Source organism: Streptomyces sp. LBL, assembly GCF_029893585.1.
Classification (GTDB): Bacteria; Actinomycetota; Actinomycetes; order Streptomycetales; family Streptomycetaceae; genus Streptomyces.
This window is the reverse complement of the sequence record NZ_JARXYX010000046.1, coordinates 1-54087: the sequence shown is the minus strand read 5'-3', so window position 1 is coordinate 54087 and position 54087 is coordinate 1. Positions and strand designations below refer to the sequence as shown.

57 protein-coding genes and 6 pseudogenes (1 of these 63 only partly in view) are annotated in these 54087 nt (G+C 68.9%); 31 read left to right on the top strand and 32 right to left on the bottom strand.

Annotation, left to right across the window (positions count from 1 at the left end; translation table 11 throughout):
* The 4 genes from M2271_RS38425 to M2271_RS38410 all read left to right on the top strand — a co-directional run.
* Positions 1-398, top strand: the end of a protein-coding gene (locus M2271_RS38425) for a hypothetical protein (RefSeq protein ID WP_280892091.1). Its footprint begins 1600 nt before the window's first position; the window shows 398 of its 1998 coding nt (coding positions 1601-1998); its start codon lies beyond the left edge, outside the window; its stop codon occupies positions 396-398.
* Complete coding sequence (locus M2271_RS38420; RefSeq protein WP_280892090.1) at positions 395-1429, top strand: hypothetical protein; 1035 nt, start codon at positions 395-397, stop codon at positions 1427-1429. Before M2271_RS38425 ends, M2271_RS38420 begins: the two co-directional genes overlap by 4 nt.
* Positions 1430-1477: 48 nt before the next feature.
* On the top strand, positions 1478-1921 hold the full coding sequence (locus M2271_RS38415; protein WP_280892089.1) for a hypothetical protein: 444 nt from the start codon (positions 1478-1480) through the stop codon (positions 1919-1921).
* 283 nt (positions 1922-2204) lie between these two features.
* On the top strand, positions 2205-3410 hold the full coding sequence (locus M2271_RS38410) for an IS256 family transposase (RefSeq protein WP_280892111.1): 1206 nt from the start codon (positions 2205-2207) through the stop codon (positions 3408-3410).
* Positions 3411-3433: 23 nt separating this feature from the next.
* Here the strand turns inward: M2271_RS38410 and M2271_RS38405 are convergent, their stop codons facing one another.
* Positions 3434-4405 (bottom strand): hypothetical protein, encoded by a 972-nt coding sequence (locus M2271_RS38405; protein WP_280892088.1) that lies wholly within the window; start codon positions 4403-4405, stop codon positions 3434-3436.
* 164 nt (positions 4406-4569) lie between these two features.
* Between M2271_RS38405 and M2271_RS38400 the strand changes: the two genes are divergently transcribed.
* From M2271_RS38400 to M2271_RS38385, 4 genes are all read left to right on the top strand, one after another.
* Complete coding sequence (locus M2271_RS38400) at positions 4570-4833, top strand: helix-turn-helix transcriptional regulator (RefSeq protein WP_280892087.1); 264 nt, start codon at positions 4570-4572, stop codon at positions 4831-4833.
* Positions 4834-5053: 220 nt separating this feature from the next.
* Positions 5054-5878 (top strand): DUF6083 domain-containing protein, encoded by an 825-nt coding sequence (locus M2271_RS38395; protein ID WP_280892086.1) that lies wholly within the window; start codon positions 5054-5056, stop codon positions 5876-5878.
* The gene (locus tag M2271_RS38390) at positions 5878-6360 is read left to right on the top strand and encodes a hypothetical protein (RefSeq protein WP_280892085.1); all 483 of its coding nucleotides are present in this window, start codon (positions 5878-5880) and stop codon (positions 6358-6360) included. The genes M2271_RS38395 and M2271_RS38390 overlap by 1 nt, the downstream gene beginning before the upstream one ends.
* A gap of 85 nt (positions 6361-6445) precedes the next feature.
* Positions 6446-7921, top strand: coding sequence for a UvrD-helicase domain-containing protein (locus M2271_RS38385; RefSeq protein WP_280892084.1), 1476 nt, complete (start codon positions 6446-6448; stop codon positions 7919-7921).
* Positions 7922-7989: 68 nt separating this feature from the next.
* Here M2271_RS38385 and M2271_RS38380 read toward each other — a convergent pair whose 3' ends face one another.
* A complete protein-coding gene (locus M2271_RS38380; RefSeq protein WP_280892083.1) occupies positions 7990-8118 on the bottom strand; it encodes a hypothetical protein in 129 nt (42 codons plus the stop codon).
* A 14-nt stretch (positions 8119-8132) separates the two neighbouring features.
* Here M2271_RS38380 and M2271_RS38375 point away from each other — a divergent pair.
* Positions 8133-8378: pseudogene (locus M2271_RS38375) on the top strand (IS256 family transposase); the annotation flags it as partial.
* Here M2271_RS38375 and M2271_RS38370 read toward each other — a convergent pair.
* Positions 8335-8598 carry a hypothetical protein gene (locus tag M2271_RS38370; protein ID WP_280892113.1) on the bottom strand — a complete coding sequence of 88 codons (264 nt, stop codon included), beginning with the start codon at positions 8596-8598 and terminating at the stop codon, positions 8335-8337. The pseudogene M2271_RS38375 and the gene M2271_RS38370 overlap by 44 nt on opposite strands.
* A 44-nt stretch (positions 8599-8642) precedes the next feature.
* On the opposite strand from M2271_RS38370, the gene M2271_RS38365 reads away from it, so the two are divergent.
* From M2271_RS38365 to M2271_RS38355, 3 genes are all read left to right on the top strand, one after another.
* A complete protein-coding gene (locus M2271_RS38365) occupies positions 8643-9311 on the top strand; it encodes a hypothetical protein (RefSeq protein WP_280892082.1) in 669 nt (222 codons plus the stop codon).
* Positions 9312-9432: 121 nt separating this feature from the next.
* Positions 9433-10335 carry a nucleotidyl transferase AbiEii/AbiGii toxin family protein gene (locus tag M2271_RS38360; protein ID WP_280892081.1) on the top strand — a complete coding sequence of 301 codons (903 nt, stop codon included), beginning with the start codon at positions 9433-9435 and terminating at the stop codon, positions 10333-10335.
* Positions 10227-11060: a glycoside hydrolase domain-containing protein gene (locus M2271_RS38355; protein ID WP_280892110.1), complete on the top strand. Its 834-nt coding sequence runs from the start codon at positions 10227-10229 to the stop codon at positions 11058-11060. The genes M2271_RS38360 and M2271_RS38355 overlap by 109 nt, the downstream gene beginning before the upstream one ends.
* Positions 11061-11205: 145 nt before the next feature.
* On the opposite strand, the gene M2271_RS38350 is transcribed toward M2271_RS38355, so the two are convergent.
* The 4 genes from M2271_RS38350 to M2271_RS38335 form a co-directional block, all read right to left on the bottom strand.
* Positions 11206-11904 carry a DUF4232 domain-containing protein gene (locus tag M2271_RS38350; protein WP_280892080.1) on the bottom strand — a complete coding sequence of 233 codons (699 nt, stop codon included), beginning with the start codon at positions 11902-11904 and terminating at the stop codon, positions 11206-11208.
* Positions 11905-12118: 214 nt separating this feature from the next.
* Positions 12119-12457, bottom strand: a complete 339-nt coding sequence (locus M2271_RS38345; protein WP_280892079.1) for a DUF4333 domain-containing protein — start codon at positions 12455-12457, stop codon at positions 12119-12121.
* A gap of 329 nt (positions 12458-12786) precedes the next feature.
* Entirely contained in the window at positions 12787-13209 is a 423-nt protein-coding gene (locus M2271_RS38340) for an organic hydroperoxide resistance protein (RefSeq protein ID WP_280892078.1), read from the bottom strand.
* 118 nt (positions 13210-13327) lie between these two features.
* Positions 13328-14386, bottom strand: coding sequence for a hypothetical protein (locus tag M2271_RS38335; protein WP_280892077.1), 1059 nt, complete (start codon positions 14384-14386; stop codon positions 13328-13330).
* A gap of 629 nt (positions 14387-15015) precedes the next feature.
* On the opposite strand from M2271_RS38335, the gene M2271_RS38330 reads away from it, so the two are divergent.
* The 3 genes from M2271_RS38330 to M2271_RS38320 all read left to right on the top strand — a co-directional run bounded on the left by M2271_RS38330 (position 15016) and on the right by M2271_RS38320 (position 18712).
* Entirely contained in the window at positions 15016-15675 is a 660-nt protein-coding gene (locus tag M2271_RS38330; protein WP_280892076.1) for an IS607 family transposase, read from the top strand.
* Between the two features lie 4 nt (positions 15676-15679).
* Positions 15680-17548 carry a transposase gene (locus M2271_RS38325; RefSeq protein WP_280892075.1) on the top strand — a complete coding sequence of 623 codons (1869 nt, stop codon included), beginning with the start codon at positions 15680-15682 and terminating at the stop codon, positions 17546-17548.
* A 243-nt stretch (positions 17549-17791) separates the two neighbouring features.
* Positions 17792-18712: a helix-turn-helix transcriptional regulator gene (locus M2271_RS38320; RefSeq protein WP_280892074.1), complete on the top strand. Its 921-nt coding sequence runs from the start codon at positions 17792-17794 to the stop codon at positions 18710-18712.
* A 94-nt stretch (positions 18713-18806) separates the two neighbouring features.
* Here M2271_RS38320 and M2271_RS38315 read toward each other — a convergent pair whose 3' ends face one another.
* The 7 genes and pseudogenes from M2271_RS38315 to M2271_RS38285 form a co-directional block, all read right to left on the bottom strand.
* On the bottom strand, positions 18807-19247 hold the full coding sequence (locus M2271_RS38315; RefSeq protein WP_280892073.1) for an SRPBCC domain-containing protein: 441 nt from the start codon (positions 19245-19247) through the stop codon (positions 18807-18809).
* Positions 19248-19359: 112 nt separating this feature from the next.
* Positions 19360-19980, bottom strand: coding sequence for a TetR-like C-terminal domain-containing protein (locus tag M2271_RS38310; RefSeq protein WP_280892072.1), 621 nt, complete (start codon positions 19978-19980; stop codon positions 19360-19362).
* On the bottom strand, positions 19973-20809 hold the full coding sequence (locus M2271_RS38305; protein WP_280892071.1) for an alpha/beta hydrolase: 837 nt from the start codon (positions 20807-20809) through the stop codon (positions 19973-19975). The genes M2271_RS38310 and M2271_RS38305 overlap by 8 nt, the downstream gene beginning before the upstream one ends.
* A gap of 248 nt (positions 20810-21057) precedes the next feature.
* A pseudogene (locus tag M2271_RS38300) lies at positions 21058-21330 on the bottom strand (hypothetical protein); the annotation flags it as partial.
* A 131-nt stretch (positions 21331-21461) separates the two neighbouring features.
* Entirely contained in the window at positions 21462-22541 is a 1080-nt protein-coding gene (locus M2271_RS38295; RefSeq protein WP_280892070.1) for an ABC transporter permease subunit, read from the bottom strand.
* Positions 22538-23476 (bottom strand): ABC transporter ATP-binding protein, encoded by a 939-nt coding sequence (locus M2271_RS38290; protein ID WP_280892109.1) that lies wholly within the window; start codon positions 23474-23476, stop codon positions 22538-22540. The genes M2271_RS38295 and M2271_RS38290 overlap by 4 nt, the downstream gene beginning before the upstream one ends.
* A 4-nt stretch (positions 23477-23480) precedes the next feature.
* Entirely contained in the window at positions 23481-23963 is a 483-nt protein-coding gene (locus M2271_RS38285; protein ID WP_280892069.1) for a GntR family transcriptional regulator, read from the bottom strand.
* A 529-nt stretch (positions 23964-24492) separates the two neighbouring features.
* Here M2271_RS38285 and M2271_RS38280 point away from each other — a divergent pair.
* The 4 genes and pseudogenes from M2271_RS38280 to M2271_RS38265 form a co-directional block, all read left to right on the top strand.
* Positions 24493-25143, top strand: a complete 651-nt coding sequence (locus M2271_RS38280; protein WP_280892068.1) for a PadR family transcriptional regulator — start codon at positions 24493-24495, stop codon at positions 25141-25143.
* 437 nt (positions 25144-25580) lie between these two features.
* Positions 25581-28409 (top strand): DEAD/DEAH box helicase, encoded by a 2829-nt coding sequence (locus M2271_RS38275; protein ID WP_280892108.1) that lies wholly within the window; start codon positions 25581-25583, stop codon positions 28407-28409.
* The gene (locus M2271_RS38270; protein ID WP_280892067.1) at positions 28406-29725 is read left to right on the top strand and encodes a hypothetical protein; all 1320 of its coding nucleotides are present in this window, start codon (positions 28406-28408) and stop codon (positions 29723-29725) included. Before M2271_RS38275 ends, M2271_RS38270 begins: the two co-directional genes overlap by 4 nt.
* Positions 29662-30720: pseudogene (locus M2271_RS38265) on the top strand (AMP-binding protein); the annotation flags it as partial. The gene M2271_RS38270 and the pseudogene M2271_RS38265, both read left to right, overlap by 64 nt.
* Before the next feature lie 135 nt (positions 30721-30855).
* On the opposite strand, the gene M2271_RS38260 reads toward M2271_RS38265, so the two are convergent.
* The 3 genes from M2271_RS38260 to M2271_RS38250 all read right to left on the bottom strand — a co-directional run bounded on the left by M2271_RS38260 (position 30856) and on the right by M2271_RS38250 (position 33673).
* The gene (locus tag M2271_RS38260; protein WP_280892066.1) at positions 30856-31941 is read right to left on the bottom strand and encodes an alkene reductase; all 1086 of its coding nucleotides are present in this window, start codon (positions 31939-31941) and stop codon (positions 30856-30858) included.
* Positions 31942-32003: 62 nt separating this feature from the next.
* On the bottom strand, positions 32004-32606 hold the full coding sequence (locus M2271_RS38255) for an NAD(P)-binding domain-containing protein (RefSeq protein ID WP_280892065.1): 603 nt from the start codon (positions 32604-32606) through the stop codon (positions 32004-32006).
* Positions 32607-32626: 20 nt separating this feature from the next.
* The gene (locus M2271_RS38250; RefSeq protein ID WP_280892064.1) at positions 32627-33673 is read right to left on the bottom strand and encodes a zinc-binding dehydrogenase; all 1047 of its coding nucleotides are present in this window, start codon (positions 33671-33673) and stop codon (positions 32627-32629) included.
* 68 nt (positions 33674-33741) lie between these two features.
* Between M2271_RS38250 and M2271_RS38245 the strand changes: the two genes are divergently transcribed.
* On the top strand, positions 33742-34350 hold the full coding sequence (locus tag M2271_RS38245; protein ID WP_280892063.1) for a TetR/AcrR family transcriptional regulator: 609 nt from the start codon (positions 33742-33744) through the stop codon (positions 34348-34350).
* Between the two features lie 553 nt (positions 34351-34903).
* Here the strand turns inward: M2271_RS38245 and M2271_RS38240 are convergent.
* Both M2271_RS38240 and M2271_RS38235 read right to left on the bottom strand, forming a co-directional pair.
* Positions 34904-35593, bottom strand: a complete 690-nt coding sequence (locus M2271_RS38240; protein WP_348539227.1) for a recombinase family protein — start codon at positions 35591-35593, stop codon at positions 34904-34906.
* A gap of 473 nt (positions 35594-36066) precedes the next feature.
* The gene (locus M2271_RS38235) at positions 36067-37020 is read right to left on the bottom strand and encodes an AraC family transcriptional regulator (protein ID WP_280892062.1); all 954 of its coding nucleotides are present in this window, start codon (positions 37018-37020) and stop codon (positions 36067-36069) included.
* 122 nt (positions 37021-37142) lie between these two features.
* On the opposite strand from M2271_RS38235, the gene M2271_RS38230 reads away from it, so the two are divergent.
* Positions 37143-37895 carry an SDR family oxidoreductase gene (locus M2271_RS38230; RefSeq protein ID WP_280892061.1) on the top strand — a complete coding sequence of 251 codons (753 nt, stop codon included), beginning with the start codon at positions 37143-37145 and terminating at the stop codon, positions 37893-37895.
* A gap of 547 nt (positions 37896-38442) precedes the next feature.
* On the opposite strand, the gene M2271_RS38225 is transcribed toward M2271_RS38230, so the two are convergent.
* The gene (locus M2271_RS38225) at positions 38443-39351 is read right to left on the bottom strand and encodes an ATP-binding protein (protein WP_280892060.1); all 909 of its coding nucleotides are present in this window, start codon (positions 39349-39351) and stop codon (positions 38443-38445) included.
* Positions 39352-39395: 44 nt separating this feature from the next.
* Positions 39396-39632: a hypothetical protein gene (locus M2271_RS38220; RefSeq protein ID WP_280892112.1), complete on the bottom strand. Its 237-nt coding sequence runs from the start codon at positions 39630-39632 to the stop codon at positions 39396-39398.
* Between M2271_RS38220 and M2271_RS38215 the strand changes: the two are divergent.
* Positions 39562-40260, top strand: a pseudogene (locus tag M2271_RS38215) (chlorophyllase); the annotation flags it as partial. The gene M2271_RS38220 and the pseudogene M2271_RS38215 sit on opposite strands and share 71 nt — an antisense overlap.
* A gap of 45 nt (positions 40261-40305) precedes the next feature.
* Here the strand turns inward: M2271_RS38215 and M2271_RS38210 are convergent.
* Both M2271_RS38210 and M2271_RS38205 read right to left on the bottom strand, forming a co-directional pair.
* Positions 40306-40698, bottom strand: a complete 393-nt coding sequence (locus M2271_RS38210; protein ID WP_280892059.1) for a transposase — start codon at positions 40696-40698, stop codon at positions 40306-40308.
* 108 nt (positions 40699-40806) lie between these two features.
* The gene (locus M2271_RS38205) at positions 40807-41640 is read right to left on the bottom strand and encodes an enoyl-CoA hydratase/isomerase family protein (protein WP_280892058.1); all 834 of its coding nucleotides are present in this window, start codon (positions 41638-41640) and stop codon (positions 40807-40809) included.
* Between the two features lie 106 nt (positions 41641-41746).
* Between M2271_RS38205 and M2271_RS38200 the strand changes: the two genes are divergently transcribed.
* Complete coding sequence (locus M2271_RS38200) at positions 41747-42139, top strand: helix-turn-helix domain-containing protein (RefSeq protein ID WP_280892057.1); 393 nt, start codon at positions 41747-41749, stop codon at positions 42137-42139.
* A 43-nt stretch (positions 42140-42182) separates the two neighbouring features.
* Here M2271_RS38200 and M2271_RS38195 read toward each other — a convergent pair whose 3' ends face one another.
* The 3 genes and pseudogenes from M2271_RS38195 to M2271_RS38185 form a co-directional block, all read right to left on the bottom strand.
* Positions 42183-42620, bottom strand: a complete 438-nt coding sequence (locus tag M2271_RS38195) for a transposase (protein ID WP_280892106.1) — start codon at positions 42618-42620, stop codon at positions 42183-42185.
* A gap of 154 nt (positions 42621-42774) precedes the next feature.
* Positions 42775-42945: pseudogene (locus M2271_RS38190) on the bottom strand (transposase); the annotation flags it as partial.
* A 255-nt stretch (positions 42946-43200) separates the two neighbouring features.
* Complete coding sequence (locus M2271_RS38185; protein ID WP_280892056.1) at positions 43201-43581, bottom strand: helix-turn-helix domain-containing protein; 381 nt, start codon at positions 43579-43581, stop codon at positions 43201-43203.
* 141 nt (positions 43582-43722) lie between these two features.
* Between M2271_RS38185 and M2271_RS38180 the strand changes: the two genes are divergently transcribed.
* Both M2271_RS38180 and M2271_RS38175 read left to right on the top strand, forming a co-directional pair.
* Complete coding sequence (locus tag M2271_RS38180) at positions 43723-44130, top strand: RidA family protein (protein WP_280892055.1); 408 nt, start codon at positions 43723-43725, stop codon at positions 44128-44130.
* A 143-nt stretch (positions 44131-44273) separates the two neighbouring features.
* Positions 44274-44492: a hypothetical protein gene (locus M2271_RS38175; protein WP_280892054.1), complete on the top strand. Its 219-nt coding sequence runs from the start codon at positions 44274-44276 to the stop codon at positions 44490-44492.
* Here the strand turns inward: M2271_RS38175 and M2271_RS38170 are convergent.
* Positions 44482-45453, bottom strand: coding sequence for a hypothetical protein (locus M2271_RS38170; RefSeq protein WP_280892053.1), 972 nt, complete (start codon positions 45451-45453; stop codon positions 44482-44484). The two genes, M2271_RS38175 and M2271_RS38170, sit on opposite strands and share 11 nt — an antisense overlap.
* A 387-nt stretch (positions 45454-45840) precedes the next feature.
* Between M2271_RS38170 and M2271_RS38165 the strand changes: the two genes are divergently transcribed.
* Complete coding sequence (locus M2271_RS38165; protein ID WP_280892105.1) at positions 45841-46383, top strand: alpha/beta fold hydrolase; 543 nt, start codon at positions 45841-45843, stop codon at positions 46381-46383.
* Between the two features lie 188 nt (positions 46384-46571).
* Here the strand turns inward: M2271_RS38165 and M2271_RS38160 are convergent, their stop codons facing one another.
* The 3 genes from M2271_RS38160 to M2271_RS38150 form a co-directional block, all read right to left on the bottom strand.
* Positions 46572-47183, bottom strand: coding sequence for a TetR family transcriptional regulator (locus M2271_RS38160; protein ID WP_280892052.1), 612 nt, complete (start codon positions 47181-47183; stop codon positions 46572-46574).
* Complete coding sequence (locus M2271_RS38155) at positions 47161-47418, bottom strand: hypothetical protein (RefSeq protein WP_280892051.1); 258 nt, start codon at positions 47416-47418, stop codon at positions 47161-47163. Before M2271_RS38155 ends, M2271_RS38160 begins: the two co-directional genes overlap by 23 nt.
* Before the next feature lie 236 nt (positions 47419-47654).
* The gene (locus M2271_RS38150; protein WP_280892050.1) at positions 47655-48296 is read right to left on the bottom strand and encodes a helix-turn-helix domain-containing protein; all 642 of its coding nucleotides are present in this window, start codon (positions 48294-48296) and stop codon (positions 47655-47657) included.
* A gap of 213 nt (positions 48297-48509) precedes the next feature.
* Between M2271_RS38150 and M2271_RS38145 the strand changes: the two genes are divergently transcribed.
* From M2271_RS38145 to M2271_RS38130, 4 genes are all read left to right on the top strand, one after another.
* Positions 48510-48938, top strand: coding sequence for a hypothetical protein (locus M2271_RS38145; protein WP_280892049.1), 429 nt, complete (start codon positions 48510-48512; stop codon positions 48936-48938).
* A gap of 108 nt (positions 48939-49046) precedes the next feature.
* The gene (locus M2271_RS38140; RefSeq protein ID WP_280892048.1) at positions 49047-49964 is read left to right on the top strand and encodes a fumarylacetoacetate hydrolase family protein; all 918 of its coding nucleotides are present in this window, start codon (positions 49047-49049) and stop codon (positions 49962-49964) included.
* Positions 49961-50833, top strand: a complete 873-nt coding sequence (locus M2271_RS38135) for a fumarylacetoacetate hydrolase family protein (protein ID WP_280892047.1) — start codon at positions 49961-49963, stop codon at positions 50831-50833. Before M2271_RS38140 ends, M2271_RS38135 begins: the two co-directional genes overlap by 4 nt.
* Before the next feature lie 33 nt (positions 50834-50866).
* Positions 50867-51442 (top strand): VOC family protein, encoded by a 576-nt coding sequence (locus M2271_RS38130; RefSeq protein ID WP_280892046.1) that lies wholly within the window; start codon positions 50867-50869, stop codon positions 51440-51442.
* 243 nt (positions 51443-51685) lie between these two features.
* Here the strand turns inward: M2271_RS38130 and M2271_RS38125 are convergent, their stop codons facing one another.
* Positions 51686-52501, bottom strand: a complete 816-nt coding sequence (locus tag M2271_RS38125; RefSeq protein WP_280892045.1) for a helix-turn-helix transcriptional regulator — start codon at positions 52499-52501, stop codon at positions 51686-51688.
* A gap of 71 nt (positions 52502-52572) precedes the next feature.
* On the opposite strand from M2271_RS38125, the gene M2271_RS38120 reads away from it, so the two are divergent.
* Positions 52573-53289 (top strand): SDR family oxidoreductase, encoded by a 717-nt coding sequence (locus tag M2271_RS38120; RefSeq protein WP_280892044.1) that lies wholly within the window; start codon positions 52573-52575, stop codon positions 53287-53289.
* Between the two features lie 4 nt (positions 53290-53293).
* On the opposite strand, the pseudogene M2271_RS38115 reads toward M2271_RS38120, so the two are convergent.
* Positions 53294-53992 (bottom strand): annotated as a pseudogene (locus tag M2271_RS38115) (IS5 family transposase); the annotation flags it as partial.
* Positions 53993-54087: the final 95 nt, after the last annotated feature.

The following is a 54087-nucleotide window of genomic DNA, read 5'->3' as shown; positions in this document are numbered from 1 at the left end:
ACCCCGAGGCACTCACGGACCCAGCAGGCGCACCGCGCCCGCTGATCGACGAAAAGGGCGTCCAGGACTGCGTGGTAGCAGGCTGGGCGGAGGCGCTCGCCCGACTGCCGCAGCCGCACTGGCAGCCGTATGCCGAACGGTGGCTGCACACGGCCTGCACCGCCGACAACCATCGCGACCGGATGCTCGGTCTGCTGGTCGATGCCGCAGGCCGAAACGGCAGCACCCTCGCAGCGCTGTACTCGGTCGCCCGCGCCGCAGAGCCCACCGCCCCAGGAGGACGGGCATCCGGCGCCGCAACCACCGAACGCCTGATCCAGAAGATCTCCGCGGCCCAGGGCCTACGCCCGCCGGCCCCACCGACTCCGCCCGCACCGCCCAGGGGGACTACACGATGACCACCGGCCGCAAGACGACGACCATTTTCCTCACCGTCCTGTGTGCCCTGTTGCTGACCATCCTCGGCCTGGTGCAGGGGTGGCCCACATGGGCGTGGGCCGCCCTGGCCCTTGCCGTCGCCGGAGCTCCCGCTGCAGCCTTCAAGATCGCCGCGAAGCGCCGCGGTTCTCTACCCGCCGACTTCACGAACTTCCTCCCCGCCACCCCGATCGAGCGCAGGGAACACCACGTCAGCCGCGTCGCACTGCCCAGCAGGTGGGCCGACTACGACTTCGTTTTCTCCGCCACCGTACGGTGGCACCCCCTCGAAACCCACGGCGACGACCCCGTCCTCAACCCGGCCGGCCTCGCCGTCGAAGCGGTGCTGGACCGCGCCCGCACACTCACCGAACAACGGGAGCCCGGCCGAGCCTCACTCGTCCAGCACGAACTGAGCGGTGCCCTCAGCAGAATGCGCCCGGACCACACCGGACACCTCCAAGTCATGGCAGAAAACATCACGCTCACCTTGCACGAATCCGATCAGAAACGGCTGACCAAACTCGCTGAGGTCCGCAAGGACAAGGCGGTCTGGGAACACCAGCGCAAGTACGAGCAGAGCAAGCGCGAGTACCTGGGCGACGACGTACTCAAGGACACCGGCAGCGCGGTGGTCTGGTGGCTGGCCAAGAACGACAACCACATAGAGAAGACCGTGGCAGACCTCGGTCTCCTTGCCCAGCTCACCGCCGCAGCCAACGACACCGACATCCCCGAGCGGCTTCAGGGCCTCATCCCCACGGCCAACGGGCCCTCCGCTCCTGCCGAACGGGAACCAACAGCCGCTGACCACTTCGAGGCCTTCCTCACCGGCATGGGCTTCACCAGCGGAGATGACCGACGAGGAATGCTCACCAAGCAGATCGCCGACGTCATCAGAACGCAGGACAAACACGAGACGGCCGATGAACTGCTGCGCCGCTACGACCCGCCAGCAGCCTTCGCCGCCCACCCGGACGACCAGCCGGAAGAACCAGAACAGCCCAGATGACGCAGACGGCCGAAGACCCGGAGTCCGAGCCCTACTTGAAGGAGAACCATGGACAACGAGTTGGCCGCATTGACCGCTTCGGGAGCGACCACCCTGGTCTCACTCATGGTCACCGATTCCTGGACGCACGCCCGCGAACTCCTGCGGCGGTTCCTCACACGCAACGATCCAAGCAACTCCACGATCACCGACCTGGACGCCACCCGGGCCCGACTCCTCGCCTCCCAATCCACAGGCCACCCACACGGAGCCCGCGCGACCGTCGAACAGTGGAACGCATACCTACGCCATCTACTGGAGGCCCGCGCCGTCTCCGGCACCGAACTACGCGAACTGCTCACATCGTTACAGCGCCTACAGAGCGAAGCGGCGCGGCCGGGCACCGTACACAACAACATCAACGGCGGAGTACAGCACGGCCCAGTCATCCAATCCGGCCAGATCACCGGACTCACCATCCACGCCCACCACCCCAACCCGCCACAAAACTGAACCACCACAGAGACCAAGCCTCCATCAGACCCGGAGCGGTTCACGGGTTCCCTCGGGCGGGTTCCTGTCCGTGATCGTCTACACGGATTCCCGTGCCGCATGCGAGGGTCCACTGAAGGTCTCCCGAGTCCGGGCAGGCCTGCCATGAGGGAGTGTCTAATCAACGGCGGATCTGATGATCAAGGAGATGCGTCTGATGACGGAGACCGCCGTGGAGAACGAGCAGGCCGAGCAGGTGGTTCAGGCACCGACGAGTGTGGTGTCGGACGAGCAGCTCGTTGCGATGCTGGTTGACCGTGCCCGTAACGAGGGTCTGCAACTGACCGGCGAGGGCGGGCTGTTGCAGCAGCTGACCAAGCGGGTGCTGGAGTCCGCCCTGGAGGGCGAGATCACTGACCACGTCGGCTACGAGAAGCACGATCCGGCCGGGAAGAACAACGGCAACAGCCGCAACGGGACCCGGGCGAAGACCGTGCTGACCGATGTCGGCCCGGTGGAGGTGAGGGTGCCGCGCGATACCGCCGGCAGCTTCGAGCCGCAGATCGTCAAGAAGCGGCAGCGGCGTCTGACCGGCGTCGACGAGATGGTGCTCTCCTTGTCCGCGAAGGGCCTCACTCACGGGGAGATCGCCGCTCATCTCGCCGAGGTCTACGGAGCGGAGGTGTCCAAACAGACCATCTCCACCATCACCGACAAGGTCATGGACGGCATGGCCGAATGGCAGAACCGGCCCCTCGACCGCGTCTACCCCGTCCTGTTCGTGGACGCCATCAACGTGAAGATCAGGGACGGGAAGGTCGCGAACCGTCCGATCTACGTGGTGATGTCGGTGACCGTGGACGGCACCCGCGACATCGTCGGCATCTGGGCCGGCGACGGCGGCGAGGGCGCCAAGTACTGGCTGCATGTGTTCACTGAGCTGAAGAACCGCGGCCTGGACGACGTGTTGATGCTGGTCTGCGACGGGCTCAAGGGCCTACCCGAGGCCGTGGAAACCGTCTGGCCTCGCACGATTGTCCAGACGTGCGTGGTTCATCTTCTGCGCAATTCGTTCCGTTACGCGGCCCGCCAGGACTGGGACAAGGTTGCCAAGGCACTCAAGCCCGTCTACACCGCACCCAGCGAGGACGCGGCGACGGAGCGGTTCCTGGAGTTCCAGGAGTCCTGGGGAGTGAAGTATCCGGCGATCGTGAAGCTGTGGTCGGACGCCTGGGCCGAGTTCGTGCCCTTCCTTTCCTTCGACGTCGAGATACGCAAGGTCATCTGCAGCACGAACGCGATCGAGAGCGTCAATGCCCGCATCCGCAGGGCCGTCCGCGCCCGCGGGCACTTCCCCAACGAGGCCGCCGCTTTGAAGTGCATCTACATGGCGCTGATGAGCCTGGACCCGACCGGCAAGGGCCGCAAGCGGTGGACCATGCGCTGGAAGGCACCCCTGAACGCCTTCCAGATCGCCTTCGAGGGCCGCCTCACGCCTAGCAACAGCTGACCTTCAACAACCAAGATCAGCCGTTAAATTGACACACCCTGCCATGACCCCAGCAATCTTGTTCTCGCCAGCTGATCGAGCGGGCTGGCCAGTTCCGCGGGCCGGGTACCGCAGGCGCGCGCCATCTGCTCGAGGTCGCCCGGGCCAGTGCCGAGTTCCGGGTCCGTGTTCGCCGCGAGGTACACGCTGGCCAGTCGGGGCAGCGGCCCGATAGCCCGTGCTGCTGAGGAACTGGCGCGCAGGGCCCAGTCCGCGGCACGTCTTCGGTCGGGGCGGGCTGGAGCTTGGCCGAGCAGCGTGAGATCAAGAAGTTCAGCGGCAATCTCGTTGGCTGCACCTCCGGGAGCCATACGCAGCCATCGTGCGTGCTCCAGCTCGTTCCACGGGCCCTCGGCGGTGTCGAGGCGGAGGCTGCGCAGCACGCCCTTGGACAGCCGGACTCGCATGTGGGTGTTCATCCGCAGTGCGCACTGCAGTGCCAGCAGGCGTGCGGCAGCCGAGGTGCTCTCTGGGAGTGCAGCGGCGAGGTAGCTGAGCATTTCGCGGACCCGGATCCGCTCCCCCGGCCCCTTGGGACGTCTGCGCTGCCGAGCGGCCGCCGGTGGCTGCGGCGCCCGGGCGAGGGCGGTGTCCGGTACGACGGCGGCCCGTGCCGTCACAGCGGCGCAGGCGCTGCAGGCGTCGGTGAGCCGCCACAGCCGTCCGCCGCGTTCGCATGCGAGGAGAAGGCGGATAGGGCCGGCGCAGCCGCGGTGCCGTGGGTGCCAGCGGCAGCCGCATTCGTGGCACTGGCAGATCCGCAGGTGCGGGGGACGCAGGTCACCGCGTACGTGCCGGGCGAGGTGGGCCAGGGCAGTCGAACGAGCGGAGACCGCGGTGATCGGTGTGATGGAGTGCGGGCAGTGCCGGCAGATGAGGACGAGGCCGCCGGCATGCGAGCGCAGTTCCACGGTCCAGGCGCGTGGTGTCGCCGGACATGCTGTGCGCAGCCTCATGGGCGCGTGTTCCTCCGGTTGTGTCCGCGCTGGTCCCGCTCTGGGGTGTGGGGGCGGCCGCCACCGTAGTGCAGACCTCTGCCCTCTCGCGGCTGCCGTCACCTGGGAAAATAGGGCAGAGGTCTGCACTGACAGGGCAGGGGTCTGCACCGTCGGATGGACGGGTGACGATCTTGCCGCCCGATCCGGACCTCGACGCGCTGCGGTTGGAGCTCGCGCGTCTGCGAGCCGCGCGCGGGTGGAGCTACGACGAGCTCGCCGCCCGCAGCGGCCTGGCCAGACGCACCGTCATCGAGATCGAGCAGGGCCGCACGATCGGCACGTTGAAGACCTGGCACGCCCTTGCCCACACCCTGGGCACCCCGTTCGACGAGCTCTTCGCGACGCTGTGCCGCGGGCATGACCTGCCCGGGCCGAGCGGGGACTGACAGCCCGCCCGGGCGGCTGCCGTAGATCACCCAAACCGGCGAGACCATCCCGAACACGCGGTCGGCTACTCGCACTTCCGTCTTATTGGGTGAGGCCGAGTGGGCGATCCGGCGGCAGCGCTGCCACAGGTTCGGCGTGTCGGCTGGCAGGTTCGCGCGCATGCACTGCCCATCTCCCGCCCCCCGTCATCGGGACACCAGCCCGGTCCCTGCTCACCGCATGCGCCGCTCCTTGCAGATCACCCCCGGCAGCCCGACCCGGTTGCTGCGTTGCGGCCAAAGCGGCCAGTGCCGCGACTGCGGCAACCCGATCGAGTGGTACCACCGCAGCGATCAGCACCCGGTCCCTCTGCACCCGCACGAACTGCCCGCCGCCCAAGTGCCCGAAGCCTGCCGCTGGCACGTCAGCTGTGGTGTGGCGCACCCGGCCGGAGACGGCAGCCGCTGGTGCCGTCTGCCGCACGCCATCCTCTGCCCCGCCCGCGAGACACCCCCGCCTCCACCCAAGCTGGCCGGGCTGCGCCGGTCGCTGGCCGTGCGCTCCCGCCGCCTGATCGACGCCGGCCTCTTCGCCCCTCCCCCGGCCTCACCGCCCGGCCAGACGCCTGAACCGGTCCTCTGCCGCCCGGCCCGGCCCATCGTGCAACTGCTGTACGTCCGCTACCTCGCATCCCGGCCGGTGGACGAGATCCAGTGCGTCGCCCAGACCCGACACCGCCACCGCTGCACCAGCCCCGTACTCACCTCCGACGCCCCGGGCGGCGTCTGGACGCTCATGCCAGCCACCGCCCAAAGCGGTCAACTGGCTCTGCCCGCTGACGTCATGGCCGTCTACGACCTCGGCCCCCTCCCCTACGCCGAGCAACTGCGCTGGCGCGCCCAGCGCTGTGCGCAGCACGCCACTTCGTCCACGGCCGCCGACCTGGCGGTGTCCGAGTGGGAGCCTTTCGACCCGTTGCGCCACCATGACCACATCCACAGCCGTCTGCCTGCCGCTGCCCGCCGCCGTCCCGGGCCTGCCGCACGGCACGGGGTGCGGCCGTGATGGCGCACCATGCCGTCGAGATCATTCTGACCAGGCCCATCACGCCCGGTGAGCTCCGGCGCGCGTGCCGCAGTGTGCCGGTGGCGACGAACGCGGACCGCACCCGGCTGATGGCAGTCCACGGCGCACGCAGCCGCGGCGGCGCCCTCCACACGCTGCGGCGCCGACTGGATGCGCTGCTGCCCATCGACGTCCTGACCACGCACTACCCGGACCGGCGCGGTCGGGTGATGCTCAACGTGGCACTCCCCCACACCGCCGACCAGGCCCTGCGCCAGGCCGCGGCCGCCACTGGGCAGCGGCCCCAGGACGTGCTGCGACGCCGTGTGAGCGAGGCTCTTGCCCGGGACGAACAGGACCGCGCCCGACTCCTGACGACCCGGCTCGAGGGTCTGCTCGCGCACCACACGCCCGAAAAAGTCCTGACCAGCGTGGCCAGCCTCCTGCACAGCCGTCCGTACCGCCACACACCGGCGCCGTAACACCGGCGCCCTTGCAGCACACCGACGCAGGCCGCTGCAGCCGCCCCTGCCCTTTCGGTCTCTCTTCTCTATCGCGGAGCTCCTGTTGCACACGCCCACCGACGAACAGGTCCATGCCGTGGACGCCTTCCGGGCCGGTCACCATCTCGTCCTGCAGGCCGGCGCCGGGACCGGCAAGACCAGCACCCTCGGCCTGCTCGCGGCCGACACTCGCCGCCGGGGCCGCTACCTCGCCTTCAACAAGGCCATCGCACAAGATGCCGCCACCCGCTTCCCCCGCACCGTGGCGTGCAAGACCGCCCACGCCACGGCCTACGCCGCCGTCGGCCATCGCTACACCAGCCGGCTCAACAGCCCCCGCCAGCCCGCCTGGAAGACCGGCCAGGCCCTCGGCATCACCCGGCCGCTGCGCATCGGCGATCATGAGATCAGTGCTCGCGTGCTCTCCCACACCGTGCTGCGCACCGTGACCCGTTACTGCCAATCAGCCGACCGCACCCTGGCCCACCACCATGTGCCGCATCTGCGCGGCCTGACGGCATCCGGCGAGCATGCCCATCTCGCCGAGCAGGTCTTGCCGTTCGCCCACAAGGCGTGGGCGGACCTGCACCACTCCGACCACGGGATGGTCCGCTTCGAACACGACCACTACCTGAAGATGTGGGCCCTGACCGAGCCGCGGCTCGAGGCCGACTTCCTCCTCCTGGACGAGGCCCAGGACACCAACCCGGTCCTCGAGGCAGTCTTCACCGCCCAGCGCCCCCACACCCAGCTCGTCATGGTCGGCGACTCCGCCCAGGCCATCTACGGCTGGCGCGGCGCCCGGGACGTCATGACCGGCTTCGACGCCACCGCCCTCACTTTGACCCGCTCCTTCCGTTTCGGCCCCCTGATCGCCGAAGAGGCCAACCGGTGGCTCACCCTCACCGACGCCCCCATCCGCCTCACCGGCACCAACACGATCACGACTGGTGTCGGTGGCCTGGAGCGGCCGGATGCGGTGCTGTGCCGCACCAACATCGGCGCCATGGCCGAAGTCATGCGCCTGCTCGCCGCCGGCCACTGCGTCGCCCTCACCCGCGGCGGACGGCAACTGGCCGCCCTCGCCCTCGCCGCCCGCGACCTCAAAGACGGCCGGCGCACCACCCACCCCGAACTCGTCTTGTTTCCCTCCTGGGGAGAGCTGCAGGACTACGCCGCCTATGACCCCGCCGGACGCGACCTGCAGCCCTTCGTCGACCTCATCGACACCCACGGCACCGATGCCATCCTCACCGCAGTCGACCAGCTCTCCGACGAGACCCACGCCGACGTGACCGTCTCCACCGCCCACACCGCCAAAGGCCGCGACTGGCCCACCGTCCAAATCGGCAACGACTTCCCACCCCCGAAAGACACCGACCACCTAGATGACCAGGGACACCCCATCCCGGAACCCGTCAGCGACACCGACGCACGCCTCGCCTACGTCGCCGTCACCCGCGCCCGCCACCACCTCGACCTCGGCGGCCTGTCCTGGATCAACAACCAGCCCACAACAGCCACAACGCCAAGCAGCTGAGCACTGGTCCGGCCGCACAGGCAACGAGGCGTGCGCTCACAGCCGCCGCACCGGGGCCCAGCGGTGGATCAGGACGCGGGCTCGTAGATGACCTCCCAGCCGTCGCAAACGTCGGCAAGCCGGACCAGGGCGGTGCGTTCGGTCTCGTCGACGGCCAGGTTCGGGAGTGTAAATCTAATGGCGGGCCCGACGATCATGGGAGAGATATCAAATGGCTGATACCGCCCTGGAGTTGCAGACCGTGGAGCCTGTCGAGAGTGCCCAGATTGGGCAGCCTGTGCCCGTGCCCGACGAGCAGCTCGTCGCGATGCTGGTGGAGCGTGCCCGGTCGGAGGGGCTGCAGCTGACCGGGCAGGGCGGGCTGCTGCAGCAGCTGACGAAGCGGGTGCTGGAGTCCGCCCTGGAAGGCGAGATCACCGATCACGTCGGCTACGACAAGCACGACGCGGCCGGCAGGAACCCGACTGGGCGCTCAGCTCGCGGTTCCTGGCGGCGTAGTAGGTGCTCGTTGCGATCTTCAGTCCGTGGTCGGTCGGGACCCGGCAGATCGGCTCGGCCCCGAACACCTGGCGGTACTCGTCGATGAACGCTACTGCTGTGGTGAGGGCCTGCGCGGTGATCATGACGGTTACGGTGAGGGAAACGCCCCAGCGGTTCAGCACCTCCCCGATACGCATGACGTCAGCGTAGCGGCCGGGTTCCGGGCTGCGATGATGGACAGGTGGACAACGTCGATGCGCTGGTGAAGCTCGGCCGTGTGACGGCTGAGCAGTGGGGCCTGATCACGGCCGAGCAGGCCGAACAGGTGGGCGTGGAGGCGGCATCCCTCGACGCTCTGGCTCATTCGGACGTTCTGACGGTTGCAGGAGTAGGCGTGTTCCAGCTCGCCGGAGCGCCTCTGCCCCCGCATCTGGACATCAAGGTGGCCTGGCTCCAGTTGGAACCGGAAAGGCTTGCCTGGCAGCGTCTGACCGGCAACTCCGGTGTCATCTCCCATAATTCAGCCTGCCGCCTGCACGGGCTGGGCGATCTGCCCGTCGGCACCGTGGAGATGTTCGCCGACGACCGTGGGCCGTCCGAGGCGGGGGTGCGCCTGCACCCCGGTCCCGGACCGGAACCCGCACAGATCACGGTCGTTGACGGCCTGCCGGTCACTGCCCCCGGACGAACCATCACGGATCTGCTGCACGCCGGTCTGGACGGCGGCCATATCGGGGGCGTGGTGGCCGATGCCGCACGCCTCGGGCTCGTCGATCTGCGGACTGTGGCGCAGCAGGTTACCGGGTTCGTTTCGGCATACGGCCTGCCCGCGTCCGCGTCAGGTCATGACCTGCTCAGCCGTCTGCTGGCCGACGCCGGCGAGTCGGAACCTGTACCGGTGGGGGGCTGAAGGGCCAGGCACGGGGCGTCCGGCCCTCAACGCTTTGCCCGCGCAGGGCGGTTATCCGGCTTACTCGCTCACGCGTGCGGACATAGGCTGAATGTCTGTGTCCGCGCGCTACAGGAGCAAGATGGCACGAGAGACCTATACGAGCCCCACCGCGTTCTACGGCGCGCTCAAGCACAAAGCACAGCTCCTGGCGCGCAGCGAGGGCCTGCCCGTGGCCGACGTGCTCAGCTCCTACTTCTTCAGCCGCCTGGTGGCCCGGGTGTTCCATGCTCAGCCCGATGCCTGGATCGTCAAGGGCGGTCACGCGCTGCTCATGCGGTACGCCGCGGCGGCCCGGCTCAGCCAGGACATCGACATCCAGAGCAACACCGGGGGCGGAATCGGCGAAGCAGTCACCGACTTGCTCAAGGCTGCCGCGCACGACCTGGACGACTACCTGAGCTTCACGCCCGCCCGGACGTCGATGCACGAGAACGGGGCCGCCGGCGCGAAGCAGGTCTTCCGCGTGCACATGGGTACCCACGAGGTCGGCGTGGTGAAAGTGGACGTGGTCACCGGGCACGCTCCCAGCGCGACCCCCGACGTACGCCGCATCACGCCCCTGATCGACCTCGCCTGGCCCGCCGACTGGCCCGAGGCGAAACTCTACCCGATCGTCAACCACCTGGCGGACAAGGTCTGCGCGATGTACGAGCGGCACAAGGGATCTCCCTCCAGCCGCTACCGCGATCTGGCGGACATCCTCCTCATCAGCCAGCGCGAAGCCTTCGACGGCCGCTACGCCCAGCTCGCCCTGCGCACCGAGGCCCGCCGTCGGCGGCTCACCGCCACCCCTGGGGTTGATCTTGAGCTCCCCCAGGCATTCCAGCTGCCGGGACCGGCCGGCCGTGGCGGACCCAGCAGCTGGTACGGCAGATCGCCGACGCCAACTACCACAACACCCCGGACGGACTCACCGGCAACGAGGACGCCGGCCAGATGTCGGCCTGGTATCTGTTGTCCGCCATGGGCTTCTATCCGGTGAACCCGGCCTCGGGCCAGTACGCCGTGGGCAGTCCCTTCTTCGACAAGGTCACCCTCGACCTCCCCGGGACACACCGCCCGCTCGTCATCTCGTCCCCGCACGCGGCGTCCCGCCCGTACGTGCAGGCACTCAGACTCAACGGCAAGAACATCACGAAGCCGTTCCTCAGCCAGGCAAACCTGACGGGCGGCGGCCGCCTCGACTTCACCATGAACGCCGCACCGCAGGCCTGGAGCGCGTCGACGACACCGCCCCCGTCGGCGTCGAACGTCGCCCGGTCCAAGCCAGTCGACATGATCAACGGAACTCCGGCGATCGACTGGGGCAAGCCCAGCGAGAACGGCGTTGACGGCGACCCCTCCACACAGGCGCAGTCGACCAGCGGCGCGCCGTGGAGCCTACGGGTGGACCTGGGCACCGCCACCACCGTGGGACGCGTGGTGGTCAACCCCGACTGGGAGAACTACCCGGTGAACTACGCCGTCAAGGTTTCCGACGACGGCAGCACCTGGACCACAGTGGCCACGGAAACCGCCGCCGGCGGCACCGCCACCTGCTCTGCCTACGGCGTGACGACGTGCGGTCAACTGCACACGTACAACTTCACGCCGACGAAGGCCCGCTATGTACTGCTGAGCGTCGACGACTGGGCCTCCGCCAAGACGGGCGCGCCGACGAGCGGGTACGGCTGGGCACTCAGAGAGTTCGAGGTCTACGCCGACTGACACACGACCCTGAGCCGACAGTCGGCGCCGACATGGAGCCCGGCGACGTGCGGACCCAACGCCTTTGAACACGGGCCCGGCAATCCCGCCCGGCTCGTCCGAGCTCGGACTGGCCGGGCGGCTTGCGAGGGCGTTGCTGCTGGGCTCACTTGCCGGAGCCGACGTGGTAGCCGACGGGGTCGACGTAGACGTCCGGAGCGTTGCCGCTGGAGGCGGAGATGGTGAAGGCCAGATCGTTGAGATCCACGATCTCCGAGACCTTCTCGTTGGGCGGGGTGACGGAGAGCCGGGTGTAGGTCCTGCCGGAGCCGCTGGTGTCCGGGATGAAGTGCAGCAGGAAGCGTGTCTCCTCGCCGGGCCCGATGGTGACGGTGGACGCGGAGACGTCGGTGCGGGCGGCGTCGGGCCCGGTGTCGCCCAGGCCATCGGGGCCTACGAGTTGGACGCCCGGGAAGCCGTGCATGCTGCATGCGCTGGAACCGGTGTTCTTCAGGTTGACGACTATCTCGTTCTTGGTCCCCGTGGCGGTGGCGCTGGGGGCGAGATGGTCGGTCTTGCACCTGGAGGCCGACGTCGAGGACTGGGCAGCGAGCTCGCTGCCCTTGCTGGAGCCGGCGGAGGAGTCGGACGAGGACGAAGCCGAAGTCGAGCCCTTGCCGCCGACGGAGGAGTCGGACGAGGAGGAACCTGAGGTCGAGCCCTGGCCGCCGGTCGAGCTGCTCGCAGCGGTGGACGCGCTGGTGTCGGCGGAAGCGCTCGATCCGTCGCTGCTGCCGCACGCGGTCAACGAGAGGACGGCAGCAGCGAGGCCGAGGGCGAGGGCGGGCATCTTCTTGACGCGCATCGGTACTCCTGGGAAGCGGTGTCGTATCGGTCGTTCGCTCCGGCTGAGCGGGCACGGTTGTTTCATAGGAGGCCTGTTGCCGGGCGATGCGTTGCGTAGGAGTTGCACCAAGGCACCCCTGTGACAGGCGCGTTGACGCGCCGTTACGGGAAAGCGGAGAAACTGGGACAGACCGGGCCCGTTGCGCCGGCTGCCGGGCCCTGAAGGCCTCGCCCTACTTCGACAGGCCGTAGTCGAAGCTCACCCGGTCGCCGTCCACCCCGGTCACGGAGATCAGCATCGTCTTCTTCTCGCCCTTGAAGACGGCGGTGCACGCCACGGTGTCGTCCATCTTCGCGTGCAGCCCGCTCGGGCAGCTCACGGACTGCGGGCCGTCCTGGACGAAGGGGATCCCGTAGTTCTCCTTGGCCAGCTTCTCGACCTCCGTGCGGGAAACCGTGTGATCAGCTCCGCCCACGGTGGCGACCGACGAGTTGTCGAACACGTTCCACGCGGTCACCACACCTCCCGCCAACACGGCAGCCACGGCCAGGGCAACGACAATGCGCTTCATGAGGTGCTCCTTCGATTCCCGCGACGGCCGATCCCTACCGGCCGTTCTCCGTAGAGCTTCCTCTTCCACCCGCCCCCGCCGCCTCGGCACAACGGCCGGTTGTGACCCCCGGGCCCTGGCCGAAAGGACGACGGCCCTTCGCACGTATGCACTCACGCGCCCCTCACCACCTGGACGGTCCGGAGGAGGCAGGGGCGCTGACAGAGGCGGCCGTGCGGGCGGCCGAGGAGTCCACGCAACCGCGGTGGGATCGGCTCCCGGTGCCCGATGAGCTCTCTCACCGAGCGGGAGCCTCCGTCATGAAACGGGCCTGGGCGGCCCGGAGAACCTCAGACCGTGGTCTTGAGGGTCACTTCGATGTTCCCCCGGGTGGCGTTGGAGTAGGGGCACACCTCGTGCGTGGTCTTCACCAGCTGATCGGCGGTGGACTGCTCCAGGCCGGGCAGGTACGCCGTCAGCGTGACAGCCAGGGTGAATCCGCCGTTGTCGAGAGCGAGCAGGCTCACCGCGGACCGGACCGTCGACTCGCCCAGCTTGAGTTTCTGCTGCCCCGCGATCAGCCGAAGTCCGTTGTGGAAGCACGCGGCGTACCCGGCGGCGAACAGCTGCTCGGGGTTCGTCCTGTCGCCGCCGGGGCCGCCCATCTCCTTCGGGACCGCGAGCACCTCGTCGAGTACGCCGTCGAGGGAACGGACCTCCCCGTTTCGGCCGTCACCGGTCGAGAGGGCCTCAGTGGTGTAGAGCGCAGACATGGTGTGTCCTTTTCGTTTCGTATTCGTGGGTGCCACAGTTCGTGGGCAGGCAAGGGTTCGGAAATGACGAGTGGAATGACGAGTAGTCAGCACGGTGGAGTGGGGGCCGCCGCAGAGATCACCCGACGTCGACGGGGCGCAGGGTGAATCCGTCGTTGGGCATGCCCATCAGCAGGGCGGCCAGCCCACCGCTGAGGGCATACGTCGAGCCTCGGGGGCCGGCCGTGACGGCGCTGGTGACCGGGTCGGCGACGCTGTCGGTAACGGTCACGGTGGCAGCCTTCCAGTGGTCGCAGGGGCGCACCCGTTGCACTACGGCGGCCTTTCCGGTGAGCAGGCCGCTGCTGACCGCGGCGATCGAGCCGTCCGGCAGGACCCGGATGCCCGCGGTGAGGGCGGAGAGCCGAGCGGAAAGCCGTACCGCACCGGCCTGTTCGGGGTGGCGGGTCGGCACACGCACCAGGCTGCCGTCGGCCTTGGCGACGATCAGGAAGTCCCCTGGCATCCACGCCACGGCGGTCGCACCCACACCGGTCAGGAAGTCCGGGATGTCCACCGTGCCGGCCAGGAGATCGTCGTCGAGAAGGACGGAGGCCCGCCCGTAGCGGTCGATCCGGAACACCGTCGGGGTCAGCTGGTCGACGGCGTATGCCGTGCCGTCCGGAGCCACCGTCACGTCGGCCAGCAGGTGTTGCTTGCCGTCGCCCGCGACCTTGTTGAGATCGGCGTACCACTGCCGGCGCCCGCTGGTCGCGTCGTAGCTCGCGACACCGGCGACGCTCAGTTTCGTGGTGGGCGACGAGCGGTCGGCGAGTCCGTAGTCCACATTCGTGGCCAGCACCCGGTTCCGCCTGGAGTCGACGCGGACTCCCTGGACGGACACCAGCCGCTTGTCGTCGACGAGGGTACGCACCGTACCGTCCGGGCTGACGGTGGAGATGGTGCTGTGCGCCAGCGAACCCACCACGAACCTCCGCGAGTGCGGGTCGTAGTCCACCGAGTGGGGGAAGACCCTCGGCCCACCGGCGTCGATGGCCTGCGCCTGGTGCGGCCGGCTGTAGGCAGCGGCACTGATGTGTTGGCCGGGGGTGGCGTGGGCGGCGGTGGTGGTCAGCGTCGTGCCGGCTGTCGCCAGCGCGGCAAGGACCACGGCGGCTGCGGAAAGCCTCAGTCTCATCGGTATCAGTGTCTTTCTTTCTCAACACGGCCATGGCGAAGTGCTGTTGAAGCGCCACGCTTGCGACGTGAGCGGCAGTGTCGTGCGGCGGCTACTGAACGGTCAGACGGCCGGCTCCCCTCGGTGAGGGTGCGGGTGGTGCTTGCCGTTCGTGGATCCGAGTCTGCCTCCGCGGCCCGCGGGCAGCCTGCCCCCGTCAGGGGCACGCTGCACAGCGACGGCACGCGAATACTCCCCCGCGTGCCGTGCTGAGTTGGCGCGTGGTCCGTTGTGAGCGCGGCATCCTGCGCCTGAGCAGTGGCGTCCCATGGTCTTCGGCTTCGTCGCGGCCACGTCGCGGCCATGTCGCTGTCCCTGCGTTCGCAGCCTTCATGACGCGTACCCGGCTGTCGTCGGTGGCCATGTCCACCGCCCTCGTCGCCACCTGGCGGGTCCGTGACCGCCGCCCGGGTAACCGTGGCAGGGGCAGGGTCCTTAACAGTGCACTGAGTAGCTTGGCGTTCCTGGGTTTCGCTGTGTATCACAGATCGTGGCTGCGGGCGGGGCGATGAGGTTCGGTTCATGGTTTCGAGTGGTGAATCAACTCATGTGTGGATGCCGGGTGTTGTGGGTGTTTAGCGTCTTGGGTCATGGAGCTTCTTCGTCTGTCGTTGGCCGCGCGTCGGGTGGGTCTGCACCCGGACACGCTGCGGACTTGGGCGGATACGGGCAGGATCGACGTGGTGTGGGTCGGCCGGGAGCGTCGCTTCCCGTCTGCCGCCCTGGAGCTGCTGGTAAGTGGGGGTGAGCAGGTCCGTGAGCGACGCGAGGCGTTGTACGTAAGGGTCTGCGGCACTACGGGGCAGGAGTCCTCGCTGGGTGCGCAGGAGGCTGAGTTGCGGGCGTCGGCCTCTGGTGAGGTCGTGGCGGTGTTCCGGGACCGGGCCTCGGGGATGCGTGAGCGTCGTCCGGGCCTGGATCGCCTGCTCAAGCGGGCTCAGGCAGGGGAGTTCACTCATCTGCGGGTCACCCACGAGGACCGTCTCGCTCGCTTCGGTGCTGCCTGGATCACCGCGCTGCTGGCCCGTGACCAGGTCAGGGTAGAGGTTCTGCATCCCAAATCGGCTGCCCCCGGTGGTACCGAAGAACTCCTGGCCGACTTCATGTCCCTGGTCGCTTCGTTCTCCGGCCGTCTCTACGGGATCCGCTCCCGTCAGGCACGCCAGCGCCTCCTTGCCGCCGCGACTCCCGCTCCTGCTCCTGCTCCTGCTCCTGCTCCTGCTCCTGCTCCTGCGAAGCGTGAGGTGTAGGTCGGTGCGGCGGAAGATCGCGGTGGGGGCAGGGGAGACGGTGCGGGTGGCGTGTGCCTCCGCGTCGGGGTTCCGGGCTCTGGACACGGTCAGTGGTGAAGTCCTCGATGCCGGGGTGCTGGCTGTGCGGGTGGGGTGGTTGACGGATCTGGTGGAGGCGATGGCCACTGAGGTGATCGCCGCGCACTGGAGCCGGGAGGATCTGGACCTGCTGGCCTCGGGGAAGGCCCCGTCGGGGGAGAAGCTGCCCCCGAACGCGTGGATGGCGCTGCGTACCCTGGGCTGGACGGCTACGGCCCCGTCCGGTGTGTATGTGTCGGACCGGGTGCGGCGGATCGCCGAGGAACAGGCAGGACGCGTCCTGCGCTCCGCGCACTGGCGAGCCGAGGTGGTTCAGGGCGTCCTGGCTTCCTGGCCGGCCCAGAACCTCGACCCGATGCGGCGCACGCCCGGGGAGTGGGAGGCGCTGCGGGCCGCCGTGCCGGACGGGGCGAGGACCGCGGCCTCGGTACTGCGCGCCCGGACCCGGCAGATCCTCACCTTTGCTGCCGCCCATCACCGGTTGCCGGCCGATGTGTGCGAGCTGGAGGCCGCGCCGGGGGCAGGTGGTCAGGTGGTGCTGGCCGCCGCCGACAGGCAACTGGCCACCCTGGAGCGCTGCGAGGACGATCCGGCCCGGTTCGCGGTCCTCACGGTACGGCTGCCGGTGTGCCCCGGCCCCTGCTCGCGGGCCGACTGGCATGTGGCCGTGGTGCGGTTCAGGCTCCCGCCCACCATCGAGGCCACCGCCGCGCTGCACACCCCCACCCTGCGCGTGCGTAACGGACGCCTCCGGCTGGATGTCGCCCACAGCACGGCCGTGCCCAAGGCGCAGCGGGCCGGGCATGTGCGGGCCGTGGCCTTCGACTACGGACTGAACACCCTGCTCACCGGCGGCACCCTCACCCTCGAAGGCGGCCCCGAACCGGTCGTACACACCGACGCACGCCCCGCGTTCCTGCGCATCAACGGCATCCTGGCCAAGGCCGACCGACTCCGTATCCAGGCCGAGCAGTTGTGGACCAAGGTCGCTCACCTTCAGCGCCTGGCCGAGGGCCGCAGGGCGGCCGGAATCCGACCCGCCCCCCTGGTCGTGGCGAAACTCACCGTGCTACGCGAAGAGCACCGTCGCATCTCCCGCCGCCGTGAGCACCTGAACCGGGCGATCGCCCGCACAGCGGCCCGGTTCATGGTCGAGCACGCCCGTGCCGCGGACGCGTCGGTGATCTATCTCGAAGACCTCCGCGACATGGAGGCACGTGGCAAGGGCCGCACCCTCAACACTCGCCTGTCCACATCAGTGCGCGGCCAGATCGTCACCGACACCATCCACCACGCCGCCCGCTACGGCATCGCGGTGGTCATCGTCCCGGCCCGCGGCACCTCGAAGTACTGCCCGCGCTGCCTCACAGACTTCCGCCATCACACGGCCCCCGACAACCCCAAAACGGGCTGGAAATGGGCCACCTGCCCGAACACGGCCTGCGGCTACAGCGCGGATCGCGACGTGGCGGCCTGGCAGCGAATCGGCGCCCGCGGCCTCACGCACCAACACCAATGCATCCTCAACCGCGCCCACGGCAGCTACCTGCTGCGCAGCACGGTCGAGGAGTTGGACCAGCCGGTCCAGCATGTTCCCCACCCCGCCCGCTCTTCGTCCGGCCCGCAGACACGTTCCGTGGACCGGACGAAGAGCGTGCCCACGAGAAACCGCCCCGCGCCCAACAGGCGACGCGGGGTCTCCGCCCCACCCACACCCCCGAGCACCGCATCAGCGGCGTCGGGAGCGGGTGGAAAGCGTCCAGCCACCCCTACGCCGCAGCCAGCGGCGTGAGCGGCGGCAGGCACCGCACACGATGAGCCCACCCCGCAGGCCGCACCGGCCACGCGGGACACACCTCGGCACAGGCTTCCACCTGCACGCCCACGCCACCCCCACCACCCGACCACGGGCGGCAGGACGGCGACCCGGGCAACCGAGACCGTTTTCCACCAGGGCCGAAAACCCAGCTACACCAAGGAAAACCAAGGCTCGTTAGAGACGCTACGCGGCACCGGGGCGTCCATACTCGGCCGCATGAACAAGAAACCGGGCCTGGGCGACTTCCTGCAGACGCGCCGGGCGCAGTTGCGGCCGGCTGACGTGGGGCTGCCCGATTTCGGAGAACGGCGGCGCGTGCCGGGGCTGCGACGGGATGAACTGGCCCAGTTGGCGGGGATCGGCCTTTCCTATTACACCCGGCTGGAGCAGGGGGTGTCGCTCAACGCTTCACCGGAGGTGCTGGACGCCCTTGCCCGGGCCCTCGGTCTGGACGAGGTGGAGCGAACTCACCTGCACGATCTGGCTCGCGCCACGCGTCGCAGCGGCAAGCGCCGCAGGCTGATGCCCGAGCACCTGGGTGAGACGACCACGCAGTTGCTCGAAGCGTTCGGTGACGCACCCGCGATCGTGCTGGGGCGCCGCAGTGACGTACTGGCGTGGAACCGTACGGGACACTCCTTGTTCGCCGGGCATCTGGACCGGCGCATACCCGATCAGCCGGGCCGCCGCCCGAACATGGCGCGGCTGGTCTTCCTGGACGCCCACACCCGGGACCTGTTCGTGGACTGGCGGAAGAAGGCCAGGGCGGTGGTGGGGAAGCTGCGACTTGCCGTCGGTCAGTATCCGGATGATCCGGCGCTGGCCGCGCTGATCGGCGAACTGGCCATGAAGAGTGCGGAATTCGCCGCCCTCTGGGCCGAGAACCGGGTCAGGAACTGGGATATCGCGGCCTATCGTCTGCGTCATCCTCTCGTCGGCCAGCTGGACCTCAACCTGCAGACTCTGACGATCCCTCAGGAGCCGGGGCAGCGCGTCGTCGTGGCGACAGCCGAGGGCGGTTCGGGCTCCCAGGCAGCCCTGCACCTTCTCGCCCGAGCCGGCGCCCCGCTCCCCCGGCAGGCAGGGCACAGTTCCCGGACCGTCGAATGCGCACAGGCCGAGACCAGCGCGATCTGACCCCCGGACCGGCTGTGGACAGAGCCGGGAGGGTCTGGGGCAGGGAATCGCGGCGGCCATCCCGATCCCCGCGACCACCCCGGTCACCGGCACCTCACGCACCCGGCCCGAGCTCGGTGCGGAGTTCCACCCGCTGCTTGAGGCCGGTGTTGAAGGTGGCGTACCCGTCTCTTTTGGGTGTTCTGAGGAAGGGCCGGATCAGGGTGACCAGGGCGCCGGAGAATTCCTCGTGGTTGGTCAGGCGGGTGGTGCCGTCGTGGTTGGGGGAAAGGACGAAGGAGTGCTGGCCGTGGAACAGCTGCTTGATGCCGAGCGTGCCGACCCACCGCAGTTCCTGGCCAGGCGTCGCGACGGTGACCGTGGGCCTGAAGGTCATGCCCGGCATGCGCATCGTGAGCCGGCTTCCCACTTGAGCGGTTCCCTCGGCTGCGGAGAAGGTGCTCCACTCGCCGTAGGCGGCGAAGTCGGTGAGGACGTCCCACACCGCTTGCGGGGTGGCGTCGATGTCAATAACGGCGGTGAGGACCGGCTTCATGGTGGTTTCCACTTCTGGCTGGCGCGGGAGGGAGGGACGGGGGTTCGGCGAGCGGGTGGTCCACCGCTGGCCGGTGGGGCCGGGGACTGGCGTGGAGCGCAGTCCACGGCGGTCAGAGCGTCACGCCCGGCGCGGCCCCGCGGGAGGGGGCGCTGTTGGTGCTGGTGGCCGTGGTCTCCTGCAGGCCGTGGTCGATGAAGTCGATCATCCAGTTGAAGCTGTCGTCGATGTCGGTCGCAAACTGGAACCCGCCGGCTGCTTCCAGGGATGCGTATCCGTGCAGGACGGTGCGCAGCATCCGCAGCGCGTGGATCTGCTGGTCGGGGTCGATCCGGTAGCCATGCAGCATGGCCGCCCAGGAGTCGACCACCCGGTTGAGGGCGTCGATGAGGGGGTCGTCGGGTCCGGTCGGGCGGGCGGCGTTGGCTGCGGCGTATCGGCCGTGGTGGTCCTTGACGAACGTTCGCATCGCCTGTGCGCCGCGGGCCAGAGCTTCGGTGCCGGACCGGCCCTGGATGGCGTCGCGGATGGCGTCGGCGCACTGGTTCATGGCCAGGATGGCGATCCGGTGGGCGAGGTCGGTCTGGCCGGTGACGTGCTTGTACAGCGAGGGGGTCTTGACCCCGAGCCGTTCGGCGACCAGGCCCATGCCGAGCTGGTCGAACCCGACCTCGTCGACCAGGGCGGCGGCGGCTTCGGTGACCGTTGCGGCGGTGAGTCCGGCCCTAGGCACCGGCAGCCGCCTTGGCCAGGAACGGCAGGGCCAGCGCGAGGACCTGGTCGGGGGTCTGGGCGTGCGGGTAGTGGCCGGCGCCGTCGATCACGGCCAGCTCGCCGAGGCCGGCGGGCAGGTCGGCGATGATCTTCGCCCCTTCGGCGCGGGGGTCGGCCCAGTCGGGGTCCAGGCTGCCTTCGACGATCAGGACCGGGCAGGTGACGTGGGCGAGCTGGGTGCCGGCGTCGGTGGGCTTGGACTTGCACATGTCCTGCAGGGCCTTCATCCGGCCGGGCTCACTCAGCGTGGCCTCAATGCGGGCCAGTTCGCTGTTCCAGTCGGCGGGCTTGGCCGGGTAGGCCACGTCGAGGTACTTCTTCCAGTCCGTCAGGCGTCCCCGGACGATGACCTGCGCCATCCGCGTGTACCCGGTCCGGAAGCGCTTGACCCGGATCAGCCCGCCCAGGTCGACCGGCTGCGCACGGGTGAACGGAGCCAGCTCGATCACTCCGCTGATCACGTCGGGCGCAGTGGCGGCCGCGATGGTCGCGGCGCCGCCGCTGATCGACTGCCCGATGATCACGGCCGGGCCGCCGAGGTGACGCACGACGGCGACCAGATCTCCGGCGATGTCGGTGCGGCTGTAACCGTCCCAGCCGAGGCTGGACTCACCGCACCCGCGGATGTCGACGTTCGCGACCCGGTAACCGGCGGCCACCAGGCCGGGAACGAGGAAGCGGTAGGAGTGCCGGCTGTCGCCGATACCGTGCGCCAGCACGACCAGGGGACCTTCCCCGGTCACGTCGAAGGCGATGGTGTTCTTGCCGATTCTCAGGTGCTCGGTCATGCCGTCCTCCACCAAATGGCTAATGCGATTAGCTGTAGGCTAGTCTCATTAACTAAGAAGGTCAACACCACACCCAGCCGCGCTCGATCGGGGGCCGGGGATGGGGGCTCAGGGGAACTCGCGGGATGTCGCACACTCCCCTCCGACCCCTCCCACTTTCCGACGGTCAGAGGGTCCCGTTCACGGCAAGAGCGCCCGAGCCGGCCGAAGCCGACCCGGGCGTCCAACCAACACACGTGTACAGACGCCTACTTGACGGTCCGGTAGGCCCGGTGGATCGTCTGCTTCAGGGTGTTGCCGGCCCTGTCCGCGAGCGTCACGCGCAGAGAGACCGTGCCCGCCTTCGCCGGGTGGCGCAGGTCGAGGCGCTTGCCGTCGACCGCCTTCGCCGGGTGCCAGGTCCGGCCGTCGTCGTACGAGACGGAGAAGGCCGACTTGCGGGCGGTGCGCGCGGTGGCCGCGCCCTCGACCGTGAACGGGACAGAGAAACGCGTACCCGCCTTGGCCGTGCTCTCCGTGGACGACAGATCGCCGGTACGGTTCCAGACCGGCCGGCTCCGGATTTCCGGGCAGCAAAGCAGCCCGTCCGACGGGACAAGGAATCAAAGGGTGGGAAGAGGCGCCCCTCCGAAAGGCGCGCGGGGGACGGGACTCAGACGAGCCGCTTACGACCCCAGAAGAAGAGGAACGCCACGACACCGGCGGTCAGGGCGAGCAGAATCGACGCCCCGAACCACTGCATGGCGTTCATCTGCGACATCGGGAGGTACTGCACCGACCAGCCCACGACATCGGCCTTGTCCAAGCACACCTGCCGAGCCGCGTCGGTGTGCGACCCCGAACAGGTGCTCCAGCCCACCAGATCCCCGCTGCCGGTGACATACGACTGGTCGATTTCGTAGGCGCCGTGGGGGAGCGACGGGGACACGTTATCGCCCGTGACACCCTTGTTCGTCGTGACCGTGACGACGTTGCCGAGCGACAGCAGGAAGTAGCCCCAGACGAGCTGGAGGACGACGGTGAAACCGAAGGTGACCACCATGGCCGTCAGCGTGCGCCGCAGCACCACACCGATCGCCACCCCGCCGAAGACGGAGAAGAGGGTGAGGGCGACAGGCACCGGGCCCGTCGTGTTGAACGCGGCGCCCGAGGTCCAGTCCATGAGCGTGACCTCGGACTTGACGGGGTTCCACCACCAGCCGAACACCGCCGACAACACGCCCGTGCTCACCACGACCACCAGTCCGGCCAGCGCCAGCTTCATGGCGAGCCAGCGGGTCCGGCTCATGGACTGGGCGGCGACCAGCTTGGCGGTGCCGTTCTCCAGGTCGCCCGCGATGAGCGGGGCGCCGAGGAAGACACCGAGCAGGATGGGTATCGCCTGGAGACCCATGGAGACGAAGGAGAACGCGTCGTCGTACTGCTGGAACTTGCCGCCCGCCTCGTCGAGGCTCTTGCCGGGATAGCCGTAGCCGTCGAGGAAGTCGACCAGCTGGCCGCGCTGGTAGACGATCCAGGCCACGGAGAGCGCGGTGGCGGCGAGGATCGTCCAGAACGCGGCCCGGTGCTGGCGCCAGACCAGCCAGGTCATACCGCTGAGTCGGGGGCGCCGGTTGGCCTCCGTGGTGGTCGCGTTCAAGGTCCCGTCGGTGGTCCCGTTCATGGTCCCGTTCTTGCCGTCGCTCGTGGAGCCGGTCGAGGTGCTGGTCGAGCTGCGGGTGAAGGTGCTCATGCCGCCACCGCCCCGGTGCCGAACCCCTGGCCGTGGACCTGGGCGGTGGGGGTGATCAGCGGTGGTGCGTCGGGTGAGCGGAGATAGGCGAGCAGGAGTTCCTCCATGTTCGGGGCGTTCATGTCCCAGGGGCCGGTGACCGGGCCCTCGGGGCGGATGAGCGCGGTGAACTGCCGTCCGCTGGTCCGGGACTCGACGAGGGTGTGGTGCCCGAAGGCGGGGGCGGGAGGCATGCCGTCACCCTCCTTGGCGCCCGTGACCAGGGTGTGCACGGACATCAGCTCGTCCACGTCACCGGCGAGGCGCACTCCGCCGCCGGAGACGACGACGAGGTAGTCGCACACGTTCTCCAGTTCGGCGAGGACGTGGGTGGACATCAGCACGGTGGTTCCGCGCTCGGCGGCCTCGGCGAGGAGGGTGCCCATGATCTCGTGGCGCACGACCGGGTCGAGGTCCGACATCGGCTCGTCGAGCAGCAGCAGGTCGGGGCGCTTTCCGAAGGCGAGGGCGATGGCGACGCGGGTGCGCTGGCCTCCGGAGAGGGTGCTGATCTTCGCGTCGAAGGGCACGTTGCCCGCGCGGATGATGTCCTCGGCGGCGCGCTGGTCCCAGCCGGGGTTCAGCTCCCGGCCCAGACGCAGGGTCTCCGCCACGGTGAAGCGGCGGAACAGGGGCTTCTCCTGGGCGAGGAACGCTGTGCGCCGACCGGACTCCACCGAGCCCGGAGCCTCACCGAACAGGCTGATCGATCCGTTCGTCGGCTGCAGGACATGGGCCGCGATGCTCAGCAGCGTGGTCTTGCCCGCCCCGTTGGGTCCCACCAGGCCGCAGATCCGTCCCGCCGGGAGCCGGAAGGAGCAGTCCCGCAACGCCCAGCCCCGCCGGTAGCGCATCCCCAGCCCGTACGCCTCGATCGCCGGTTCCCCCGCGTACATACCTTCACTCACCTGTGCTCCTAGTTGTCGTGGCCCCCATGGACCCCGTTGTCGCGGACCCCGTTGCCGCGGACCCCGTTGCCGCCACGTTCCCGGCGGCGTACTGCTTCTCCATCGCCGACGCGACCAGCGCGGCCACGTCCTCCTGCTCCAGACCGGCCCCGGCCGCCTTCGACATCCACGCCACCAGCTCCGCGTACAGCGGCGAGTCGGTGCCCGTCTCGGGGCGGCCCAGCGTGCGGCGTACGAAGGTGCCCTGGCCCGGTCGCGGTTCGACCAGACCCTCGCGCTCCAGCTCGCGATACGCCTTGAGGGTGGTGTTCGGGTTGACCGTGCTGGTCGCGGCGACCTCCTTGGCGGTGGGCAGCCGGTCACCCGGCACGAGTACGCCCAGCCGGAGGGCCTGCTTGGTCTGCTGCACGATCTGCTGGAAGGCAGGGACCCCGCTCCGCCTGTCGATGCGGTACTCCACGATCACCACCATCATTCCACTACTTGATTAGTGGAATGATGGTGAAGGGGTGCGAGGGTGGTTGTCAATGCCGACCAGGGACGAGGAGAAGCGGGTGGGAGGTACGCTGACCGTCTTTTTTTGGGACATCAGCGGACAGGGAACAAGGCATGTCCAGCAAGAGACGCCTGATGGTGGCCGATCCCGCCCGGCAGCGCCGACCGGTGACCGCATAGCCCAGATCACTGCGCTCTGCGGGTGCACGCATGGCGAGGAGCCGGCGTCGTACCCGCTCGGTGGTCATCGGTTCCGCAGCGACATCAGCCATGCCAGGTCGGCCGCGGCCTGACGGCGGACCGTCTGCTCACCGGTGAACAGATCCTGGGTCTTCGTCAGCACCAGCGTGCACGGCCGCCCCTGTCGCCTGGTCCGGTGGTGCACCGGCGCCGGCAGGGCAGGCAGTTGCTGTGGGCAGAACAGCCACGTCGCGGCCGAAAAGCCAGGACCTGACGTCCACCGGTCCTCCGCCGCAGTCGTGCGCCGCCGACGTCATAACCTGGAGCGCATGTCAGCGATCCGTCTCCTCGTGCTGGGCGCTGTGCGCCAGCACGGGCGGGCCCACGGCTACCAGGTGCGCAACGACCTGGAGTACTGGGGCGCCCACGAGTGGTCCAACGCCAAACCGGGCTCGATCTACCACGCCCTGAAGCAGATGGAGAAACAGGGCCTGCTGCACGCGCACGAAACCGCCCCGTCCACGGTCGGCGGCCCGCCGCGGACCGAGTACGAGGTGACGGGGAAGGGCACGGAGGAGTACTTCCTGCTGCTACGCGATTCGTTGACCGCGTACGACCAGAAGTCGGACGTGCTCGCCGCGGCGCTCGGCTTCATCGTCGACCTGGAGCGCGAGGAGGCGCTGCGACTGCTGCACGATCGGGTACGGGCCATCCAGGAGTGGCGCAAGGCGGTCACCGAGTACTACACGCCCCAGGACGGCCCAGGTCAGCTCGGACACATCGGCGAGATCATGAACCTGTGGGTCCACTCGGCCGACGCCGACGCCCAGTGGACTCGCGACCTCATCCGGCGCATCGAGGGCGGAGCTTACACCTTCGCGGGCGAGGGCGAACCGTTCATGGGGGTGCACGCCGTGCTCGCGGAGGGGGAGACGAACCCGTACGCGACGGGGAAGCGGCATCCCGGGGACGAACGGTGAGGGATTCCTGGGACTCTTCCGGTCTCATGGCGGCCCCGCGGTGGCCCCGCGGTGGCCCGCATTCTAATCAAGTTTGACTAAATCGCCAGAGGGGCGTTTACTTCACCCAGCGAAGAGTGGTCAAGTTTGACTACATGATGTCAACCGGGCCCTGTCGGCCCGGGAGGCGGCGTGACCGCCGCCGAGACGCTCACACCGCTCGGCGCGTCCTCCCATCGAGAAGAGGCACGATGACCACTCCAAGCCGTCGGCGCTTCGTCGCCGGCACGCTCACGATCGGCGCCGGCGGGGAGACACCGGGATTTCCGGTCACCGTCGCAGACAGCGCTCGAGCGGCCGTGGACCGCGGGTGGGCCGCGATACCGGGATCGGAAAAGCAGGATCAGAAACGCAGAACAAGAAAAACGGGATCGGGAAAGCGGAAAGCGGGACCAATGATGTGGATTGCGCGTGAGCACGCTGGACGGCTGGCGCGGTGTGCGGTCGCCTTCGAGCCGGGCGACCCGGCCCGTACGGGTCGTATGGCCTTCTGGGACCCGGAGGGCGTGGGCCCGCCCGGCGTACCCTGCGGCGTCGCGGGGGAGGCCGAGCTCGCCACCGCCGAGGGGCTGCGTAAAGTCCCCGTCTTACGCCTCTCCGTGAGCGACGCCCTGCCGGTCCTGGCCCTGGCCCGCCGCGAGTACGGCCGCGAGGGCGCCGACGACGCCGTCCACCCGGCCGCGGCCTTCTGGGGTGCCGCCACCGCGCTCGCGCTCCATCTCGCCGCCCGCGAACGGCTGTTGCCGGGTGTCTCCGCCGACGGCTACGACGCCTGGCGGGCCGGCCCCCTCGATCCCGAGGACGTGCTGCGGCTGCGCGCACTGGCCGCCGCCGCGCCACCCGAGGCACTCGCCGTGCCCGTCCCGGGCAGCACGCTGCTGCCGCGGCCGGACGGGATACTGCGCTCCTTCCTCGACGCCGTCGCCGACACCCTGCCGCGCACCGCGGCCGCCGAAGCCGCCAGCGGCCGTGCCGCGTTCGCCGCCGCCGAGCCCCAGCACGTACCGCAGCTGCGGGCCTGGGCGGAGGAGATCGCGGTCGGCGTCGACTCGGGCGTACGGGTCTCGCTGACCGTGCGGCTGGTCCATGGCGCCAACGGCGTGCCCTTCGGACAGGTCGTGCCCCTGGTCTCCGATCTCGCCGACCCGACAGTGGAACTGACCTCCTCGGACCTCTTCGACGGCGCCCCGCACGCACTAGGACCGCTCGCCCAGGCCGAGACGGTCCGCGCCGTGCGCCGCGCCGCGACCATATGGGAGCCGCTCGCGCGGCTACTCCCCGTGCCACGTGAACTCGACCTCGACGACGAGGAGTTCGCCCTGCTGCTGAGCGGCGCGGCGGCGCGGCTGCGGGCGCACGGCGTCGACGTACGGTGGCCCGACGAGGCGAACCACCGGATGACCGCACGGGCCACGGTCGGCGCGGATCGCGTCCCGCCCTCCGACCTGCGTTCCTTCCTCGGCGGCGAGGGCACCGTCGCGCTGCGCTGGCAGCTCTGCCTCGACGGCGATCCGCTCACCGAGGAGGAGACCGCGGCCGTCGCCGAGGCGGGGCGACCGGTGGTACGGATACGCGGCCACTGGACGTTCGTCGGCCCCGAACTCACCCGCAAGGCCCGGGAACGCGATCTGCGGCCCCTCACCGCCGTCGAGACGCTCGCCATCGCCCTCACCGGGTACGCGGAGATCGGCGGCGAGCAGGTACCGGTCGCCGACGGCGCCTGGCTGCTCGCCCTGCGTGCCCTGCTCTGCGACCCCGCCGGTGACGCCTCCGTCGGGCAGCCGGCTGCGCTCGCCGCGACCCTGCGCGACTACCAACTGCACGGCCTGGACTGGCTGGCCCGAATGACCTCGCTCGGTCTGGGCGGATGCCTCGCCGACGACATGGGCCTGGGCAAGACGATCCAGCTCATCGCGCTCCATCTCTTCCGCCAGGAGCACGAGGGCAGCCGCGCCCCGACCCTCGTGGTGTGCCCTGCGTCGCTGCTCGGCAACTGGGAGCGGGAGGTCAGCAGGTTCGCCCCCGGCACGGCCGTACGCCGTTTCCACGGCGCCGGCCGCAGCCTCGACGGAGCGGACACCGGCTTCGTCCTCACCACCTACGGCACGATGCGCCTGGACACCGAGCGGCTCGGTGATCACCGCTGGGGCATGGTCGTCGCGGACGAGGCCCAACACGTCAAGAACGCCTCCTCCTCCACGGCAAGGGCGCTGCGGCTGATCCCGGCGGACGCGAGGATCGCGCTCACCGGCACCCCCGTGGAGAACAGCCTCTCCGAACTGTGGGCCATCCTCGACTGGACCACCCCCGGCCTGCTCGGTACCCATGGCCACTTCCGTCGCCGTTGGATCGCCCCGGTCGAGGCCGAGCGGTCCGCCTCCGGCCCCGCGGATCCCGGCACCGGCACCACCGCCGGGCGCCTCGCCGGTCTCGTCCGGCCGTTCCTGCTGCGCCGCCGCAAGTCCGACCCGGGGGTGGCGCCCGAACTACCGCCCAAGACCGAGACGGACCGTCCGGTGGCGCTCACCGCTGAACAGACCACCCTCTACGAGCAGCAGGTGCGCGCCGTCATGGACGAGATCAGGTCGACCGGGGGAATCGCCCGCAGCGGTCTTGTCCTCAAGTTGCTCACCGGCCTGAAGCAGATCTGCAACCACCCCGCCCAGTTCCTCAAGGAGGACGAGCCGAAGCTGGCCGGCCGCTCCGGCAAGCTGGCCCTGCTGGACGAGCTGCTGGACACGATCCTGGCGGAGGACGGCGCGGCGCTGGTCTTCACCCAGTACGTTGCGATGGCCCGGCTGCTGGAACGGCATCTGCGGGACCGGGGCATTCCCGCCCAGCTGCTGCACGGCGGGACGCCCGTGGCCAAGCGGGAGGAGATGGTCCGCCGCTTCCAGGACGGCGAGGTTCCCGTCTTCCTGCTGTCGCTTAAGGCTGCGGGGACCGGCCTCAACCTGACCCGGGCCGACCATGTCGTGCACTACGACCGCTGGTGGAATCCGGCCGTCGAGGCCCAGGCCACGGACAGGGCGTATCGCATCGGCCAGACCCGGCCGGTGCAGGTGCACAGGATGATCGCGGAGGGCACGGTCGAGGACCGGATCGCGACGCTGATGGAGGCCAAGCGGGAGCTCGCCGACGCGGTCGTCGGCAGTGGTGAGCAGGCTCTGAGCCGGCTCGGGAACGACGAGTTGGCGAACCTGGTCGAGCTGAGGAGCGCGGGATGAGCGAGGAATACGACGACCGGGCCCGGGGCTTCACCGCCTTCCCGCCCCGCAAGGGCGGTCGGACCCGCGGCCAGTCCTGGTGGGGCGGGGCGTGGGGGGAGTCGATGGAGGACGGCTGGCCCGAGGAGGATGTGCTGAAGAAGGGACGGGCCCTGGCCCGCTCCGGCCGCCTCGGCCCCCTCTCGGTCAGCCCGGGGCGGGTCGCCACGCAGGTGTACGGCGGTGCGGACGAGCCGTACACCGTGAGCCTTGAACTCCCCGAACTGGACGACGACCAGTGGGACGCGCTCTGGGAGCGGACCGCGGACCGGCCGGCGGAGGCGGAGGCGCTACTCGCCGGGGAGCTCCCGCCCGATCTGCTGGAGGCGGCCGAGGACGCCCGGCTGGGGCTGTTGCCCGGCTATGGGGAGCTCGGAGCGGACTGCGACTGCGATGAGCCGGACCATCCGTGCGCGCACACGGTCGCGCTCGGCTACCAGTTCTCCTGGCTGCTCGACGAGGAGCCGCAGCTCCTGCTGCTGGTACGGGGACGGGAGTGGTCGGAGGCGCTGGAGGAGCTGAAGTCCGTCCTCCTCGTACGGGCCATGACCGAGGCCGACGATCCTGCGGACCCTGAAAGCACCGCGGACATCGAGGACACCGAGGACGACGCGGTCGAGCACGGCGAGGGGCGCCCTGGCGCGCGGGCCACCGGGGCGGTCGAGGGGATCCCCGTCGCCGAGGCGTACGCCCGCCCCGTCGTTCCCCTCCCCGGGCTCCCGCCCCTGCCCGAACCGCCGGAGGGGAGCACCGAGCCGGTGACCGGCATCGAGGCGGATCCGCTGGAGCGGCTCGTCGCCGACGCGGCCGTACGCGCGCGTGAACTGCTCTCGTACACCCTGGGGTTGATCGGCGAGCCGCCCCGGCCGCTCGACGTGTGGCAGGACACCGTACGGATCGCCGCCACCCACCCCGACCCTCAGGTACCCCGGCGGCTTCGGGACTCCTGCGGCAGGCCGGACGAGCTGGACCGGGCGGCCGAGGCCTGGCGGTTCGGCGGCGGCGCCGGACTGAAGGTGCTCGAAGAGGCGTGGGAGCCCCCGCGGTCCGAAGTCGCCCGGGCCCGGACGGCGCTTTCGACGGGCTGGGAGGACGACGAGTCGCCCGACCTTGTCGTCCGTGACAATCGCTGGACGCTGTCCGGCCGTGGGCTGCAGCTGAGATACGGGCGCGACGGCCGCTGGTACCCGTACCAGGAGCGGTCCGGCACCTGGTGGCCCGCCGGTCCGCCGACGCACGACCCGGCCCTTGCGCTCGCCGCGCTCCTCGGCGACTGAGAAAGCTCCCCGCCCCACCGACGGCGGCCGGCCCGCCCCACCTTCACCGGGGGCGCGGGCGGGCCGCCGTTTTCGCACGTCCGGCATCCGGCGCCCGCCGAGCCAGGCTCCAACGATCCTCCAGGTACCGAAACCACCATGAGGATCACCGAGTTCGTCGAACATGCGCCGAACGGGGACCGGAGGGAGACAACGTGGACGGCACCATCGCCGCAGGGCCGCGTTCGTTCGTCGACGACATCGTGGACCACGCCCGGCGGAACCCGGAGGCGACCGCCCTGGTCTGGCGGGGGCACACGGTCGGCTACGGGGCGCTGCTCGGGCGCGCGCAACGGGAGCGGGACCGGCTCATCCGGATCCCGGCGGACGGGCCGGTAGCCCTCCCCGCGGTCAAGTCGCCCCGGACTCTCGCCCTGATCCTGGCCTGTCTCCTGGTACGGCGCCCGCTGCTGCTGCCCTCGCCGACCCTGGGCGAGGACATCCTGGACCGCCTGTACGAGCAGGCCGGGGTACGTCTCGTACTCAGCCCGGGAAGACCCGCCACGTCCCGGCCGGACCGACGCCCCGACCGCGCCGACCGCGCCGACCGCGCCGACCTCGACGGAACCGCCCTCCTGCTCACCACCTCCGGCTCCACCGGCCTGCCCAAGACCGTGCCGCTGGCCCTCCCCGCGCTGGACCGTTTCACGACCTGGGCCGGCCCGACCTTCGGAATCGGCCCCGGCACGACCGTGCTCAACTACGCGCCTCTGAACTTCGACGTGTGCCTGCTGGACGTGTGGACGACGCTCGCCCGCGGCGGCCGGGTCGTCCTGGTCGACGCGGATCATGTCACCGACGGCGGCCGTCTCCTCGACCTGGTCGAACGGGAGCGGCCCGAGGTGGTCCAGTCGGTGCCGGTGTTCTACCAGCTGCTGGCCGACGCCGCCCGCGGCAAGGGCCGTACCCTCCCGTCCGTCCGGCACGCGATCTTCACCGGGGACACCATGCCCGCCCCGGTCCTGGCCGCAGTCCCGGGGCTCCATTGGAGCGGGTTGAGGACGGCTACACCATCACCGATCCCGGCACCGGCAGGGTCTGTTCCGTTGCGATCATTGCTCGGATGTTGCTGCTCACGGAGATCTTCTTGCTCAGTTGGCGGTGAAGGCGGGGTAGTCGGTGTAGCCCTCGGTGTGACCGGCGTAGTGGGTGTCCGGGTCGCCGTCGGCCAGCGGGTGGCCCTGCGCGAAGCGCTCGACCAGGTCGGGGTTGGCGATGAAGGGGGCGCCGAAGGAGACCGCGTCGACGATGCCGTGGTCGAGGATCTCGTTGCCGAGGGCCTGGGTGAAGCCGAGGTTGGCGACGATGTTGCCCTGGTAGTGGGCGCGGTAGCGGGAGAAGAGGGCGATGCGCTCCTCGATGCTGCCGGGGGTGCCCAGGAGGTGCAGGTAGGCCAGGCTGCTGTCGTTGAGCTTCTTGAGCAGCTGGTCGTAGTCGGCGAGTGTCTCCTCGTCCGCGGTGAACGCGGTTCCGCTGGTCCAGCCCGGGGACAGTTTCACGCCGATGCGGTCGCTGCCCCACACGTCGGTGACGGCGTCGAGGATGTCGAGGAGGAACTTGGCCCGCTTCTCGCTGCTGCCTCCGTAGGCGTCGGTGCGTTGGTTGAGACGGGGGTTGAGGAACTGCGGGATCAGGTGGGACACCTGGGCGTGGAGTTCCACGCCGTCGAAACCGGCTCGGCGGGCGTTCTCGGCCGCATGGCGGTAGTCGGCGATGGTGCCGGCGATCTCAGCGGCGGTGTAGGCGCGCGGAGTGAGGGTGTCCTTCGGGCCGGAGGGGGTGAAGGACTTCTCGCCGGGGTTGATGGCCGAGGGTCCGGCGGGCAGGCGGCCGCCGAGGTGGTCGGGGTGGGAGGCCGCGCCGACATGGCCGAGCTGGGAGACGATCCGCCCGCCCGCCTCGTGGACGGCTTCGGTGACCTTCGCCCAGCCGGCGGTCTGCGTGTCGGTGTAGATGCCGGGGACGTGGATGAAGCCGATCGCGTCGGGGCTGACCCAGGTTCCCTCGGTGACGATCAGCCCGGCGCCGGCGCGCTGCGCGTAGTAGGTCGCGTGCAGGTCGGTCGGGACCAGCTCGGCGTTTTGAGCGCGGGCGCGGGTCATGGGGGCCATGACGACGCTGTTGCGGAGCTCCAGCGCGCCGAGGCGGACGGGCTGCAGCAGGGACTGGGTGGTCATGAGTAACTTCCTTGTGCCGAGGGGCGGATGAGGAGGAGGGCGAGGAACGGGCGAGGGCCGGCTCAGTCCTGTTTGAGGGCGTGGAGGCCGGAGAGTGGGCCGCCGAGTTGCATGAGGCGTCCGCCCTCGCGCAAGGAGCCGAGATCGACGGGGGCGAACCCGAAGGCGGCGGTGAGGTCCTTGACGGTCGTCTTGGCGTCAGCGTCGTCACCGGCGAGGAACAGCACCTGGCGTCCAGCGTGGTGGCGCGGGTCGGCGGCGATGTACTGGCCGTAGAGGGTGTTGAACGCCTTGACGACGCGGGCTCCGGGCAGCAGTGAGGCGACGTGTTCGCTGCCGGTCAGCTCGCCCAGGTCAGCGATCTTCGTATGCGGGGGCGGCGAGGCGAACTGGTTGGTGGCGTCGATGACGATGCGTCCGTCGAAGTGCGGCAGGCCGGCTGTCGCGTCCGGGATCTGGGGCCAGCCGACCGCGAGGAGTACGAGTTCCGCCGCGGCGGCTTCCTCCGGGGTGCCGGCGTGGGCGAGCGGTCCGAGTTCGTCGGCGAGCCCGGCCAGGGAGGCAGGGCCGCGGCTGTTGCTCAGTACGACCTGGTGGCCGTGGGCCACGGCATGACGGGCGATGGCCTGGGCTACGGTCCCGGAGCCCAGGGTTCCGATCTTCATGGCAGTGCCCTCCGAGGGGTTCAGGATGCGGGGCTGGTGAGCAGGACGGTTCCGCTCTTGCCGGGGCGGCGGACATGGTCGATGGCCTTCGCGAAGTCGGCGAGGTCGTAGCCGGCTGCGACCTCGAAGAGTTCCGGGGCGGTCGCGGCCAGACGGGCGGCGAAGGCGACGTCCTCGGCCCGTCCCTCTGGCGTGCGGGTCATCCAGTGGCCGATGGACACGCCCCGCACGGTCAGGGCCCGCGGTGGCAGCGCGAGCGACTCCAGCGGCGTGCTGCCGGGACCGAGCTGTCCGTAGGTGATCAGCGTGCCGCCGTCGTCGAGCAGCCCGGCCAGCTCACCGGTCAGGGATCCGCCCACCGCGTCCAGTACGACCTGGGCACCCCGGCCGCCGGTCGCGTCCCGGACCTGAGCGCGCCAGTCCGCGTCGGCCGTCGAGATGGCCGGCAGTCCGGGGAAGCGCTGCCGCAAGGCCTGTGCCCCTGCGGCACTGCGTACCAGGTTGACCAGCGGGATGTCGTGCTTGAGCGCTGCGGCGCTGACCATTTTCCCCACCGACGAACCGGCGGCCGTCTGCACCACCGGACCTGCCTGGCCGTGCTGGGCGTCCTCGACCGCCCGCAACAGAGTGAGCAGGGTGACCGGGTTGACCAGCATCAGGGCCGCGGTCTCGTCGCTGACGCCCTCGGGCACCGGCACCACCAGATCGGCCGGTGCCGTGAGAAGTACGCTCCACGCGCCCGGCACCGGGAAGAAGGCGACCCGCTGACCGGGCCGCAGATCCTGCACCCCCTCGCCGACTATCTCGACGACGCCCATTCCCTCCAGGCCGGGAATGCGTGGCGTGGCGAACCGCCCTTGCGGCGCACCCGGAAAGCCCTGCACTCCCGCCAGGTCGCCGGGGTGGATGGGCCGGGACAGCACCCGCACCTGCACCTGCCCGGCTGCGGGCGCAGTGGGGGGCGGCTGCTCGACCAGGCGTAGTACCTGCCTTGCTTCTCCGTGCTGGTCGTAGGTGATGGCGCGCATGACGCTCCCGTTCCACGGGTCTTTGATGATGGGTGTCATTGGAACTCCTGTTATGATGAGAGGCGTCATTGAAAAGGTCAAGTCGAGAGCGACGCGAGAGGACGGCCATGCCGCGGATCACCAAGGAGGACAAGGCCCGCAACCGGCAGAACATCCTCGAAGCGGCGGGCCGCATGTTTCGCTCGCAGGGCATCGACGCGGTCGGCATCGCCGAGTTGATGAAGGAGGCCGGACTCACCCACGGCGGCTTCTACAACCACTTCGCCTCCAAGAACGACCTGGCCGTGGAGGTGTGCGGCGCCTCCTTCGCCGCCTCGCTCGGGGTCCTGGCCCGGACGATCGAGGACGGTCCGGACCAGGCCGGCTCTCCGCTGGAGCGGGTCCTGGCCGGGTACCTGTCCACCGCGCACCGTGACGCCCAGGACGGCGGCTGCCCCTCCGCCTCCCTGGTCACCGACGCCGGACGGCACAGCGAAGCCGTGCAGAGCGCGTACGCCGAAGGCGTCAAGGGTTACCTCACCGGCTTCGCCACCGAGTTCCTGCGCGAAGCCGAGGAGAAGGGCCACGAGCTCGACCCGGCCGAGGCCCGCCACAGGGCCATCCGCCTGCTCAGCGAAATGGTCGGCGCGCTGATGCTCGCCCGCGCCGTACGCCACGTCGAGCCCAAGCTCTCCGACGAGATCCTGCAGACCGGCCGCAGCCACGCCCTCGACTGATGCGACTCAGGGCCACTGCGGGACGTGGAGCTGAGAAGCTGTGTTTCTTTCGATCTTGAGTGCGGTCTGATCGAAAGAAACTGCAGGTCAGCAGCCACATCCGGCACCAACAACGCATCCCCGATCCCGGAGAGTGAAACCTTTGACCTACGCATTCCATGCACAGGCGACCGAAGCGCTACGTGCGCACATTCCAAGGTCAAGGAAACAAAGAAATCGCAAGGTCAGAGGCCTGACCTGCGGTTTCCCATGGAGCCGCCTTCGGGATTCGAACCCGAGACCTACGCATTACGAGACCATGAGTGATCGTGTTGCTTAGTGCTTCGCCGTACTGTCCGGTGACGTTTGTGCTGGTCAGAGCACATGCTGGAGATTGACCCGTGCTTCTTCGTGATGCACCGTCCAAAGGCGTCTGCCCACCGGTGAGGCAGCAGGAAGAGGTCAGCGAGGGCACTGCGTGGCTGTCAGCGTAGCTCCTGACGGCGCAAGACGGGCAGATGAGAGTGCTTGGGGTGCCGGTAAGAATGCTGTCACCAGCCGCAAACGGCGGTGATCAGTCCTCGGACCTGGTGGGTTGGGGCAGTTCCGGCGTGCTCGGCGCCTCAGCGAGTGCGAGGCGACCGCCCTTCAACTCGGGCACGTAGTTATAGATCGTGTTCCTGGAGACGCCGAGGAGCTTCGCGATCGAGGTGACGGTGTTCTCCGGGCGGGCGAGCAGGTCGCGGGCGTGACGTACCTGCTCCTCTGTCATCGCCGGCGGGCGGCCGAGTCGGGCGCCGCGGGCGCGGGCGGCGTCCAGACCCTCGTTGGTGCCCTGCACGATGAGTTCGCGGATGAACTCCGCCAGGGCCGCGAACACGTGGAAGACCAGGCGCCCGCCGGGTGTGGTCGTGTCGAGCGCCTCGTGCAGCGAGGTGAAGCCGACGCCGCGCTTGCGCAGGCCGGACACGATTGCGATGAGGTCCTGGATGGAGCGGCCGAGCCGGTCCAGCGACGGGACGATGAGGGTGTCGCCCTCGCGCAGGCAGTCGAGGGCCTTCCACAGTTCCTCGCGTTCGGCGTTCTTGCCGGACTTCTTGTCGGAGAAGATCCGGATGCACCCTGCTGCGGCGAGTGCGTGGATCTGCCGGTCGAGCAACTGCCCCTTCGTGGACACGCGTGCGTATCCCACGAGGCTGCCGGTCCGTACGGCCGGAACGGGGGCGAGGAGATCGGCGATGTCGTCGTCACGGGGTGGCTGCACCCGCCGGATCGTACAGAAAACGGTGCTCCTCAAGTTCTTGAGCACATCGACTTTCTGACACTGTTTTATGGGCATGATCCGACGTCGATCCGGCAGCGCGCCGCCGCTTATCGATCTTGCTCATCAATCGGTCGATAGATGAGCGCCGTGCGAACGAGCCGTGTGTTCGCGAACATGCGCGACTCCTTTTTGGTCACCCGTGCGCTTGTGCGACCTTTGGGTTGTCGATCCCAGCGCTACTGATCGGCATGCCGCTGATGGTGGTCGGAGCCAGCGGCGCTCGGGGAGGACGACACTGTGTGTGGCTAAGGCGTTGCCGCCGGAGTCCGGGTCGTGGTCCCGCTGCGCTGAATCCGCGGGAGAGCTCCTGCCGGCAGCACGGCGCCTCCCAACAGTCAGGGCGGCGGGCCTGAGAACCTGATTTCGATCACTGACTATGGGCTTCGAGAACGGGTACTTGTCGCGGTACGGGGTCAGTGGCCCTGATCCGGACGGCCGTTGACCGCGCAGGTTGATGTTTCGCGGAATTGTTTGGGTGAGGAACCGACCACGCGGCGGAATGCGGTGCTGAACGCGCTTTCGGATTTGTAGCCGATCGTGAACGCGAGTTCGGAGATCGTTCGTGTGCCGCGGCTCAGGGCGTCGCGGGCGAGGCTCATTCTCCACTGGATCAGATAGTCCAGCGGGGTGGTTCCAACCCGGCTCTTGAAGGATGAGGCGAACGCGGAACGTGACATGTGGCTGATGCCGGCAAGCTCTTTGAGTGTCCAGGGGTGTGCCGCGTCGGTGTGCATGGCGCGAAGTGCGGCACCGATGCCGTCGTCGTTGAGCGCTCCCAGCCAGCCGGTGGGCTGATCGGCCTGTTCGGCGTGGGCGCGCAGCATGTGGACGAATAGGACCTGTGCGAGGTGGTTCAGGACGAGAGAGCTGCCGGCGGCGGCGGTCCTGGTCTCGCAGACCAGGAGCTCGCTGAGGTGTGCCAGGAGCTTGCCGCGGGGATCTGCGGCACGGACAAGCACGAGCAGCGGTAGGACTTGGGTCAGGGCTGGGGCGTTCGTGTCCTCGAACGACAAGTGCCCGCCGCAGAGGTATGTGTCTTCCTCGGCCTCCGGGCCGATGCGTACGACACCGTCCCTGGCGCGCCCCCACACCGGCTTCGCGGGGCGCGATGGTGCGGTGAGCGTGCTGGCCAGGACGTAGGGCGGGGGGTTGCCCAGCAGGTAGAAGTCGCCCTCTTCCAGTAGTACGGGCTTGTGCCCGTCAAGGGTCAGCCAGCACGTGCCGCGCGCGACGACGCCAAGCTTGACATCCGCGGGCTGGTCGAAGCGCAGCGCCCAGGGGCCCGCCGCATGGAGACCGGGGTCGATCACGGTGCGAGGGCGCAGAAGACCGATGGCGTCGGTGATCGGATCGCCGGAGCCGAGCATGCGCTCCTCCCTTCTGGACGATACGTAAAGAAATAAGGACTATATGTGATGCACTGTACCGGGGTGTTCCTGGAGTATGGCTATCGAAGCAGGTCAACACAGAGGGCTATGGAGGCACTCGCATGGGACAGCTTGAGGGCAGGACGGCTGTGGTCACCGGCGGCAGCACCGGAATCGGTCTGGCCACCGCCGCACGTCTGGCAGACGAGGGCGCGCACGTGTTCATCACAGGCCGGCGCAAGACCGAGTTGGATGCCGCCATCGAGACCATCGGAACATCCAGGGCCACCGCGGTGGTCGGCGACATCTCCGAGGCAGCCGACCTGGACCGGCTCTACGACGCGGTCCGCGCCCGGGGACAGGGACTGGACGTGCTCGTCGCGAACGCGGCGGTCGGTGCGTTTGGCACGCTGGAGCAGACCACCGAAGACCACTTCGACCAAACCTTCGGAGTCAACGTCCGGGGCACTCTGTTCACCGTGCAGAAGGCGCTCCCGCTGCTCAATGACGGCGCCTCGGTCATCCTGATCTCCTCCACAGCCGCCGACAACGGCATGGAGGCGTTCGGTGCATACGCGGCGTCCAAGGCCGCCGTCCGGTCGTTCGCGCGGACATGGTCCAACGAACTCAAGGGCCGGGGCATCAGGGTCAACGCGGTGTCGCCGGGCGGGGTCGAAACTCCCGGACTCGCCAATATTCTCGGTGGCGAGGAGACACTGTCCGCCGTCAAGGAGAATGTCGCCGCGACCGTGGCCAAGGGCCGCATAGGGCGTCCTGAGGAGGTCGCCGCCGCCGTGGCGTTCCTGGCTTCCGGACAGAGCAGCTACATTGTCGGCGCGAACATCTACGTCGACGGCGGGCAGAACCAGATCTGAGAACTTGATTTCGATCCTGAGTCGTTGACCACCCCGGCATTCCTTGCTGATCGGCGAGAAACACCAAGCCTCTGAGCTGCTGAAAGTCCGGCCCGCTCCCCCGGCGTCAGGTCCCGCTGGATCGCACGGTGCAGCGTAGGAATCGACGGAGGCGGCTCTCCCTCACCCCTGACCGCGCGAGCGGTCAGTTCACGATGGACCGCCGCGACGTTGCCCTTCCACAAGGCCAGCAGGCGGCGCACCTCCGAGGTGACGGTGAAGCGGTCCCTGCTCTGGGCCCGTGCCCCAGGCTCCGCGGCCGCGGACTCGTCATGCTCGGCGGCGGCCAGCCACCGCCACACCGTGCGCTCCGTCACCTCCAACGACTCCGCCATCAGCCGTACATGACGGGAGGTCAATTTCTGTTCCTGCCGCAGGGCGAGCAGCCGGCGCACGGCAGGACCGCGCAGCGCCGACAGGGAGGAAGAAGGCAGGCCTCCCCGCACGTCCGCACCGTCCCCGTGCACGCCGGAGCGGGAAGCGCCCCCTCCCAGCCCCAAGGCGCCGGTCACAGCGGCCCCATCAGCCGTGCGCAGGCCCGCTCCAGCATCCGGCGGTCCACTACCGCACGGCTCTTGCCGTAGATCTCGGCGGTCAGGTGCGAGGTGAGCTTCGCCCAGGTCCGGAAATTGCCGTGGCACACATGCTCGTCCACCCACACGACATCGTCCTCGGCCACCTCCTCCCACAGCGAGTGGAAGGCCGCCATCGCCGCTGCTACCTCGCCCGGACGAAGACGCGGCACCAACTCCCAGGTCAGCACCCGAGAGGCCAGCGCGGGCACCCGGCGCAGCGCCCGTTCACTGCCCGCCCCCGCCAGCACGAGCGCCGTGTCCGGGTGGTCCCACAGCCCGCGCAGAAACTCCAGCGCCGGTCCCGGAAGGCGCTGCGCCTCGTCCAGTACCAGCACGCGGGGCTGTCGGAGCGCGTTCACCAGCATCAGGTCGGCCTCCCCCGCCCCGCGCGGCAGACGCCTGCCCAGCTCGAGGGCGTCCGCGAGTACCCGGCGCAGTTCGGGAACCGTCGGGTGCACACCGACGTGGACCCGGCGGACCCTGGCCGGGTGCGGCAACTGGGACAAGGCGTACTGCAACGCGACGGTCTTGCCCTGACCGGCGTCGCCGTACAAACACACCACCGCCCCGACCGCGGCCGCGTGCGCGACTGTCCGCAGCACCGACCGAACGGCAGGTGTGTGCACCACCTGGGCGCCCGGCACCAGGACCGGGACCTGCGCCAGATGCTTCTGCTCCCGCAGAAACACCTGCCCACCGCCGCCCTTCTCGGCCACCACGTCCAGGCCCAGCTCGCTGAGGGGATCCGGCCGACGCGACCCGGCAACCTCAGGCTCCCGCCCGGTCAGCAAAGCCCGCCCCGCCCGACGGTCCCTGCGGATCACCCGGCTCAACGTCGACATCGACGGAACCGGCACCTCACCGCCGGCAGCCACCAGCCGGCGCCTCAGCTCCGAAACATTCCCCCCGCCTCACCCAGCAGCTCCCACACCCCGTCCGACACCGCGTACCCCCGCCGGACCGGCGCCTCCACCCGCCCCGTCGCCTTCGCCTGCTCCAGCCAGCGCCACACCGTACGCTCCGAAGCACCCACCACCTCAGCAACCGCACGCAACCTGGACTCCCGCCGCAACAGCATCGGCTTCGACGATCCCCGTTTCGCCACCATCTGGCGCGTGCGCATAGCCGATCTGCACGCTGTCCTGGATGGCCTCAGCGACATCCTCGACCAGCTCAGCGGCCTGACCGCCCGCGTCGACCGCGATCGCATCGCTGTCGTCGGGCACTCCTGGGGAGCACAGACCGCCGGAGCCCTCCTGGGTGCCCGCGTCTTTGACACCGAGGGCAACCCGGGCGAGGACTTCTCCCACCCCTCCGTCAAGGCCGGCGCACTCATCGCGGCGACCGGTACCGGCGACACCCTGACTCCCTTCGCACTCAAGTATCTCCCGTTCGCGCGCCCGGACTTCTCCAGCATGACCACTCCCGCCCTGGTCATCGCCGGCGGAAAGGACCAGTCGGCCATGTCCACCCGCGGACCGGACTGGTTCACCGACGCCTACCACCTCAGCCCTGCCCCGAAGCAACTGCTCACCATCGCCGAGGGCGAGCACCTCTTCGGCGGAATCTCCGGCGAGGCCGCCAAGGACACCACCGACGAGGACCCCGCCCGCGTCGTCCTCGTCGCCGACGCCGTCTCCGCCTACCTGCACGACGTCCTCAGCACCGACGCAAGAAGCTGGCATGCCCTGCAGGACCTGCAGGACCAGACCAGCCACAGCACCGGCGCCTTCAGCACCGACAGCAAGTAGGTGCTTCGCGGCCGGGCTTCCGATCTGACAGGCCGTTCCGGAGTCTCAGGCGTCGCGGTCGCCCTGCTGCCACCACCCCATGTCGATGAGGTCCTCGACCACGCGGCGGACCTGGGCCGCGGTGACCTCGGCGACATCATCGGCCGGCCCCAGCCGCAGCGCGTCCAGGATCTGACACCACGAGGTCCGGCCAGACTCCAGCGCGGCGACGAACGAGTACGGCCAGCCGGGCACGAACTGGTCCAACGAGCGTCCGCTACGACCGTAGACGAGACAGAACAAGCGGTCCGGACTGGTCGGCGCGTCCGGCCGGAGCCAGTGGATGACGTCCACCGCCAGGACCAGCGTCCGTCGGCGGCCTCGGGCTGCGGCAGCCCGGCCAGCACCTGCCGCAGTCGCGCCCACGTCGACGTTCCCATTGTTCAGCGCGTCGTACATGGTGCCGTGCCTGCGCCGGTGCTCGGCCGTCAGCGTGAGGGTCCACCGGTGTGGTGACCGGGACGGCTGCGGGGCCGTTCAGCGACGTGTCATGTACCCGCCCGACAATCAGCGCGCGACGCTACGCATCAGTCCCTCAAGGTCGCGTTCGCCGGCCGGTGTCTGCGCCCCGTCCTGCAGGCCCCTGCTGATCAGGTGCTGAGCGGCCGACAGACTGAACGTAGAAGCCCAAGCATCGTTCTCACGCAGGAGCCCTTCCTTGAAGTCATCGGCGGGCAGCGAGTGCTTGGCTGCTTCGATGACACCGTCGGGCAGCGCGGCGATGTTACGAGCGACACGGTCGACGTACTCGTCGAGCTCGTCGGCCGGCAGGGCCCGGTTGATCCAACCGTAGGACGCTGCGGTCTCGGCATCGAACAGGTCGGCGGTGAGTATCACCTCCAGTGCGCGGTTGCGACCCACGCGGTCCCGGAGGTACTGCGTTCCGCCTCCGCCGGGGATGATGCCCATCAGCGCTTCGATCTGACCGAGTCCAGCGGTCTCGACAGCGGCGAACGCCATGTCCGCTGCGGCCACGAATTCCGCCCCGCCTCCGCGGGCCTTCCCGGCGAGCTTCACGATGGTCACCTGGGGCTGGTGGCGGATCAGCTCACCGATCGCCTGGAACACGTTGACGTCCGCCGGCGCGGATGCGGCGAGTTCCTGGAGGACGTCCATCTCCTCGCCGACGTGCATGTCCACGTGGGCGATGAAGAATTCAGGGTCGGCGCTCGAGAAGACGATCACGCGGACGGAAGGATCGTCCCTGAGGCCCGTCAGCACCGTCCGCAGCTCACGCATCATCGTCGTTCCGAGCGCGTTCACCGGGGGATGGTCGAGGACGATCCGGGCGACGCCGTGTTCGCTGCTCACGCGCAGGGTCGAGTAGGCATCGTTCGTCATGAGGTTCTCCATTGGTTACCGCTGGGCATGTAGGTTTGCAATGCATACCTACCGTCGACGACGGCGCCCAGATGGTCAAGAACGCACTTTGGGAGCACCTAGGATCATGAAGGACACCGATCTGTACGGCGTTGACGCCGAAGCACGGACGGTTTTCCGGGCGGACTGCCCCAGCCGGCCGATCCTCGACCAGATAGCGGACAAGTGGTCGATGATGGTGATGGCGCTGCTGGTGCGGCCCACCCGGTTCAATGAACTGAAGCGAGGTCTGGAGGGCATCACGCAACGTGTCCTCACGCAGACGCTGCGCCGTCTTGAGCGCAACGGCATGATTCAGCGGACGGTGCTGCCGACCTCACCGGTCGGCGTCGAGTACTCGCTCACACCCCTGGGCGAGTCCCTGCGCGAGCCGTTCGGCTGGCTCTACGACTGGACTGTCGACCACTGCGGAGAGATCCAGAGCTGCCAGCGGGCGTACGACACCAGGGCTGACGCTTAACCGCCTGTTGCAGGTGGATCGCAGTGGCATGGACGAGCAGGGTTCAGCTGGCCTGTGTCGGCTTTCTTGCCCAGCTGGGGGTGGCGCCCTTCCGGGCGAGGCATCTGGTCATGAGGGTGATGGCGGCCCAGCTGATCAGGGTCTCGGAGTGCTGGATGAGCCGTTCGTAGTCCCTCGCGGGACGGCTGACGGGCTTGATCGTGAGGTTGAGGTGCTGTTTTGCCCAGTCGACGAACTTCCCGGCGTAGGCGGAGTCGGCCCAGACAATCGTGATCTCAGGGTGCATCCGGCGCAGGCGGAAGAGGACTTGCTTCGCCGCTGCGGCATCGTGCAGGTCGGCGGGAGTGACCATGATCATGAGGGGAAGTCCGCGGGTGTCGACGACCAGGTGGCGCTTGCGTCCGTTGATTTTCTTGCCCGCGTCGTAGCTGCAGGTTGCCTTGGAGACGGTCTCGGCGGCTTTCACCCTCTGGGAGTCGATGACAGTGGCGACCGCGCGGGGGCCTTTGCCCAGGTCGCGGCGGATCCGTCTGACGAGATGGTCCCGGATCTGGCCGATGATCCCGGCGGCTGCCCCAGCAGGCCATGAACCCCCAGACCGCGCGCCAGGGCGGGAAATCCGCAGGCAGGGCCCGCCACTTGCAGCCCTTATCGACGACGTAGCGAATCGCGTCGACGACCTCGCGGCGTGGATGTTTCTCCGGCCGGCCGCCCTTGCTGGTCTCGCAGGCCGGGGTGGGTAACAGTCCTTCGAGCAGAGTCCATTCGGCGTTCGTGGTGTCCGAGGGATAGCGGCGAGAGCGCATGACGGGGTGCCTTCGAACGAGTGCGGCGGGCCGCCCGCAGGGCGCTGCCGCCCCACAGGTCAGGAGCTGGCGATGAGGGGCACCCTGCGGTTCGGGCTTGACCTCGAACAGCCCCTCCTGATCGCGCATACCGGGATCATCCCGCACAACTGATCACCAGACGCACGCGGGTTGTCGGTTACTGTGACTGAGCACGCTGGTTGGCCACTCTGAGCATTGCAGCTGGCAGGCCCACGGCGGCGCGTGCGCCAGCCGTCAGGCGTCGAAGCGGCGGCGGGCGGCCTCGATGTGACCGAAGTACTGGTGGGTCCAGCCGCACATTCCGTCGACCGTGGCGCGCAGGGCTTGACCCGGCTCGGTGAGGGTGTATTCGACCCGCGGTGGGACGGTGGGGTACACGGTGCGCTCGACCAGGCCGTTGCGCTCCAGCATGCGCAGGTTCTGGGTGAGCATCTTGTGGCTGATGCCCTCGATCTCGTTCCGCAGCTCACTGAAGCGCAGGGTGCGATCACCGAGACCCTCGACGATGAGGAACGCCCACTTGTTGGCGACATCGGAGAAGATCTCCCGCGCCAAGGAGCCCGCACGCGCCAGGTCTGCATCCTCGGGCGAGCCTGTGAACTGCTTGGTCACCATAAGGTTCTCCAGTCACTGAAAAGTGCGTTCTTCCACGTCAGCGTCCACTCTCTTACAGTTTCTGAGTAACCACAAGAGAGTGAGTGTCTTGATCGGCGCGGACGCGTGCCCACAGGCGCTCAGGACGAGGAGACAGGCAGCATGGCCATCACCTTTATGAACCCCAGCGGATTGCCCAAGATCGACGTCTACCGGCAGGTGTCGATCGCATCCGGGTCGAGACTGGTCTTTATCGCCGGGCAGGTCGCCTGGGACGCCGAGGGAGTCACGGTCGGCGAAGGCGACCTCGCCGCCCAGGTCGAGCAGAGCTATCTCAACGTCGGCACCGCCCTGGCCGAGGTCGGTGGCTCCTTCGGCGACGTGGCGAAGCTGACCTTCTACGTCGTCGACTGGACCCCCGACAAGATGCCCCCGCTCCTGGAAGGGATCTCCCGGGCAGCCGCGAAGCTGGGGATCGCCCCGGCCCCGCCGACCACGCTGATCGGCGTTGCGGCACTGGATGTCCTCGACCATCTGGTCGAGATCGAAGCCACTGCGGTCCTCGACTGAACAGGTGCTCTTTGCCCATGAGCGCCGAAATGACCAACTACGGCGCCCAGCGGCCAACCAGCGTGCTCAGTCACAGTTACTGACCCACGCTCCTGGCTGCGGACAACACGGCGCCCGCCGGAAGGAAACGATTCCGGGTTCCGGTGACCGTCCAGGGCGGCACGGCCGCCTCGCTGAAGGTCGAGGCCTCCGCCGACGGCGGAAAGAACTGGAGCACCGTCCACGACGGCCCGGGAGACGTCTCCGGCGTGGAGGTCCACAACCCGGCCGCCGGCAGCTCCGTGTCCCTGCGCGCCACCGCCGTCGACGCCGACGGCAACCGCACCGTCCAGACCATCCTCAACGCCCACCTCACCCGCTGAATCCTGAGCTCCCTGCCATCCGTCCCGGACGTACGGCAGGGAGCGCGCCGCCCGGCGGCCCGCGCAGCCAGGCCGGCACCGGCGGCAGCGGCCGGATCACGGCCGGCTCAAGGCCATCAATCGCGAGACTGAAGTGGCCTGACAGCTGGGGATGTTCGTCTGTACGTAACTGGGGAGAGAAGTCCGGACGCCGACACGTGGGTAGGTTGGTCGTCCAGCAGCCGTTCGGATGAGCCGCTTCGGCGGACTGTTCGACCAGCAGGGTCCGCAGCGGCAGGACACCGTCCCGCCTGCGTCCGCCGGCCTGTTGCTGGGCGGTGCGGGACGCTTCCTTGCCCGACGGCCGGACTTCGAGCACGGCGAACCGTGAGGTCATCGAGCCCGTGCTGCCCTCGCACCGGGTGACCGCCTCGAGCGGGAGTGTCCCTTCACGGGCTTGCTTGCGGTACGCCTTGACCCGGCTGTCGTCGGCACCGGGCATCGGCCGCAGCGGCAGGACCTCCCACGAATGAGTATGGAGGAACCAGTCGATGTAGCCGTTTGGATGGCCGTCGACGAGCATCGAGTTCCAGTATTCGGCATGCGAGGCGTCGGCGTGGCGCCAGCGCTGGGGCGGACTCTCGCACGAGAGCAGCCACCGGCCCTCGTGCAACGGACTGCCCGGCGAGTCGATGAGGTACTGCGCAAAACGGTGGGCCCACCGTTCCGGGCTGCCCGCCAGGGCGCGGCCCGCATCAGCACGCAAGGGCGGGACGAAGGAGCGGTACCCGTCGGTGCGCCAGAAGTCCACGCCCTCGTGTTGCTTATCGACGACGGCGAGCAGCACAGGCTGCGACATCTGGGAGACCAGCAGTTGCGCACCGGCAGTGAACACGCACAGCCCCGGCTGGTGGCGGTCCTGCACTTCCAGGGACAGGCCCACCCACGTGCCGTCGTCCCGCGTGACACCCCTGCGCCGCATGCCGAGAGCGTAGAGGGCTGCTGCGGGGACCCCTATGGAATTTTGTCCGTCCGACATGCCGGTGAGGCTGGCCGAAGACACGCGCAGTGCTCGTCGAGGCTCCTCACTCCGTAGAACGCGGGATCGGCCGAGGCGACGAGCAGCCCTGGGATTTCAGAGAGCCTCATCAGCTGACCAGCGGAAACCAGCACCAGCCCTTAAAATTCCAGAGACCACCACCAACACCCCGCCACCGTTATCGACCAACCACGAATAACCCCAGGCCAGAAGCCCCACCATCACCCCATCCAGCACCCAGAACCCGCCCTGCCAATTCTCATAAAAACCTCAACACCCCAGCTCAAGCCGCCCTTGCCACACCAACTATGAACCCCGGAATCACACCAGCTGCCCGCCGACGGCAAGCCCTTCGCCCTGTTTGGGCACAGCCTGGGCGCCATCGTGGCCTTCGAGGTGGCGCGGCGGCTTCAGGGTCCGGCCGGTCCTGGCCGCTCTGTGCGCCTGTTCGCCTCCGGGGGGATCGCGCGGCCCTACCGGCCGAAGGGCTCGGCGGAGGTCTTTGGCGACGGGGACATCCTGGTACACCTGCGGGCGTTGGGCGGCACCGATGAGAGGTTCTTCGCCAGCGAGGAACTGCAGGCCCTGGTCCTGCCCGCGCTGCGGGCCGACTACCGGGCCGTCGGAGCCTATGAGCCGCCGGGTCCCGGGCGGCTCGGCTGTCCGATCACGGCGCTGATCGGGGACGCGGACGAGCGAACCTCTCCCGAGGAGGCGGCCACTTGGCGGGAGCGCACCAGCGGCTCCTTCGACCTGCGCGTGTTGCCCGGTGGGCACTTCTATCTCGACGCCTGCCAGGAGCAGGTAGCGGGCATCGTCACCGACGCCTTGGGCACGGACCGCCCGGCGGCTCCGGCCCGCACGGGCATCTGATGGTTCAAGTCCCTGGCGCGGCAGCCGGGGGATGGTTCCGGACTCTCAGGACGCCGTACGCGGCAGGCGGGGGCGCACCGCCGCGTACGGCTGTCGGTCGGGGTGAGGTCGCTGCTCCCGCCCCGTGCGGTGGCTGTGCGGTGGCTGTTCGGTGCCCGGTCTTGGGTCGGATCAGTGTCGGCCCGCGGTCAGGGCCGCAGGTCCTCCAGGCAGAACAGCGCTTCGTCCAAGGCCACAGCGAAGTCCATCTCCGGATCCTTCGCCCACTCCAGGGAGACCTGCAGCATCACGCCGAACACCGCGCCGGTGTAGGCGCGCACCGGGGCGTCGCTCGGGGCGCGACCGGCCCGCTTGGCCACCTGCTCGGACATGACTTCCATGGTCCGGCTCATGTTGCCCAGGCTGGCGCCCCACAGCTCCGGCTCGGAGATGATGAGCACCCACCGCTCCCGCTGCAGGGCCAGTTCCTCCGCGGGGATGTTCTTCAGCATCGACCTGATCGTCTGGCGTTCGGCCTGAATCGGCGTCAGATCGGGCGACTGTGCCTGGAACATCATCGCGAAGGGCAGGTCGTAGTCGTGCGAGAAGACCAGGTCCTGCTTGGTCGCGAAGTAGCGGAAGACGGTGCTGGGAGCGACCTCGGCGGCCTCGGCGATCTGCTCGATGGTCGTGGCCGTGTAGCCCTGTTCTCTGAACAACCGCACCGCCTCCCGCTGGATTGCGGCCTTGGTTCTGGCCTTCTTGCGTTCTCTCAGGCCAGGCACCGGTGCGGCCTGGTCAGACTGCGTCTGCGGCTTCATGCTCAGATTCTGCGGGCTCGGCGGTGTCGGCACCGACATGGCGCGGCAGCCACACTACGGCAAGCAGTACGCCGAGCAGGCCGAGGCCGCCGGATACCACCAGGACCACGTCCAGGCCGTGCACGAACGCGGAGCGCACCGAGTCGGCGAGCGAGGAGGATTTCGCCGCACGGGCCACGGCCAGGCCGCCGAAGACGGAGTCCTTGACCGCGTCCTGCGCGCGCTCGGAGACCACCTGCAGAATCGGTTCACAGGCGGGGGGAATCGCAGCCTTCACCTACGAGAGTCACAGGAAGGTATTCAGCCATGTTGATGGATGAAGCCCAGGCTATAAGCGTGGCCCTTGAGGATGGGCCTTCCATGCTCCAGGAATTCGATAAAGCGTTCGGCTTTTCGGTGAGTTCAACAAGGTAAGCGCAGAGCAGCGCCGTCATGCCGGCTTACTCGGCCGGCTTCCAGCCACGGCCGGCCTCAGGCGCGCCGCGCCACCTGTCCGTCCTCCACGGCGACCATGGCCATGAGCCCGCGCAGGCCGGTGATCAGGTCGTCGACTTCGAAATCACCGAACATCGCGTTCTCCAGGGCGAACCCGCGCCCCACGACGATGAGTGTCCGTGCTATCTGATCGGCGGAGACATCGGTGTGTATCCGCCCTTGTTCCTGGTAGGCCTGGATCAGCCTTGCCCAGGCGGCCCGCATCCCGTCGTCGCCGTCGCCGAGCAGGGCCAACAGCTTGGGGTTGCGCAGCGTCTCGGCCCATACCTGGACGACCAGGCGCGGGAGGCCCTGGCGGTCCGGGTGCGCCGCCGACAGCCGACTGTCATAGACCCCGTGCAAAATGCGCCCGAGGAGCACGTCCGGCGGCAGCGGGTCGGCCTGGGCGGCGTTCTCGAACGTGAGGCGTGTGAACGTGAACACGTCCGTGGCGATCGCCGCGATCAGTTCGTCCTTGCTGCGGAAGTAGCGGTAGAAGGCTCCGTTCGAGAGGCCGACCTCGTCCAGCACGTCCTGCATGGACGTGGCGTGGAAGCCGCTGCGGGCGAAGCAGCGGGCGGCCCCGTCGAGGATCTGCCGGCGCCGGGCGTCGAGGTGTTCCTGGGATACGCGAGCCATGCAATCAAAATAGAGGGAGTGCTCTCTCTTGACAAGTTGCCGCCTTGGCAAGACCTTAAACAGAGCGATTGGTCTCTCTATTTAAGGCTCTGTGGCGGCGCGTTGGATCGCCCCCTTCACACCGACAGATTGCCCTTGCCGTGCGTCTGGAACGCCACTGTGGCTTCGCCATGGCCGCGTGCCCGGACGACATCTCACATCAGGAGGTTCGCCGTGCCGGAAGAGGGTTGTCCCATCTGCCAGACGGTCGAGAGCACCGCGGAAGCCCAGCTCGTTCATCGCGACAAGCACTGGACGGCCAGTGCGGCGATGTCCGTCCCCGGCTGGTTTCTGCTCTGCACCAACCGCCACAACCAGGGGATCTGGGAGCTCACCGAAGCCGAGGCCGAGCTGTACGGGCCGCTGCTCGCACGGCTTTCCTCCGCGATCAGGCAGGCAGGGGACGCCGAGAAGGTGTACGTCCTGTCGGCCGGTGAGAGCGCGCCACACTTCCACGCCCTGGTCATGGCCCGGGGCGCCCAGATCCCCGAGGACTGGCGGGCCATGGCACTCCTCGGCAAGGCGGCCGAACTCAGTGACGCCGATGAGGCGAACCGCGTTGCCAAGGCCGTAAGGGAGACCTTCCGAACCCTGCCCTGCTGACGGCGGCCGGCAAAAGCGCCGAGCGGTCGCCTCCTGGCGCTCCTCTTTCCTTGTCGCCTCTCTGGCCCCTCACACGTCTCGGATCTCGTTCACCCAAAGGAGTTCACCATGCGTCTCGCGCGATATCTGTACGCCGGCGAGAAGAGCTGGGGGGTGGTCGATCCGGATACGGGGACAGTGCGCCGCATCCGCGGCGCCTTCGAGCAGTGGGCCCCGGCAGTCACCTCGGGTGACCTGACGGCGATCGAGAGCGACGCCGAGCCGGTCGCGCTCGGTGCCGTCAAACTCCTGGCCCCTCTGGCGCCGACCAGTGAGATCGCCGGTGTCGGTCTGAACTGGACCAGCGGCGTCGTGCCGCCCGAAGGCTCGGACGGCCCCGTGTACAACAAGCCGTTGTCCTCGATCACCGACCCTGGCGAAACGCTCCGCTTCCCCGACCTGATCTCCGTCCAGCCGCAGGCCCGCTACGGCTACGAGATCCAGCTGGCCCTGGTCTTCGGCACCCTTGAGATCGACGAGACCGACCCGCTCGGCGCCGTACTCGGCTACACCATCGCCAACGACGGAACGCTGCGACACGGCATCTCCAGTTTCGTCGGCGAGGATCTGTTCGGAGCCAAGTCGGGCTATCAGGGCTCCTCGCTCGGCCCCTGGATCGTGACCCGGGGCGAGTTCGAGCAGCAGACCGACCACACCCTCACGACACGAGTCAACGGCACGGTCGTCCAGCAGGGCAGCACCAAGGAGATGCGGCTCAGCCTCGACGACACCATCCGCGAGGTCTTCCACCGCATGGTCCTGACCACCGGAGACGTCCTCCTCACCGGTACTCCGGGCTACCTGGCTCCCTATCAGGGCATCGCCCTGCCGGGCGACCGTCTGGAGCTGGAGATCAGTGGCATCGGCGTGCTGCGAAACCACGTCCAGGACACCAACCCGTACCCGGTTCACGAAAGCCAGCGCTGGGGCGGCGCGGGTTCCCTTCCCGGCGTACTGCCCGTTCCTGTGGGAGGACCGCAGACATGAAGATCGCACGTTTTTGCGACCGCGGGGACAGTTCGCAGGAGCGCTGGGGCTCGGTCAACACCGAAGCGAGCACCGTCCAGATCATCGGCGGACCGTTCGAGGAGTGGGCCGCCGCGATCGCCGCCGGAGAGCTGTCCGCTGTCGGCCTCACCGGTGACCCACTGCCACTGGAGTCGGTGAGGCTGCTCGCACCGATCTCGCCGCGCAGCGAGATCGTGGGCACCGGCATCAACTACCCGAACTGGGTACTGCCCTGGCCCGGTATCGACACGCCCTTCTACTACAAGCCCCGGCAGTCCATCATCGGCACCGAGCAGGAGATCAAGTGGGCCCGGCTCGAGGCAGCGCAGCCGCAGACCCAGCTCTGCTACGAGCTCGAACTCGTCGTCGTCCTCGGCGCCCCCGTCGATGACCGCGCCAACCCCATGCCCGCGGTGCTGGGTTACGCCGTCGGCAACGACACCTGCATCCGCGGCATGCGTCCCAGCTTTCTCGGCATGGACCTCCCGGGTTCGAAGTCGGCCTTCCACGCCACCGGTATCGGCCCATGGATCACCACCAAGGACGAGGTCGGCGGCAACGGCCAGCCCGACCTGGAGATGGTGATGCGCGTCAACGGCACCGTCACCCAGCACGATCGCACCAGCGCGATGAGCTGGAAGGTCGAACGCGTCCTGCGTGAGGCCGACCTGCGCTGCCGCCTGGCGCCCGGGGATGCCGTGTTCACCGGTACCTGCGGATTCGTCGGCGTGCCTGACGGGTTCTACCAGCCCGGAGACCTCATCGAGGCCGAGATCGAGGGCCTCGGCGTCCTGCGCAACCGCGTCCAGACCGTCAATCCCTACGCAGCCGTCCACCCGGTGCCGTAAGCCGTTCAACAGAGCAGAAGGAGCGAACCCACCATGAAACCGAGCGCGTTCTCCCACGCGGTTCTCAATTCGTACCGGCCCGAAGTGCTCATGCGGTGGTACATCGACCTGCTGGACGGCGAGGTCACCTACGACTCGCCGGGCTTCAAGACGATGACCTACGACTCCGAGCACCACCGCATCGGCTTCGGCAAGCTGGCGGAGGACAAGAAGCAGGACCGCACCCGGCCCGGTCTGGTGCACCTCGCCTACACCTACCCCGGTATCCACGCCCTGATCCGGCAGTACGAGCGGATGCGAGACCTCGGCCACAAGCCCATCGTCGCCCTCGACCACGGGCCGACCATGTCGCTGTACTACAGGGACCCGGACGGCGGCAACGCCGAGTGCTTCGTCGACCGGTTCCCGGCCGAGCAAGCCATCGAGTTCATGAAGTCGCCGCTGTACCTGCAGAACCCCGTGGGCTACGACATCGACCTCGAGGACATGCTGGCCCGGATGGAGGCCGGAGCGACCGAGGAGGAACTGATGGTCTTCGACGAGAAGAAGGCCCTGTCGACGGACGTGCAGGAGATCGCCACCCGGATCGGGAGGCTCATGGCGGAGTAGTCCGGCATCACGTCAGGCTTCGGGCATCTGAGGAGGATGCCAGACCCCGCGTTGTCCAGCCGGTGTGTGCGCGAGCCTCGTGCCGGCTCGTGTCCACGGAGGGGCGAGGACACGTGGCGCCCTTAAGAGGCCGCGCGGATAGGCGGCGTGGAAAGCCTCGGCATCAAGGTGGGCACAGGCCCGAGTGACTATTGAGTTGCGACGCTCTGTGACCGTTGTCGAGACCTGTGCGCATCCTTCGTTTCAGGTCGCCTGCGTGGCCAGCCTGCGCAGGGCCCGCACGGCAGGTGATCCGGGGTCGGCCGTCATCAGGACAACCTCCTGGTCATCCTCGGGCACGAGCAGGACGTCGCAGTTCAACCGCAGCGTACCGGCCTCCGGATGGTCCAGGGTCTTGGTGCGATGCCCGGGAGCGTGGACTGGACGCGCCTCCCAGATCTGCCGGAACTCCTCACTGCTGGCGTGCAGTTCGGCCAGCAGCGCGGCCAGCTGCGGGTCATGCGGGTAGCGGTCCGCGGCCCGGCGCAGCCGCGCCACCACGATGTGCCCAAATTCCTCGGCGCTGGAGCTCCCGTACATCCGCCCCTGGCCCAGGAAGCGGCGTCGGGCCAGGTTCGTCGTCCCGCCTCCGAGGTCGGCGCCGAGCAGTGCCCGGGCCAGGGGGTTCCAGGCGACAACGTCGTACGCCGCGTCAGTGACGATGGCACCGGTCTCCGGCAGCCTCTCCAGCATCCGGGCCACGTGCGGGCGCACCCGCCGCACGGCGCTGATGCCAGGCGGCGCGCTCGAACCCGCCAGGCGGAACAGATGGCTGCGCTCGGCCGGCGTGAGCCGCAGCGCGCGGGCCAGCGCGTCCAGGATCCGGGCCGATGGCCGCGGCCCCCGGGCCTGCTCCAGCCGCGTGTAGTAGTCGACCGACATGTGGGCGAGCTCCGCCACCTCTTCGCGGCGCAGACCCGGTGTGCGGCGGTCGGTGCCCGTCGCCGCCAGGCCGATCTCGTGCGGACGCAGGGCCGCCCGGCGGTCCCGCAGGTAGTGCGCCAGCTCCTGCCGCGCCATGTCGCCTCCTCCCACTGCCTGGTACAGGCTGTCCCTGGCAGGGCACCCACGACCAGGGAAGTGTGGTTGCCATGAACGAACGCACAGCTCTGGTTACCGGTGCCAACAAGGGCATCGGCAAGCATATCGCCCGGCTGCTCGCCGCCGAGGGCCTCACCGTGTACGTGGGATCCCGTGACCCCGGGCGCGGGCAGCGGGCCGTCGAGGAGATCGGCGCCGCGGCCCGTCTGCTGGTCCTCGACGTGACAGATCCCGACGGCGTCGCACAGGCCGCGGCTCAGATGGACCGCTTGGACGTGCTGGTCAACAACGCCGGCATCTCGCCGTCACTCGCCCCGCCGACCGACACCGGCGTCGAGGAGTACCGGCGCACATACGAGACCAATGTGTTCGGGGTAGTGGCGGTGACCAATGCCTTCCTGCCCGCCCTGCGCCGGTCCCCGCGCCCGCGCATAGTCAACATCTCCAGTGGCACGGCATCGCTGACCTGGAGCACCACCCCCAACCCCCAGTTCACCCCGGGAAGCGGCGCCGGCGCCGCCTACCGGTCGTCCAAGGCCGCCCTCAACGCCCTCACCGTCTTCTACGCCCAGACGCTGGCCGAGGACGGCTTCAAGGTCAACGCGCTCGCCCCCGGCCTGCGGGCCACCGATCTCAACCCCCGGGCCGCCGCTGCCAGCGGCGATCCGGCCGAGGCCGCGCAGGGTGCCCTCCGCCTGGCCCTGCTGCCGGACGACGGCCCCACCGGTGGCTTCTTCTCCTGGGACGGAACGCCCGTGCCCTGGTGATCAGTCATGGAGGGCGTCGAGGACGGGTGTCCCAGCGGTGTGTGGTCCATGCCTGCCGGATCAGACTGCGCACGATGATGATCGTGTCGGCGAGGTCGAAGAAGGTGTCGATGACGGTGGCGCGCCGCTCGTAGCAGCGGGCAAGCCGATAGAAGGCGTTCTGCCAGGCGTGGGTGCGTTCGACATGCCAGCGCTGATTGGCCTGGATGGGCGCCTTCTCCCCCTTGTGCGCGATGCGCCCGTGCAGGCCGCGTTCGCTGAGCAGCGCGCGGGTCTTGTCCGAGTCGTAGCCGGCGTCCAGGTGCACGGTGATGTCGTCGGGTAACGGCCCAAGGTCGTCCAGGCGGTCAAGGGTCGGGGCGAGCAACGGGGAGTCGTGGCGGTTGGCACCGGCCAGGACACGACCCAGGGGAATGCCGTACCCGTCCGTCATGCCCGAGCGTTTCAGGCCCTGTTTGCCGCGGTCGACCGGTGAGCGACCGGCCACCTCGCCGCCTCCGGGCGCCTTGGTGATGGAGCCGTCCACGGCGATCTGATCGAGGACGAGGCCGACGATTCGGTCGTAGGAGTCCAGCGCGATCTGCTTGATCTGGGCGAACACGCCGAGTTGTATCCACTCGTCGCGGCGGCTGCGGAGCGTGGTGGCCGAGCAGGTCGTGTCGGCGATCGCCTCGTAGGAGCAGCCGAAGCGCAGCAGTTGCAGCTGTGGACGTTCACGTATTTCCCCGGGGCTGAGTTCACGTAATTCCCCAGCCCCGGGCGCCGATGGCGTCTACTTGACCGACGGCTTGGCGGGCT

Excerpts from the sequence above, each read along its gene's own strand:
- M2271_RS38420 (WP_280892090.1), top strand. The coding sequence starts at position 395 with ATGACCACCGGCCGCAAGACGACGACCATTTTCCTCACCGTCCTGTGT.
- M2271_RS38415 (WP_280892089.1), top strand. The coding sequence starts at position 1,478 with ATGGACAACGAGTTGGCCGCATTGACCGCTTCGGGAGCGACCACCCTG.
- M2271_RS38410 (WP_280892111.1), top strand. The coding sequence starts at position 2,205 with ATGCTGGTTGACCGTGCCCGTAACGAGGGTCTGCAACTGACCGGCGAG.
- M2271_RS38405 (WP_280892088.1), bottom strand. The coding sequence starts at position 4,405 with ATGAGGCTGCGCACAGCATGTCCGGCGACACCACGCGCCTGGACCGTG.
- M2271_RS38395 (WP_280892086.1), top strand. The coding sequence starts at position 5,054 with ATGCGCCGCTCCTTGCAGATCACCCCCGGCAGCCCGACCCGGTTGCTG.
- M2271_RS38390 (WP_280892085.1), top strand. The coding sequence starts at position 5,878 with ATGGCGCACCATGCCGTCGAGATCATTCTGACCAGGCCCATCACGCCC.
- M2271_RS38380 (WP_280892083.1), bottom strand. The coding sequence starts at position 8,118 with ATGATCGTCGGGCCCGCCATTAGATTTACACTCCCGAACCTGGCCGTC.
- M2271_RS38370 (WP_280892113.1), bottom strand. The coding sequence starts at position 8,598 with ATGCGTATCGGGGAGGTGCTGAACCGCTGGGGCGTTTCCCTCACCGTA.
- M2271_RS38360 (WP_280892081.1), top strand. The coding sequence starts at position 9,433 with ATGGCACGAGAGACCTATACGAGCCCCACCGCGTTCTACGGCGCGCTC.
- M2271_RS38350 (WP_280892080.1), bottom strand. The coding sequence starts at position 11,904 with ATGCGCGTCAAGAAGATGCCCGCCCTCGCCCTCGGCCTCGCTGCTGCC.
- M2271_RS38345 (WP_280892079.1), bottom strand. The coding sequence starts at position 12,457 with ATGAAGCGCATTGTCGTTGCCCTGGCCGTGGCTGCCGTGTTGGCGGGA.
- M2271_RS38340 (WP_280892078.1), bottom strand. The coding sequence starts at position 13,209 with ATGTCTGCGCTCTACACCACTGAGGCCCTCTCGACCGGTGACGGCCGA.
- M2271_RS38335 (WP_280892077.1), bottom strand. The coding sequence starts at position 14,386 with ATGAGACTGAGGCTTTCCGCAGCCGCCGTGGTCCTTGCCGCGCTGGCG.
- M2271_RS38330 (WP_280892076.1), top strand. The coding sequence starts at position 15,016 with ATGGAGCTTCTTCGTCTGTCGTTGGCCGCGCGTCGGGTGGGTCTGCAC.
- M2271_RS38320 (WP_280892074.1), top strand. The coding sequence starts at position 17,792 with ATGAACAAGAAACCGGGCCTGGGCGACTTCCTGCAGACGCGCCGGGCG.
- M2271_RS38315 (WP_280892073.1), bottom strand. The coding sequence starts at position 19,247 with ATGAAGCCGGTCCTCACCGCCGTTATTGACATCGACGCCACCCCGCAA.
- M2271_RS38305 (WP_280892071.1), bottom strand. The coding sequence starts at position 20,809 with ATGACCGAGCACCTGAGAATCGGCAAGAACACCATCGCCTTCGACGTG.
- M2271_RS38295 (WP_280892070.1), bottom strand. The coding sequence starts at position 22,541 with ATGAGCACCTTCACCCGCAGCTCGACCAGCACCTCGACCGGCTCCACG.
- M2271_RS38290 (WP_280892109.1), bottom strand. The coding sequence starts at position 23,476 with ATGTACGCGGGGGAACCGGCGATCGAGGCGTACGGGCTGGGGATGCGC.
- M2271_RS38285 (WP_280892069.1), bottom strand. The coding sequence starts at position 23,963 with ATGATGGTGGTGATCGTGGAGTACCGCATCGACAGGCGGAGCGGGGTC.
- M2271_RS38280 (WP_280892068.1), top strand. The coding sequence starts at position 24,493 with ATGTCAGCGATCCGTCTCCTCGTGCTGGGCGCTGTGCGCCAGCACGGG.
- M2271_RS38275 (WP_280892108.1), top strand. The coding sequence starts at position 25,581 with ATGTGGATTGCGCGTGAGCACGCTGGACGGCTGGCGCGGTGTGCGGTC.
- M2271_RS38270 (WP_280892067.1), top strand. The coding sequence starts at position 28,406 with ATGAGCGAGGAATACGACGACCGGGCCCGGGGCTTCACCGCCTTCCCG.
- M2271_RS38260 (WP_280892066.1), bottom strand. The coding sequence starts at position 31,941 with ATGACCACCCAGTCCCTGCTGCAGCCCGTCCGCCTCGGCGCGCTGGAG.
- M2271_RS38255 (WP_280892065.1), bottom strand. The coding sequence starts at position 32,606 with ATGAAGATCGGAACCCTGGGCTCCGGGACCGTAGCCCAGGCCATCGCC.
- M2271_RS38250 (WP_280892064.1), bottom strand. The coding sequence starts at position 33,673 with ATGACACCCATCATCAAAGACCCGTGGAACGGGAGCGTCATGCGCGCC.
- M2271_RS38245 (WP_280892063.1), top strand. The coding sequence starts at position 33,742 with ATGCCGCGGATCACCAAGGAGGACAAGGCCCGCAACCGGCAGAACATC.
- M2271_RS38235 (WP_280892062.1), bottom strand. The coding sequence starts at position 37,020 with ATGCTCGGCTCCGGCGATCCGATCACCGACGCCATCGGTCTTCTGCGC.
- M2271_RS38230 (WP_280892061.1), top strand. The coding sequence starts at position 37,143 with ATGGGACAGCTTGAGGGCAGGACGGCTGTGGTCACCGGCGGCAGCACC.
- M2271_RS38225 (WP_280892060.1), bottom strand. The coding sequence starts at position 39,351 with ATGTCGACGTTGAGCCGGGTGATCCGCAGGGACCGTCGGGCGGGGCGG.
- M2271_RS38220 (WP_280892112.1), bottom strand. The coding sequence starts at position 39,632 with ATGCGCACGCGCCAGATGGTGGCGAAACGGGGATCGTCGAAGCCGATG.
- M2271_RS38210 (WP_280892059.1), bottom strand. The coding sequence starts at position 40,698 with ATGTACGACGCGCTGAACAATGGGAACGTCGACGTGGGCGCGACTGCG.
- M2271_RS38205 (WP_280892058.1), bottom strand. The coding sequence starts at position 41,640 with ATGACGAACGATGCCTACTCGACCCTGCGCGTGAGCAGCGAACACGGC.
- M2271_RS38200 (WP_280892057.1), top strand. The coding sequence starts at position 41,747 with ATGAAGGACACCGATCTGTACGGCGTTGACGCCGAAGCACGGACGGTT.
- M2271_RS38185 (WP_280892056.1), bottom strand. The coding sequence starts at position 43,581 with ATGGTGACCAAGCAGTTCACAGGCTCGCCCGAGGATGCAGACCTGGCG.
- M2271_RS38180 (WP_280892055.1), top strand. The coding sequence starts at position 43,723 with ATGGCCATCACCTTTATGAACCCCAGCGGATTGCCCAAGATCGACGTC.
- M2271_RS38170 (WP_280892053.1), bottom strand. The coding sequence starts at position 45,453 with ATGCGGCGCAGGGGTGTCACGCGGGACGACGGCACGTGGGTGGGCCTG.
- M2271_RS38160 (WP_280892052.1), bottom strand. The coding sequence starts at position 47,183 with ATGAAGCCGCAGACGCAGTCTGACCAGGCCGCACCGGTGCCTGGCCTG.
- M2271_RS38150 (WP_280892050.1), bottom strand. The coding sequence starts at position 48,296 with ATGGCTCGCGTATCCCAGGAACACCTCGACGCCCGGCGCCGGCAGATC.
- M2271_RS38140 (WP_280892048.1), top strand. The coding sequence starts at position 49,047 with ATGCGTCTCGCGCGATATCTGTACGCCGGCGAGAAGAGCTGGGGGGTG.
- M2271_RS38135 (WP_280892047.1), top strand. The coding sequence starts at position 49,961 with ATGAAGATCGCACGTTTTTGCGACCGCGGGGACAGTTCGCAGGAGCGC.
- M2271_RS38130 (WP_280892046.1), top strand. The coding sequence starts at position 50,867 with ATGAAACCGAGCGCGTTCTCCCACGCGGTTCTCAATTCGTACCGGCCC.
- M2271_RS38125 (WP_280892045.1), bottom strand. The coding sequence starts at position 52,501 with ATGGCGCGGCAGGAGCTGGCGCACTACCTGCGGGACCGCCGGGCGGCC.
- M2271_RS38120 (WP_280892044.1), top strand. The coding sequence starts at position 52,573 with ATGAACGAACGCACAGCTCTGGTTACCGGTGCCAACAAGGGCATCGGC.